General features: G+C 63.3%; 51 protein-coding genes, 1 tRNA gene and 1 pseudogene (1 of these 53 running past the window's edge). 20 read left to right on the forward strand and 33 right to left on the reverse strand.

Annotated elements, in window-relative coordinates:
• Window positions 1–153: 153 nt before the first annotated feature.
• The 9 genes and pseudogenes from CIK75_RS02460 to CIK75_RS02495 form a co-directional block, all read right to left on the reverse strand.
• Window positions 154–903 carry a 3-hydroxybutyrate dehydrogenase gene (locus CIK75_RS02460; protein ID WP_086994504.1) on the reverse strand — a complete coding sequence of 250 codons (750 nt, stop codon included), beginning with the start codon at window positions 901–903 and terminating at the stop codon, window positions 154–156.
• Between the two features lie 144 nt (window positions 904–1,047).
• Complete coding sequence (gene prfB, locus CIK75_RS02465) at window positions 1,048–2,166, reverse strand: peptide chain release factor 2 (RefSeq protein WP_086994507.1); 1,119 nt, start codon at window positions 2,164–2,166, stop codon at window positions 1,048–1,050.
• 17 nt (window positions 2,167–2,183) lie between these two features.
• Complete coding sequence (locus tag CIK75_RS02470; protein ID WP_096223114.1) at window positions 2,184–2,591, reverse strand: hypothetical protein; 408 nt, start codon at window positions 2,589–2,591, stop codon at window positions 2,184–2,186.
• Window positions 2,592–2,697: 106 nt separating this feature from the next.
• Window positions 2,698–3,156: a hypothetical protein gene (locus CIK75_RS15970; protein ID WP_143413247.1), complete on the reverse strand. Its 459-nt coding sequence runs from the start codon at window positions 3,154–3,156 to the stop codon at window positions 2,698–2,700.
• Window positions 3,146–3,589, reverse strand: coding sequence for a TadE family protein (locus tag CIK75_RS02475; RefSeq protein WP_343251883.1), 444 nt, complete (start codon window positions 3,587–3,589; stop codon window positions 3,146–3,148). Before CIK75_RS02475 ends, CIK75_RS15970 begins: the two co-directional genes overlap by 11 nt.
• Window positions 3,590–3,596: 7 nt before the next feature.
• Window positions 3,597–3,776, reverse strand: coding sequence for a hypothetical protein (locus CIK75_RS02480; RefSeq protein ID WP_096223149.1), 180 nt, complete (start codon window positions 3,774–3,776; stop codon window positions 3,597–3,599).
• Between the two features lie 115 nt (window positions 3,777–3,891).
• On the reverse strand, window positions 3,892–4,833 hold the full coding sequence (locus tag CIK75_RS02485) for a type II secretion system F family protein (RefSeq protein ID WP_241895238.1): 942 nt from the start codon (window positions 4,831–4,833) through the stop codon (window positions 3,892–3,894).
• Complete coding sequence (locus CIK75_RS02490) at window positions 4,830–5,681, reverse strand: type II secretion system F family protein (protein ID WP_086994513.1); 852 nt, start codon at window positions 5,679–5,681, stop codon at window positions 4,830–4,832. The genes CIK75_RS02485 and CIK75_RS02490 overlap by 4 nt, the downstream gene beginning before the upstream one ends.
• Window positions 5,678–6,043, reverse strand: a pseudogene (locus tag CIK75_RS02495) (CpaF family protein); the annotation flags it as partial. The pseudogene CIK75_RS02495 and the gene CIK75_RS02490, both read right to left, overlap by 4 nt.
• Before the next feature lie 546 nt (window positions 6,044–6,589).
• Between CIK75_RS02495 and CIK75_RS02505 the strand changes: the two are divergent.
• From CIK75_RS02505 to CIK75_RS02535, 7 genes are all read left to right on the forward strand, one after another.
• Window positions 6,590–7,171 (forward strand): hypothetical protein, encoded by a 582-nt coding sequence (locus CIK75_RS02505; RefSeq protein ID WP_096223116.1) that lies wholly within the window; start codon window positions 6,590–6,592, stop codon window positions 7,169–7,171.
• A gap of 445 nt (window positions 7,172–7,616) precedes the next feature.
• A complete protein-coding gene (locus CIK75_RS02510; RefSeq protein WP_206745468.1) occupies window positions 7,617–8,093 on the forward strand; it encodes a hypothetical protein in 477 nt (158 codons plus the stop codon).
• 76 nt (window positions 8,094–8,169) lie between these two features.
• Entirely contained in the window at window positions 8,170–8,790 is a 621-nt protein-coding gene (locus CIK75_RS02515; RefSeq protein WP_096223118.1) for a hypothetical protein, read from the forward strand.
• Window positions 8,791–9,218: 428 nt separating this feature from the next.
• On the forward strand, window positions 9,219–9,653 hold the full coding sequence (locus CIK75_RS02520; protein WP_096223119.1) for a hypothetical protein: 435 nt from the start codon (window positions 9,219–9,221) through the stop codon (window positions 9,651–9,653).
• A 159-nt stretch (window positions 9,654–9,812) separates the two neighbouring features.
• A complete protein-coding gene (locus tag CIK75_RS02525; RefSeq protein WP_096223120.1) occupies window positions 9,813–10,229 on the forward strand; it encodes a hypothetical protein in 417 nt (138 codons plus the stop codon).
• A gap of 544 nt (window positions 10,230–10,773) precedes the next feature.
• Entirely contained in the window at window positions 10,774–11,208 is a 435-nt protein-coding gene (locus tag CIK75_RS02530; RefSeq protein ID WP_241895248.1) for a DUF4145 domain-containing protein, read from the forward strand.
• 145 nt (window positions 11,209–11,353) lie between these two features.
• Window positions 11,354–11,926 (forward strand): recombinase family protein, encoded by a 573-nt coding sequence (locus tag CIK75_RS02535; protein ID WP_096223122.1) that lies wholly within the window; start codon window positions 11,354–11,356, stop codon window positions 11,924–11,926.
• Window positions 11,927–11,988: 62 nt separating this feature from the next.
• Here the strand turns inward: CIK75_RS02535 and CIK75_RS02540 are convergent, their stop codons facing one another.
• Both CIK75_RS02540 and CIK75_RS02545 read right to left on the reverse strand, forming a co-directional pair.
• Window positions 11,989–13,713, reverse strand: a complete 1,725-nt coding sequence (locus CIK75_RS02540) for a recombinase family protein (protein ID WP_096223123.1) — start codon at window positions 13,711–13,713, stop codon at window positions 11,989–11,991.
• Window positions 13,610–14,635: an ATPase, T2SS/T4P/T4SS family gene (locus CIK75_RS02545; RefSeq protein ID WP_096223124.1), complete on the reverse strand. Its 1,026-nt coding sequence runs from the start codon at window positions 14,633–14,635 to the stop codon at window positions 13,610–13,612. Before CIK75_RS02545 ends, CIK75_RS02540 begins: the two co-directional genes overlap by 104 nt.
• A gap of 868 nt (window positions 14,636–15,503) precedes the next feature.
• Between CIK75_RS02545 and CIK75_RS02550 the strand changes: the two genes are divergently transcribed.
• The gene (locus tag CIK75_RS02550; RefSeq protein ID WP_241895241.1) at window positions 15,504–18,692 is read left to right on the forward strand and encodes an FtsK/SpoIIIE domain-containing protein; all 3,189 of its coding nucleotides are present in this window, start codon (window positions 15,504–15,506) and stop codon (window positions 18,690–18,692) included.
• Here CIK75_RS02550 and CIK75_RS02555 read toward each other — a convergent pair.
• On the reverse strand, window positions 18,689–19,132 hold the full coding sequence (locus CIK75_RS02555) for a hypothetical protein (RefSeq protein WP_143413248.1): 444 nt from the start codon (window positions 19,130–19,132) through the stop codon (window positions 18,689–18,691). The two genes, CIK75_RS02550 and CIK75_RS02555, sit on opposite strands and share 4 nt — an antisense overlap.
• A gap of 305 nt (window positions 19,133–19,437) precedes the next feature.
• Here CIK75_RS02555 and CIK75_RS02560 point away from each other — a divergent pair, with 305 nt between their 5' ends.
• Together CIK75_RS02560 and CIK75_RS02565 are read left to right on the forward strand one after the other, a co-directional pair.
• Window positions 19,438–19,686, forward strand: coding sequence for a WhiB family transcriptional regulator (locus tag CIK75_RS02560; protein WP_086994524.1), 249 nt, complete (start codon window positions 19,438–19,440; stop codon window positions 19,684–19,686).
• A gap of 146 nt (window positions 19,687–19,832) precedes the next feature.
• Window positions 19,833–21,986 carry a PASTA domain-containing protein gene (locus CIK75_RS02565; RefSeq protein ID WP_343251884.1) on the forward strand — a complete coding sequence of 718 codons (2,154 nt, stop codon included), beginning with the start codon at window positions 19,833–19,835 and terminating at the stop codon, window positions 21,984–21,986.
• A gap of 92 nt (window positions 21,987–22,078) precedes the next feature.
• Here the strand turns inward: CIK75_RS02565 and CIK75_RS02570 are convergent, their stop codons facing one another.
• Both CIK75_RS02570 and CIK75_RS02575 read right to left on the reverse strand, forming a co-directional pair.
• Complete coding sequence (locus tag CIK75_RS02570) at window positions 22,079–23,434, reverse strand: 3-deoxy-7-phosphoheptulonate synthase class II (RefSeq protein ID WP_241895253.1); 1,356 nt, start codon at window positions 23,432–23,434, stop codon at window positions 22,079–22,081.
• Window positions 23,435–23,579: 145 nt separating this feature from the next.
• Window positions 23,580–24,518 (reverse strand): lysophospholipid acyltransferase family protein, encoded by a 939-nt coding sequence (locus CIK75_RS02575; protein WP_096223127.1) that lies wholly within the window; start codon window positions 24,516–24,518, stop codon window positions 23,580–23,582.
• A 124-nt stretch (window positions 24,519–24,642) separates the two neighbouring features.
• On the opposite strand from CIK75_RS02575, the gene CIK75_RS02580 reads away from it, so the two are divergent.
• Window positions 24,643–25,431, forward strand: a complete 789-nt coding sequence (locus tag CIK75_RS02580; RefSeq protein WP_096223128.1) for an alpha/beta fold hydrolase — start codon at window positions 24,643–24,645, stop codon at window positions 25,429–25,431.
• Window positions 25,424–25,879 carry a hypothetical protein gene (locus tag CIK75_RS02585; RefSeq protein WP_096223151.1) on the forward strand — a complete coding sequence of 152 codons (456 nt, stop codon included), beginning with the start codon at window positions 25,424–25,426 and terminating at the stop codon, window positions 25,877–25,879. Before CIK75_RS02580 ends, CIK75_RS02585 begins: the two co-directional genes overlap by 8 nt.
• Here CIK75_RS02585 and CIK75_RS02590 read toward each other — a convergent pair.
• Window positions 25,876–26,841, reverse strand: coding sequence for an ROK family protein (locus CIK75_RS02590; RefSeq protein ID WP_096223129.1), 966 nt, complete (start codon window positions 26,839–26,841; stop codon window positions 25,876–25,878). The genes CIK75_RS02585 and CIK75_RS02590 overlap by 4 nt on opposite strands.
• A gap of 140 nt (window positions 26,842–26,981) precedes the next feature.
• Here CIK75_RS02590 and CIK75_RS02595 point away from each other — a divergent pair, with 140 nt between their 5' ends.
• Window positions 26,982–28,793, forward strand: coding sequence for a long-chain fatty acid--CoA ligase (locus CIK75_RS02595; protein WP_086994542.1), 1,812 nt, complete (start codon window positions 26,982–26,984; stop codon window positions 28,791–28,793).
• Window positions 28,794–28,897: 104 nt separating this feature from the next.
• On the opposite strand, the gene CIK75_RS02600 is transcribed toward CIK75_RS02595, so the two are convergent.
• From CIK75_RS02600 to CIK75_RS02610, 3 genes are all read right to left on the reverse strand, one after another.
• Complete coding sequence (locus CIK75_RS02600; RefSeq protein ID WP_096223130.1) at window positions 28,898–30,319, reverse strand: mycothione reductase; 1,422 nt, start codon at window positions 30,317–30,319, stop codon at window positions 28,898–28,900.
• Window positions 30,320–30,324: 5 nt separating this feature from the next.
• A complete protein-coding gene (locus CIK75_RS02605; protein ID WP_096223131.1) occupies window positions 30,325–31,650 on the reverse strand; it encodes a MinD/ParA family protein in 1,326 nt (441 codons plus the stop codon).
• A 112-nt stretch (window positions 31,651–31,762) separates the two neighbouring features.
• Window positions 31,763–35,209, reverse strand: coding sequence for a pyruvate carboxylase (locus CIK75_RS02610; RefSeq protein ID WP_096223132.1), 3,447 nt, complete (start codon window positions 35,207–35,209; stop codon window positions 31,763–31,765).
• 259 nt (window positions 35,210–35,468) lie between these two features.
• Here CIK75_RS02610 and CIK75_RS02615 point away from each other — a divergent pair, with 259 nt between their 5' ends.
• Window positions 35,469–36,290 carry a ParA family protein gene (locus CIK75_RS02615; protein WP_096223152.1) on the forward strand — a complete coding sequence of 274 codons (822 nt, stop codon included), beginning with the start codon at window positions 35,469–35,471 and terminating at the stop codon, window positions 36,288–36,290.
• 95 nt (window positions 36,291–36,385) lie between these two features.
• On the opposite strand, the gene CIK75_RS02620 is transcribed toward CIK75_RS02615, so the two are convergent.
• The 13 genes from CIK75_RS02620 to CIK75_RS02680 all read right to left on the reverse strand — a co-directional run bounded on the left by CIK75_RS02620 (window position 36,386) and on the right by CIK75_RS02680 (window position 47,835).
• Entirely contained in the window at window positions 36,386–36,973 is a 588-nt protein-coding gene (locus CIK75_RS02620) for a MerR family transcriptional regulator (RefSeq protein WP_198962379.1), read from the reverse strand.
• Window positions 36,974–37,171: 198 nt separating this feature from the next.
• A complete protein-coding gene (locus CIK75_RS02625; protein ID WP_096223134.1) occupies window positions 37,172–37,654 on the reverse strand; it encodes a bifunctional nuclease family protein in 483 nt (160 codons plus the stop codon).
• An 18-nt stretch (window positions 37,655–37,672) separates the two neighbouring features.
• Entirely contained in the window at window positions 37,673–38,359 is a 687-nt protein-coding gene (locus tag CIK75_RS02630) for a MerR family transcriptional regulator (RefSeq protein WP_241895255.1), read from the reverse strand.
• A gap of 74 nt (window positions 38,360–38,433) precedes the next feature.
• The gene (locus CIK75_RS02635; protein ID WP_086994558.1) at window positions 38,434–38,910 is read right to left on the reverse strand and encodes an FHA domain-containing protein; all 477 of its coding nucleotides are present in this window, start codon (window positions 38,908–38,910) and stop codon (window positions 38,434–38,436) included.
• 317 nt (window positions 38,911–39,227) lie between these two features.
• A tRNA-Pro gene (locus tag CIK75_RS02640) sits at window positions 39,228–39,301 on the reverse strand.
• A gap of 84 nt (window positions 39,302–39,385) precedes the next feature.
• Window positions 39,386–40,924 carry a ribosome biogenesis GTPase Der gene (gene der, locus CIK75_RS02645; RefSeq protein WP_096223135.1) on the reverse strand — a complete coding sequence of 513 codons (1,539 nt, stop codon included), beginning with the start codon at window positions 40,922–40,924 and terminating at the stop codon, window positions 39,386–39,388.
• An 82-nt stretch (window positions 40,925–41,006) separates the two neighbouring features.
• Window positions 41,007–41,675 carry a (d)CMP kinase gene (cmk, locus tag CIK75_RS02650; protein ID WP_096223136.1) on the reverse strand — a complete coding sequence of 223 codons (669 nt, stop codon included), beginning with the start codon at window positions 41,673–41,675 and terminating at the stop codon, window positions 41,007–41,009.
• A complete protein-coding gene (locus CIK75_RS02655) occupies window positions 41,676–42,779 on the reverse strand; it encodes a prephenate dehydrogenase (protein ID WP_096223137.1) in 1,104 nt (367 codons plus the stop codon). It lies immediately after the preceding gene.
• A gap of 3 nt (window positions 42,780–42,782) precedes the next feature.
• Window positions 42,783–43,808, reverse strand: coding sequence for a pseudouridine synthase (locus CIK75_RS02660; protein ID WP_096223138.1), 1,026 nt, complete (start codon window positions 43,806–43,808; stop codon window positions 42,783–42,785).
• Between the two features lie 33 nt (window positions 43,809–43,841).
• Complete coding sequence (gene scpB / locus CIK75_RS02665; protein ID WP_096223139.1) at window positions 43,842–44,447, reverse strand: SMC-Scp complex subunit ScpB; 606 nt, start codon at window positions 44,445–44,447, stop codon at window positions 43,842–43,844.
• Entirely contained in the window at window positions 44,444–45,301 is an 858-nt protein-coding gene (locus CIK75_RS02670; protein WP_241895243.1) for a segregation/condensation protein A, read from the reverse strand. Before CIK75_RS02670 ends, scpB begins: the two co-directional genes overlap by 4 nt.
• Window positions 45,302–45,342: 41 nt before the next feature.
• A complete protein-coding gene (locus CIK75_RS02675) occupies window positions 45,343–46,239 on the reverse strand; it encodes an AAA family ATPase (protein ID WP_086994633.1) in 897 nt (298 codons plus the stop codon).
• Between the two features lie 228 nt (window positions 46,240–46,467).
• Window positions 46,468–47,835, reverse strand: a complete 1,368-nt coding sequence (locus tag CIK75_RS02680) for a cation:dicarboxylase symporter family transporter (RefSeq protein ID WP_096223141.1) — start codon at window positions 47,833–47,835, stop codon at window positions 46,468–46,470.
• Between the two features lie 153 nt (window positions 47,836–47,988).
• Here CIK75_RS02680 and CIK75_RS02685 point away from each other — a divergent pair, with 153 nt between their 5' ends.
• Window positions 47,989–49,710, forward strand: a complete 1,722-nt coding sequence (locus CIK75_RS02685; RefSeq protein WP_241895245.1) for a sensor histidine kinase — start codon at window positions 47,989–47,991, stop codon at window positions 49,708–49,710.
• Window positions 49,694–50,395: a response regulator gene (locus CIK75_RS02690; protein ID WP_096223142.1), complete on the forward strand. Its 702-nt coding sequence runs from the start codon at window positions 49,694–49,696 to the stop codon at window positions 50,393–50,395. Before CIK75_RS02685 ends, CIK75_RS02690 begins: the two co-directional genes overlap by 17 nt.
• A 29-nt stretch (window positions 50,396–50,424) precedes the next feature.
• On the opposite strand, the gene CIK75_RS02695 is transcribed toward CIK75_RS02690, so the two are convergent.
• Window positions 50,425–52,320: a propionyl-CoA synthetase gene (locus tag CIK75_RS02695; protein ID WP_096223143.1), complete on the reverse strand. Its 1,896-nt coding sequence runs from the start codon at window positions 52,318–52,320 to the stop codon at window positions 50,425–50,427.
• 161 nt (window positions 52,321–52,481) lie between these two features.
• Between CIK75_RS02695 and CIK75_RS02700 the strand changes: the two genes are divergently transcribed.
• The 4 genes from CIK75_RS02700 to CIK75_RS02715 are packed head-to-tail and all read left to right on the forward strand — an operon-like array spanning window position 52,482 to window position 56,742.
• Window positions 52,482–53,132, forward strand: a complete 651-nt coding sequence (locus CIK75_RS02700; protein WP_096223144.1) for a GntR family transcriptional regulator — start codon at window positions 52,482–52,484, stop codon at window positions 53,130–53,132.
• Window positions 53,129–54,646, forward strand: a complete 1,518-nt coding sequence (locus CIK75_RS02705; RefSeq protein WP_086994583.1) for an MmgE/PrpD family protein — start codon at window positions 53,129–53,131, stop codon at window positions 54,644–54,646. The genes CIK75_RS02700 and CIK75_RS02705 overlap by 4 nt, the downstream gene beginning before the upstream one ends.
• A complete protein-coding gene (prpB, locus tag CIK75_RS02710) occupies window positions 54,647–55,597 on the forward strand; it encodes a methylisocitrate lyase (RefSeq protein WP_096223145.1) in 951 nt (316 codons plus the stop codon).
• Between the two features lie 2 nt (window positions 55,598–55,599).
• Entirely contained in the window at window positions 55,600–56,742 is a 1,143-nt protein-coding gene (locus tag CIK75_RS02715) for a bifunctional 2-methylcitrate synthase/citrate synthase (protein WP_086994590.1), read from the forward strand.
• Window positions 56,743–57,181: 439 nt separating this feature from the next.
• Here CIK75_RS02715 and CIK75_RS02720 read toward each other — a convergent pair whose 3' ends face one another.
• Window positions 57,182–57,671: the 3' portion of an NUDIX domain-containing protein gene (locus tag CIK75_RS02720; RefSeq protein WP_096223146.1), read on the reverse strand. 68 nt of this gene lie beyond the right edge of the window; only the last 490 of its 558 coding nucleotides appear in the window; its start codon lies beyond the right edge, outside the window; it ends in the stop codon at window positions 57,182–57,184.

The following is a 57,671-nucleotide window of genomic DNA, read 5'->3' on the forward strand; positions in this document are numbered from 1 at the left end:
GACACTTTTATCCATTGTCACTTCAAAGACCTCCCTTGCCCCATGAAATATTGCTGCGGCCCCATCGCCGGGCGCTGTGACCGCCGTTACCTTCTAACCTAACGCCTCCGGGCAGGCCTGACCTCATTGGCCTTGCCGTCAGAAACGCTCATATCAGCGCGCGCTCCAGCCTCCGTCGACTGTGTAGGAAGCCCCGGTGACCATCCCGGAGTCAGGTGAGGCCAACCATGCGGCCAAAGATCCGACTTCCTCGGGTTCGACCAGGCGCTTGACGGCGGATTCGGTGAGCATGATCGAGGAGACCACCTCGTCCTCACCGATGCCGTGAATCTTGGCCTGATCAGCGATTTGGGCTTCCACCAGAGGAGTCCGGACGTAGGCCGGTTCGATGCAGTTGCTCGTGACTCCGTGTTCGCCACCTTCGAGTGCCGTCACCTTGGATAGTCCTTCCAGACCATGCTTCGCTGCAACATAGGCACTCTTATAGGCAGAGGCGCGCAACCCGTGGATGCTCGACAGATTGATGATGCGCCCGAACCCACGTTCATACATGCCCGGAAGCACGGAACGAATGAGCAAGAAGGGGGCTTCGAGCATGAGCCGGTGAATCAGCCGCCAGTCCTCGGGAACGAATTCGTGCACCGGGTTGATGCGTTGGATCCCTGCATTGTTCACCAGGATGTCAGCATCCAGACTGAGATCCTCCAGCGCAGAAGTGTCCCCCAGATCAACCTGCCAAACCTTGCCTCCGATATCAGCGGCGACTTGTTCGGCGGCCTCACCATTAAGGTCCGCGACCGTGACCGTTGCGCCACGCTCCGCAAAGGCCCGTGCACACGCGGCTCCAATGCCGCTGGCTCCCCCGGTGACGATTGCGTGGCGTCCTTGCAGGTATCCGCTCATCTGTTTGCTCCCGTTCTCGCTGTTCCAGCGATCAATGAAGGCGTACCGCCTAGCAGTACGCGTTTGATCGCTGCCTTCGGATCATTGCACGAGAGTAGGGCCGGTGTCAGGAGATATCAGCTCATCCAGGTGTCGCTGCGTGCGTTATTCAGCCGCTTCATGCCGGGCGTTGGCCCGCCAGCGAATACCTGCATCGATGAAGTCATCGATTTCCCCATCGAAGACGGCCCCGGTGTTGCCGACTTCGTGCTCGGTACGCAGATCCTTGACCATCTGGTACGGATTGAGCACGTACGAACGCATTTGATCGCCCCAAGAAGCCTTGACGTCTCCGGCGAGCGCCTTCTTCGCCGCGTTTTCCTCCTGCTGACGTGCCAAGAGGAGCCGCGACTGCATCACCCGCAGGGCAGCGGCCCGGTTCTGGATCTGGGATTTCTCGTTTTGCATCGAAACCACGATCCCCGTGGGGATGTGGGTCATGCGTACGGCGGAGTCGGTGGTGTTCACCGACTGGCCGCCGGGGCCGGAGGAACGGAAAACATCGATTTTGAGCTCATTATCGGGGATGTCGACCGAGTCGGTCTTTTCGATGAGCGGGATGACTTCGACGGCCGCGAAGGAGGTTTGCCGTCGCCCCTGGTTGTCGAAGGGGCTGATCCGGACCAGTCGGTGGGTGCCAGCTTCGACGGACAGTGTCCCGAAGGCATAGGGGGCATTGACCTCGAACGTCGCCGACTTCAGGCCAGCTTCCTCAGCGTAGGAAGTATCCATGACGGTCGTCGTATAGCCATGGCGTTCCGCCCAGCGGAGGTACATGCGCATGAGCATGTCAGCGAAGTCGGCGGCATCCACACCACCGGCGCCGGCACGGATGGTGACCACCGCTGCCCGTTCGTCATACTCACCAGCGAGCAGGGTCACGACTTCGAGCTGGCTCAAGGCCTTGCGCAGGGATTTCAGTTCTTTGTCCGCCTCGGCCAGGGAATCCGCGTCGTCCTCCTCTCCGGCTAGTTCGACAAGAACCTCAAGATCATCGATGCGCCCCTCAAGACGCTCGAGCCGGTTCAAATCAGTCTGACGGTGGGAAAGCTTGGAGGTGATGACCTGCGCTGCGGCCGGGTCGTCCCAGAGGTCGGGTTCACCAGCCTGTTCGGATAGTTCGGCGATATCCGTTTTGATCTGGTCGACGTCGGTGACGGCTTCGATAGAGGCGAATGTATTGCGCAAGTCGCGGATTTCCGCGGGAAAGTCAGTAGAGGCCATGATCTCCCAAGACTACGTCATCTGGTGAGTCCGGTTCGGGCACTGGACTCCACGTTGATAGGAATTCCCTCGGGTACGAACCAGCCGACGAGCGGCGGGCGCACCACTGCGCTCAGGCTGACAACCGCCGTGGTTCCGTCTCCGCTGGAGCTTGCCCGGACGATGGAAAATCCGTCAAACCGCTCGGCTGCACCAACGTCGGCGACATAATTGGAGACAGCAGCAGCCACCCCCGCATCACTCAGATGCAGCTTCAGCGTCCCGTCTTCCCCGGTTTCCTCCACGTCGAAGCTGTCTGCCGCGACCGTGACAGCACTATCGGCAACACTCAGGAGTTTGCGGGCCTGAGTATTGACCAAAGTCGCCGCTAAGGTCGCGCTGATGGCTAGGAGCACAATCAAGACATAACCGATGATCAAAATCATCGATTGGCCCTCTTCACCAGTCCTTACGCGGCCTGACAGCCGCTGCTCTCTCGAGCACCAGGCGTGCGCGTTCAAGAAACGTTGGCCTCCGGTCACCATGGCAGCATCATCCAAACTGATCGATGCGGACGGTTGCCGACGAAGAGGTCCTACCAAAATCAGCATCAACACCCGGTGGCAGGAAAGGCAACCCCACACGAATGGAAACGTCTACTGACACCGTCGACCCCGGCTCAAGACAGGAAGGTGCGCAGCGATACTCCATCGTCGCCGCATGGGTATCGACAGCAAGGTTTTCCAACGCCACATCAACGGCATTCCTCGCCCGGGCCGCCCCTTCCGCTTCGGTATCAGCAGTCGCGAACGTTCTTGCTGCATGGTCTGCAGCACCAACTGCGGCAAATGAAGCGGCCTGCAACTGCGACGCGCTGATGATGAGATAGGTAACGGGCACCAAAAGGAGAACTCCGAGGAAAATAAATTCGATGATGGAGGACCCACTTTCCGAGGCATGCAGATCGGACCATGCCTGTCGACATCTATTCGAGATGCGGCTAACGACCATATTGTGCCGCCTCGCCGCTCACGTTCAGGTGCCCGCCGACAGCAAAGTACCCCAGCAGCGGGAAGGGCGCACTGACAGTTATTCTGAGGCCGGGCTGCCCGCCGATGGTGATGTCCTTGAACTCGACGTCCTGGCTCAGGCCCGCTCCCAGCGAACCAGCGATGAGTTCACGCGTCCGTTGAGCCCCCTCAGCTGGCGAACGATCAGCCAACGTGCCGAACCGCGCTCCCGACGCAGCGGCATCCATCAACGTATTGCGTACGTGCAAGACGAGCGCTAACTGGAGGACGGAAATGAACAGCATCGTCAACAGAGCAGAGACCATGACGAACTCTGCTACGGCTGATCCGCTCTCTGTTCCCCTCATAGAGACTCGCTTCCCGCAGGCTACGCTGGCGTGCTGCAGAAGTTTCATAGACGGTGTTCGGTCCATAGACCTATTAGCTGAGACCTGAAACTCGATTGATCGCCTGGTTGAAAAGATCGCTCAGGCGCGGACCGGCGACGGCCAGAAGTGCGGCAACCAGTACAGCTGACATCAGGGTGATCATGACCCAACCCGGCACGTCACCGCGTTCGTCGTCGTGAACTCGCGACCCGATTCCCTGAACCCGTGCCATGCAAAGCAATGTCAAAGTCAGTCCGATCGCGGCGGCTTGGCTCCATGCGTTCTTCATTGTGTTGCGCCTTCCCTGTTGGTGTTTGAGTTCCGCGGATTCCCCCCGGATCCGGCATTCATAAATTCATATCGATCAGTGAGAGGCCCGGATAGACCGCGAAGATAATGGTGAGGGGAAGAATGCCAAACACCACCGGGATCATCATGCTGATCTCCTTACGTCCGGCAGTCTCCATCAGCTCCCTTTTGGCTGCGTCCCGCACGTCTTGAGCCTGGGCCCGCAATACTTCTGCCAAAGGTGTCCCCCGCTCTGCAGCAACGGTGATGGCGTCGGAAAATCGAGTCATTGCGTTGAGGTCGAGCCGTCTGGCCAATCGTTGGAAAGCTGTCGTCATGGGGGTTCCGGACCGGATATCCGCCAAAAGCGCTTTGAACTCGTCCGGCAAATCGCCTTCGGAAGTGCCGCAAATACGTTCGATGGCACCCACTGTGCTCTCCCCCGCCCCCACGGCCAAGGCGATGAGTTCGGCGATACTCGGAAATTGGCCCAGGATCCTCCGGCTACGTCTGGCCCCCGACTCCGTGAGACGCCATTCGCGAAAGCCAAACCCGGCTACTGCTGCGGCAGACAAAACGGCGAAAGCAAAGAACCCGTTGAAGGTCCCTCTGGCCGCCGACGCGACGACGAAGAGGCTTCCTAACAGAAGTCCGGCACCTGCATAGGTCAATTGAGATATACGGAACTCAGTAACACTCGCCTCCAAGCCAGCCCGTTGGAGCCGTCGTTGTAACCCTCCGCCAGCTGGATTGAATCGGTTCAACATACTGACGAGATCCTTCAGCACGGGCCACAGGATTTTAACGAGCGGGCCGAGCGGCGTTTCTGACGTGACCTGGCCGGGGCGGGCACCCGAAAGCTGCGAAGCATGACGCAGTTGCCCGGAAATCCTGTCGGAAAACTTCACACGACGCATGGCGGGGAGCCGAACAAAACACAACCAGAGTCCTGCTCCCAACAGCAGTCCCAAGGCGAGCCCCCAGGCCATGGATCCCGTCATTTGAGGATCCTTTCCTCAGAGGGCAACGATCCAATACCCAGCATGATCCGGTAGCACAAAAAGGATATGAACAGTCCTGCCAGAAGCACGATGGCGCCCCCGACCGTTGAATATGCCTTAACTGCCTGGGGTTGAGTCGACATAAGCAGCAGGATCACCCAGGGCGCTGCGACAGCCAAACGTGCCGCATTCACCGTCCACGATTGTCGGGCTTCGAGTTCGCCGCGGGTCCGGGCACTATCCCTCAGGAAGCCGCCCAAGGTCCCTAACATCTCGCCCAGATCTGATCCACCGACTTCGCGGGTGATCATCAAGGCAGCAACAATTTTGTCAGCTACGGGATCTGCCAGCCGATACCGAAGTCGCTCCATGGCGTCATCGAAACGGGACGTCGCCCGGTAATCGACCCCGAACTCCACGAATGCCGAGCGGAGTTGTTCGGGACCTTGCGCGCCCAACTGGATCAGTGCCTCAGGCAGCGAGAGTCCAGCCCGGATGGCCGATCGAAGATGGTCGACGACATCTGGCCATTGCTCCCGGAGCACTGTTGCTCGCTTAGCTGCACGCCAACGGACAGCCAACAGCGGTACGACGGCACCAAACATCCCGAAAATGAGCGCAATCAGCGGTGACACAGTGGCGATAAAAACTATGACGGCGGTCAAAAAGAAACAAGCCACCATGGAGGAAATGAATCCCCCGACGCTGACTTTATCGAATCCAGCTCGCAACAGAAGCACCTGGATCCGATATTTTTTCGCCTTCTTCGGTTTCGCTGATTCGCTCCAGCACGCTTGCCAAATCAGTAGGAATCCCAACCCCAGGATCAGCCCCCAGACCAGGCTCATGATCCGACCCCTAAGAACGACGTGGGGTCGATGCCAGCGTTGTCGAATTTTTCATGAGACAGATCCGCCGAGGGAGCCATCTGTAATTCGCCACCAATTCTTTTGAAGGTCGTAGAAGACTCGATGATGCCGTTTTCGACTCTGCGGCCGAGTTTGATGATCTCGGAAACTCTGCGGTGTCCTGCCATGCTTCGCTCGCAGTGGACCACCAGGTCGATGCAGGAGGCAACGGTTGGGAGCACGAAATTTGAGTTGATATTTTCGCCAGCCAACAACGGAAGGGTACAGATTTTCGTGACGGCATCGCGGGCTGAGTTTGCGTGGACACTCGCCATTCCAGGAAGACCGGAAAGTGACAGAATAGGTATCCAACACATATTCACAGAAATTCGTCAAGTCAGGCAAGTGTGTGGTACAGTTGTATCATAGCCGCAGAATAGCCTGCGCTTTTCTTTAATTTAACGCTTGAATCAGAAACACCCCTTTGATTGATCGGCCCCATACCAACCGGGCCAACAAACGGAGGGGTGTTTCTGTTTTAAGTTCCGACCCGAGGAGCACGACAGCATGGCAACACAGGACATCAAGACGACGGCCCCGCCGGAGACGGCATCACAAGCCCATACATGGGAGAGGATCAAGACCCACTATCTCCAACTGGGGTTGTGCCATAAGTGCGCCGCGCAGGCCGCATATGGGTCACAGTATGGATTCACTGACGTGAACCCGCCATGCGTCGAGTGTTCGCCCACCGTCGCCGCGTTCGCAAGCAAGCAACCGAATGGCTGGCGTTCGCAGGGGCGGATCAGGAGCCGTGCTGGCGACCCCGCCAGGCTAGAGCATCGACGTTCTGAGGGGGACGTGTACGCCCTCGACTTCCAACCACCCACAACAACGATGGTGGCCGCGTGAACGACCAGATGACGAACGGGGCCGCAGTGCTTAGGGCGCTGGCCGGGTCCATGATCGATGGCAAGCTGGACACCTCACGGCGACACCTCCGGGCCATGGCAGGGCTGGCAACGATGGCAGAACTGCACGCGGCCGAGCGCCGCCTACAGGGGCAGGGCTTCATCGAGCCGACATCGACCAGGGGGAACAGATGGGCAGTGGACTACCGACTGACCCGGCGGGGCCGGGAGCTGGTGGGAGCGCTGCCGCGCTCCACTGACGAGACGATCCCCGAAGCACTCCGGGCGTATGAGTACGCCGACGCCGGGACACTCTGGGGCAGGGCACCCAAGGGGGAACCCATCGAAACCCGGGAGCTACTGGCGCTCATGCCCGAGGCCAACCTCAACATGGTCTATCGACTGGTGCGCAAGCTGGCCGCGCTCCCCGTTCCCGTCGTGACCATCACCCGGCAAGCCGACGGCACCGGATGGGTCCACGGCTTCCATGAACCGGACGCCGACGAGTGGCGGATCGTAGCTGCCCACGTCGACGGCCAACAAGACGGGAACACGGGCGCGATCGGACGGGCAGCATGAACCGCCATCGTCCCGTACCCGCAGCGCTCTGGAGGGACGGTACACCCCCGGCTTCGGCTGGGGCCTCCACCGGGTCACCCCCGTTATCCCAGTGCCCTGCAAGACGGTGCTATGGGAGACGGTGCCCTAATAACGATGGGGGCCTTGGGCGGCGCTCGCCGGCAGCTACACCCGCTGTGCCGACAGGGATGCACGACCGAACACCCCCGAATTGCCCCGACATTTGTACGGATACGACGAGGACCAGATCATGACCATGGGACGCCCCAAAACACAGGGCCGATGCAAGGTGAAACCCTGCACACGGGACGCCCGAAGCCGTCACATGTGCCGCTCCCACTACGAGAAGTGGAACCGTGAACGCGGACACCTCCGGTGCCGCTGGGACGGATGCCAAAACCATCAGGACGACGGGGGCCGGCGACACGGCAAGGGGAACGCCAAGGTGTTTTATTGCCGGGAGCACGAGGCCGGACACCTCCGACCCGACGCCGCCACCGAGGCCGCGAATCTCTGGGGACTGGCCGCACAGATTTACGCGCAGGGCGACTGCTGGATCGCATCGGGACCACCCGCCGGAAGGGACGGGAAATATGTCTACTTCGTCCCCGAGGGTGGCAGCTCGAAAGCACCATGGCTGTTTCATCGAGTCGTCTGGGGAATGCTCGCCGGCGGCCACAAGAAAGGGCTGGAGCTTGACCATGCGAAGTGCCTCGGAGGGCCGGCCTGCTGTTCGCCGGCACACCTCCAGCCGGTGACCCACTCGGAGAACCAGCGGCGACGATACCGGCGCGACGAGTGGATCAACTGGGAGGCCGTGGGCCTCCCTGAGGTACAACGGTTCGCCGCCCATCACGGCCTACCGCTACCCCACCGGCAAGACCGCACGCAGGAGCACACCGCCTATGACCTCACGGTCTAGGCCCACCAACCATCGAGGCGTCATCGCCTTACACGCCGGGGCCTGACGGCCCCACCTGATCGAAAGGGATCACCACATGAGCACCAAGACTAAGACCGCCAAGACCACCACCGCCGACCGTCTGGAAGCGCTGCGCCTGCAAGTCAACGCTGCCATTGCCGAAGCCGGAGCCGCACGGGAAGCCGCCGACGCCCTGACCTACCGAGTCCGCGACGGCCAGACCGTCAGCACCGAGGAGTGGACCACGCTCCCCGCCGCCGCCGCCATGGCCAACGTGAAGCTGGGAGCGATCCGCGAAGCCTACGAACAGGAGCGGACGCACGCCGAGCGCGAGCAGGTGCAGACGTTCGTCAAGGGTGCCCGGGAGCGACTGACCCGGGAACCGCAAACCGATGACCGGCTCGCCGAGCTGGGCGCGTACGTCAAGACCGAGCTGGACAAGATCATCGTCGAGATCGACGCGTACAACGCTGCCCTGCTGGAGATCCACGACGAAGCCCGGGAGCCGGGGACCAGGTCGGGAAGCTCCTACGGAACCAGGACGCGGCCCGTTGTCCAGGAACACGGAATGTATGTTGACCAGGACTTCTCCGGGAAGTTCGTTCGGATCGACGGCGAAGAGTTCCGCGAGCTGGGAGCACTCGGGCTGGTGGATGACGTGGCGCACCACGTTAGGATGCTGGACACCGCCGCCTAATAGCTCATCCTGTCCGACAGTGGCATCCTCAACTAGGCTGCACGCGGGCTGACGCCCGCGACCAATAGGCAAGGGCGGCATCCATCGAGGGTGCCGCCCTTCTGCGTGCCCTGATACCAGCACCGGCGCCGCGGTCTAATACAATGGTTGCTACAAAAACCCCTGAACCCGTAGGCAAGAGAAATTGCTAAGACAAGCAGGGGCCGGCGGCTGTTCGCCGGGGATACCCCCCCCGCCCAACGACCCGCAGTTTGAGGGAATGCACCAAGCAAGGCCTCAGGCAAGTCGTCCCAGCGGCAACCCCCTACCTGAGCTGTGTTCAGTGCCTGACGGATCGCATAGCAACACTGCGACTGGTGACGCTGGCGTCACGGGACAAGTGTCAGGGCCCTCCGTGCAGCTTACGAAACAGTCGATAGACTGACTGCATGAGAATTTTGGGGCGGCGAAGGAAGAAGCAAAATGGGACAGACAACGAAAAACTGGACGGTATCACTGAGGTGGAGCAAGCCATTCAGCGCAGGAAGGACGCCGATTCAGCCGGCCATGTCCGGGGGCAACACTTCACAGAACTTGTCCCGACTCTCAACGCACTGCGCTCGGCGGGAGCTCCTAAAGCAGACGAGTACCTCGGACTCCTCCTGGAAATCATCGATGCAGCCGAACAAGCAGCCAGCATTGAAGGCGTTGAGCCCGCTCCCGGGTACACAAGACGTGCAGCCGTCATCTACCGCCGTAGGAAGGACTATGCTGCCGAGCTGGCGCTCCTTGAACGATACGAAGCGGCTTGCCCATCAGGACGTGGCGGCACGTTCTCGGAACGAATACAGAAAGCTGAGTCGTTGCTAGAAGTTGCCCCGTAGGCAGGCCTCAAGCAGGATCGATTAAAAGCTTGGACGAAATCACAAGCAAGCTATACCTAACACCATCACGGCACTGGTCAAGGCCTCAGTCAACGACAGACCACCCACTTCCGTCTTCCCTTTCAACCGAGGGAAGATCTCGCATGTAAGGAGAATTTCATGGAAGACACGACACTCACATTTCCCGAGGTGCGCACCTCCGCATTGAACCAGGAACCTGACATCCTTCTGTCGGTCGTAGCGAAATTAGTCGACACCGGTCTCGTGCTCATTACCGCTGGTGGAGTAATTACAGGGAAAGTAATCAACTTCAAGACCTGGGCAGACGCCACGATTCCAGGTCAGGATTTGTCCAGCTTTGATCCAGATGAACGCGAACCGGTGACTGACGAGGAATTCGAGAAGCTCCCCGACCATCGTAAGGCCGCCGAAGTCCAGGATGACGTCGTCGCATTTCTTCACCTTAGAGACGTGGTTGTCATTTCCGGTTCAACTCGAGTCAACGTTCCTCGTTTGCGTATACGCAAGTCCGAAGTCATCGGATGGCAAATAGGACAAGTAGACTCTGCTGGTTAAGGGTAATAGAGACGGCGCTGGCTAATGGAGCCAGGGATGCTCCCATCGTTTTCACTACGTCAACAACAAACAGGTTGAATCCTGCATTGCATACGGGGTTCAACCTTTGACTTCCAAGACTCACCAAGCCCACCAACGGGGTCGCTACTTGTGTCACGAAGCTTTCTCTCATGGTGATCCCCCACAGTCTCTCAAAAGCCGCCAGCATAACAATGCAGACTCAGAGTGGGAATGCATGGTTCGGTAGCAGCAGCCGACGGCGGGCTACTCCCTACAAAGAAATCGCAGAAGGCCAAAGTTCAGTCTGGCCGCCAACACGGAGGACAACATGCGCAACGGAAACCCGGACACTCTTCCTACTCCTAAAGATCCGTCGGGACCATGTCCTTGGTGTGGGCGTGTTTCAAATTTTCGGACCATGCACCCCATGTGGGACTTGAACGATGATTGGGGTAAAGGCAAGGACCACCGCGCGAGTCCCCTGACTTGTATGGGCTGCCAACGTGTCGTCCTTGTTGTGGTGGATGGAGAGGATAGAGGCGTGATGTGGTGGCCCACACCCGGCGCCTCTGGCCTCGATCCCGAAGTCGATGAACGGGTGGCTTCAGCCTATGTAGAAGGCATGCGTTGTCTGGCCATCCAGGCCAACCGATCAGCTGCAGTCATGTTTCGATCAGCGCTCAGCCTCTATGTGAAAGACAAAGGCTCGGAAGCTGCTAAGGCAGAACGACACCTAAAAACAGCACTAAAGCACATGAAGTCCGACGGAGACCTCCACCCATCACTGTGGGATTGGGCCGACCACCTGAATCAGCTTGGCAACGAAGGGGCTCACCCCGAAGACTATGACGAGGTGACCACCGAAGAAGCGAAAGCGCTCAGCTCGTTCGTGCGACACCTGATCCGCAGTGAGTATGAACTGCCCGCCGAGCTGACCCGGGCAAGAGGTCTCGCTACCGAAGTAGGCGGTTCTCAGTAAACGATCGTTTGGTGACAGTGCCGGCATTGGCCGGCGGTGGTGAGGGACACCCCCGAGAACATAAGGAAGTTGCATTCCTGAAACTCGTCCCGTAATCTATTTTCAATCGGTTGATTTCAAGACGACTATTTGAGGGGCGGACATCATGGCACTTATCGGATACGCACGGGTCAGCACCACAGACCAGAACACGGACGGTCAGCGTGACGCGCTGATAGCGGCAGGGGTCAAGGATGACCCGCGCTACCTGTTCGAGGATCACGGGGTCAGCGGCGCAAAGGCAACTAGGCCAGCACTCGACAAGTGCATCGCGTCTCTACGGGAGGGCGACGTACTCATCGTCGCCAAGCTGGACAGGCTGGGGCGGTCGCTTGCAAACCTGATTGAGCTGGTGAAAGACCTAGGCGAGCGCGGCGTCGAGTTCCGCGCGCTGGACAACACGAGCATCGACACGACCACAAGCAATGGCAAGCTCATGCTCAACATCTTCGGAGCGCTGGCAGAGTATGAGCGCGACGTAATCCGGGAGCGGACCAACGTAGGACTGACGGCAGCAAAGGCACGCGGCCGGCAGGGTGGCCGGCCCCGCAAACTGGACAGCGACGAAAAGGTGGCCAAAGCAAAGAAGATGCACGCCGCTAACGTCATGGCTCCAAAGGAAATAGCGGACGCGCTGGGGGTGAGTGTCTCCACGCTGTATCGGTATCTCGCAATGTAGGCAGGGCAGACAGGGAAGCCCGGGCCGGGAGGCCCGGGCATTGCTGTGTCTGGAGACAACTATCAGATCGTTCCAGCCCTCTGAGGCCCGAATATTGCCCTGTCTACGTCACGGCTTCGTTGTCGGGCAATCTCTTTCGCTTCCGCTGAAATCAGTTCTGGTACGAGTCGAGGCAGCTCGATATACACGATGCGATTGCGCCCCTTCTGGTCGAAGTCACGGGAGAGCATGCGCACCATGCGCACGGCCTCCCAACTCTCCCCCTTGCCCGTGCGCTCCAGCGTCGCCAGCTCCTCGCCTGTAAAGACCCTGCGAGCTTCGGCGCGGGACTTGCGATGGACGCTCACCGTGTCGGGATCGAAGACGCGGGAGGTGCCCGTCGTGTGCCGATGTAGCACCACATGGAAGTGCGAGCGAACAAAGTCCCGGCGTTCGTCAATCGACAGGGCTTGCCAAGCGGTGAAGCGGTCGAGGAGGTCGCCGGAATCCCTTAGGGCGCGGTGCAAAGGATCATCGGCAGGACGGTCGAGGCCGAGGTCGGCGAGCGCAGACTCCAGGGCGGCGCGTTGCGTGCGGATACGCTCGATGAACCGTGGCCATGATGCCGCGTCGAGGTCGCCGTCGGCAAGGAGAGTTGCCCCCTCCTCCTCACGGACCTGCAGAGCGTCCAGCTCTAGCCTGAGGCGTCCCGCCTCAGCCTGCACTGAGGGCGATGTCGGCTCTGCCTGCAGCTCCTCAGCAAGAAGCCGGAGGATCGCCAGCTCAACCACGGCGTCGACATATCCGAGCCGCTTCGCCACGTGACCGGGGCCGTGCCCCTGACAGCGATAGACCTTGTGCATCTTGCGCTCGCCGGTCGCCTTGTCGGCACGGGCGTAGGCGCGTCCCGTCGAGACCGGGCGACCGCAATGGCATTGTGCGATCCCGCCGAGGAGGTGCGTCGCCTTATTGGTATCCCCCTTGCGTCGGCCCGGATCGCTCAGGAGCGTGACGACGGCACGCCATATGTCCTCGGAGACAACGGCGGGTATCGTATCGCGGTTCAGCACGTCGCCGTGGAAGACGTACAAGCCAGCGTTACGGGGCCGCAACAGGACTTGCCTAACCTGCGTCGCCGTCCACCTCTTGCCGGTGACTGTCGGCAGGGCCCCGCCCTGCCGGTCGGGGTCATTCCAGCGGCGCGCAATGGTCCCAAGAGAATGAGCAGCGAGGATGTCGTGATGGGCGGCGGTTAGCGCCGCCGCCTCCTCCGGGTGCAGGACGGTGAGCTTGTCCTCTACCGTCCAGCCGAACGGGCGAATGCCCCCGGTCCACTCCCCCGCCGCCGCTTTCTGCGCCGCCTTGGCCCTTGCCCGTTCGGCCTTAGTCGCCGACTCGAACCGGGCAACCTGCCCCATGATCCCGGCGCGCAGAAGTCCGTCCGCGCTGGCAAGGTTTATCTCGCCCCCGTCTGAAACCGCGTAGGTGTAGACAGCTTTACCACCCTTACGGGTTGTGCATACGGCTGCGTATTCCTCTAGCTCGATGGGCAGACGATGCAGTCGATCCATACGCCAGACGACGACCGCGTCGATGTCGCCGGACGTGATCGCCGCGAGCATTTCGGAGTAGTCAGGCCGTGACCGGCCCGAGTAGGCCGAGGTGCTGTTATCGCTGAAGTGCCGGACGACATCGAAGCCATGGTCAGCGGCATACTTTCGACAGGCTTCCTCTTGCCGTTCGACGCCGAGACCCTCCCCAGATCGATCCTGCGAGATGCGAGTGTAAATTGCGGCGCGAGTAGTCATGGCGTCGATTATATCTCAGCGTGACTCTGCGCATCTCGGGTAGTCCGGCATTCATCGCGATCAGCATGTCCAATGCTTCCGCTTCACGGACTTCCCCGACGATGATCCTGTCGGGACGCATACGTAAGGCTTCCTTGACGATGCGGCGCAGATCGATTTGGCCGTGACCTTCCAGATTCGACTGACGGCACTGCATAGCTACGACATCACGGAGCGGGATCTTGAGCTCAAAGATTTCCTCGACGGTGATGACTCGCTCGCGAGATCCAATCCCGGATGACAAGCAGTTCAGCAGAGTTGTTTTGCCCGCTTGGGTCGCTCCGGAAACTAGAAGATTGAGTCCGGCCCCTACGGCCGCGTGCAAATAGTCAGCGGCCTGCCGACTCAGGGACCCCAGCTCAACCAGATGGTCCAGACGAGAGGCCCTAGCAATGAACTTCCTGATGTTCACGGACCAGTATTTTCTGGTGATATCCGGGATGACCACATGCAGCCGAGAACCGTCCGGGAGAGCGGCATCAACAAAAGGCGTGGACAGATCCAAGCGACGCCCGGAAGTCTTCAGCATGCGCTCCACCAGGATTCGTACCTGTTCGTCGTCCAATCGAATAGACGTCAACTCCGAACTGCCGCCACGCGCCGCAAAGACTTCCGAAGGGGAGTTGATCCAAATCTCCTCAACCTCCGGGTCATCCAACAACGGCTGCAACGGTCCGAAGCCGGCGATGGCATCAAAGACCGAGCGGCCTGTTTCCTCAAGACCTCCGAGACGGGGTAGCCCCTCCAACAACGAGCGCTCATCATAATCACGCACTGCTGCGCCGACTATGCGCCGGATCTCAGCGACGTTCTCGGAAGGGTCTAGGCCGCGACGTCGAACATGCTCGCGTACCTCGTCTTCGATGAAACGTTGTCCATCCATTTGCATCTCCCGTGCAAAGTTCTGGGCACAGGAGTCGATACCCGTGGTGTCCGCAACTGGGACAGCTCTTGTGACATTACCCACACGTCATAACCCAAACAAGAGTTGTAGGTCCCTGTGTGGATAGCCCGTGTCCACGTTGTCCACAACATTCGGCTAGTACCTCCTTCATCGGAGAATCAGGGTTAGCGTGACCTTGAGCCGGGGATCATTGAGCGGAAGAGGCCTCTAGATGACACTTCACGTCACCGTTGTGCAAAGGCCACGGGGCTCATTCGACGCCGCCCCAACGACCTCTTTGGAGGTCACCGGTCCCGGGGGCCTCTCGGGAGCTGCGCTTGGAGACGCGCTGGCCGAGTTGGGCTACACAGAGCTCTGGGCGGCTGGTGGAACACGACTGCAGCAGTTGGATCACCTACCTCCGACAGGTACGTTGACCCTCACACCGTTCAGGCGCCCACGTAAGCCCCCAGCATCAACTTCCGAAATCTGGCTTGTCGCCATCAAAGGGCCAGATTGCGGCCCGTACCTGCTTCTCACCCGCGGAAGGTATTCCATTGGCCGCGGCGACTGTGACCTATCTACTTCGGATCCTGCGCTTTCCCGTCATCATGCTGACATCATCGTTGACAAGACGTCCATCACACTCCTGGAGATCCCCGGAACAGCCGTAACCGACCGAGCTGCTCCACACCCGAAAAGGCGCTTGCTTGGTGCAGACGACGAGTTCTCCTTGGGCGACACGACCTTCCGCGTTTTATCCATCCAAGCCGACGGCATGGAACTGTCCACGCATGATCGCCGAGTCCTCTGGCCGCCTCCTCCAACGCACATATCCCGGCCCGCTTCCGGCAGTCGACCATGGCTGATGATCGCTACAGCTGGTCTTCCCCTGATTATCGGCCTTGCCTTGGCACTGACCTTGGGGTCGTGGTTCTTCCTAGCTTTCAGCGCTTTCGGTCTCGTGACCGGTGGCGTCCCCGCCGGCATCGAGTTGATTGCCCGTCGACGATTACGCCGCCGCATCCGCAGTATCGTGACCCAGCGGATCCACACCTTGGAACACACGGTCCCTCCCGTCGGGCTCCAAATTCTTCAGGCCATGGTGGAGACCCGAGCGGCCAAGCCACCACGGCGTACATCGGGGGTTTCCCACCCCTTGAGGCTCGGTTCAGGAAAAGTGGCCCCTCCGGTCGTTCTCGAGCCTCCATCCGAACGGGGACCACAGGTGCAATCCGTTGACGGTCCCGTCATCATCACGGTTTCACCAGGTGAACTAGGAATCCTGTCTGGCTCGGAGCCGAGTCTCGGTCCGGTCCTGCGATCGTCGGTCATCCAGCTCTCCTACGCTTGCTCCCTCACCGGTTCCACTTTATTGATCGTCGGCAGGGGCGACTGTCTCCCTACCGAGGTTCGTTTCCTGCCTTGCGTCCGTGCCTGCAATGACGTCGATGAAGCAATACCGCTCTTGCCCACCCTGTGCGCATCATCCGTCGTGCTGGTCATGTTTGGGGTTTCCTGCACCGAACGCCTCGTTACAGCGATTCGCAATATCGACAGCAGCTGGCCTCCGCCAGCCTTGATTCTCGCCGTCCCCACATCCGATGCGAGAGCCGACTGGAATCTTGACGTCACCAAGTCCACCTTGAGCCGTGCGGAGGACCTAGTCCTCATGGCGGTGGATGGCATCTCTTCCCCAACGCTTGCCGCGGCATGCACGGCAGGACTACATGAGCTGGAGTTTTCTAGGGCTCGAAGTACCAGCCTCGATCGTGCTTTCCAGGCGCCACGACGCAACCTCGCGGACCTCGGCCCGGTCTGGCAGGGCTCCTCCGCCGACTCCCTTCAGACTCAATTTGGCAACTGGGAGGGGATCCCGGTGTCTTTGGACTTCGTCGGCGACGGCCCACATGTCCTCATCACGGGGACCACCGGTTCGGGAAAGTCCGAACTCCTCAAAGCGATAACCATGGATCTGGTCTGCCGCTACGGTCCTGATCAGTTATCGCTGCTCCTATTGGATTTCAAAGGTGGATCAGCACTGGGCCCGTTCGCAGAAACACCGCACTGTCAAAATCTGGTGACTGATCTCAACGCCGAATCCAGCGAGCGGGTCCTCGGTAGCCTACGAGTTGAACTACAGCGACGGGAATCGCTGTTCAGGGAGGCCAATGCCGAAGACTATGCAGGTTATCGAAGCCGTGCCGCCTCTGCAGCTCAACCACTTCCTCGCCTCCTGGTCATGGTCGATGAGCTTCGTGTCCTGAGCGACGAACTGCCAGACGCAGTTCCGGAGCTCATACGTATCGCAACGGTCGGACGGTCCCTTGGAGTGCATCTGCTGCTTGCTACGCAACGCCCGCAGGGAGTCGTCACACCGTCCATGCGCGCCAACATCAACACCATCATCACCCTACGCCTGCTCAGTCCACTCGAATCGAATGAGCTTCTCGGCACCTCAGCGGCCGCCGAGCTCTCGGCATCCAGCCCTGGGCTCGGTTTCATGCGTCGAGCGGGCGATCCACCCGTGCCATTTCGTGCCCTTCCTCTTGAACAGAACGCGCCGGCCTGGAAGGTGCAGGAAATCGGCCCAAGTTTCCAGGACTGCCGCCTGGTAGCAACGATCCATGGCACGCCGCCGGCGGATTCCTCGCCTGCCGCAGTTCTGAGTCGAGAGACCGCAGATGTTCCAGATCCCCCTTCCCCAGTGACATCGTTCGCTGCACCGCTACCGAACGAGCTTCACTCCATCCCTCGTCGTTTCCGCATCCACCAACCCAAGGGGTCCATCGCGTTGGGTCTGATTGACGATATCCAGCGTCAACGTCTGACGCCGCTCTGGTTGACTCCAGAACTTCAAAGACGTGTGGCGGTCATCGCTGGTCCAGCAAGTTCGGCGGCGGCTACGCTCCTCGGGGTGTTTGACAGCCTCATTCAAGCGGAACAGGAACGTCACATCTATGTCCTGGACGGGGCAGGGCATTTCGGTGCGGCTGCCGGGAGTCCCCGAGTAGCGGGCTTCGTCTCCTGTGGAGAACCTGAGCGAGTCCACGAACTCCTCGACGTCTTCGAAGCAGCACCGGATGCGGTCGAGGAACAGACAGCAACCCGAATCCTGCTCGTCAGTGGCCTGGCGGTTTGGTCCGCTGAGCTGGGGGCCTCGGAGTTCGCCGCCCTCGATGACCGGCTAGCCGCACTGGCCCGAAGGACAGAACGAGAAAACACGTGCATCATCGTCACCGGCGACCGAGATCTGACCTCGTCACGATTCCACTCCTTGGCGGATCACCGGATTTACCTCAGGTTCGGTCTGGGCCAGGAAACCGTGATGGGTTGGCCAAAGCTCAAGAACACCGGTCCCTACCCCGGGCGAGCCGTATGGACATCCCCCATCACCGAGGAGCAGGGAGTCGTTGTACAACTCCGTACTCCAGTTGCGTCGACCATCTACGCCCCGGGACCGCCGACTGCCCTGCCACAAAGGACCTGCCATGCCCTGCCTTCACAGGTCAGAGCCGATCAAGTGCCGAGCATCAGTTCCGGGCTGGGCCGGTATCCGATCGGTCTCTTGGCGCCGGATCACCGCACCTGGAGCTGGGCGCCGGGTCGTGTGGGCCTCATCCTCGGTGGTACGGGGACGGGAAAATCGAATCTTCTCGGACTCATCGCCGCCCAGTTGGGGCCCGAGTTCGATATCCGTTACTCCATGGACCAGCTCACTGACGAACCAGGGTTGTTGTTACTCGACGACGTTCTGGAACTGACGGACTCCGAGCTGACCCATGTGGATGCACTCATTCGTTCGGGTACCCACGTCGTCATGTCGGCTTCACCTGAACGAGTCGGATTGGTCCGACTCCCTCCGGCCGCACGAATGCTGCCAGCCGCTGCGATGCTTCTGCTTAACCCCCGACAAGCAAGTGACGGCGATTTCCCCGGATGGAGATTCCGGCCGCATCAACGGTGCCAGCCGGGCCGGGCCCTCGTGATGCGAGACGGAACGTTGGCCCAGGTTCAGTGCGCATTATTGGGTGTCGGGGATGGTCCCAAAGACTAGTTTTGTGGGGCGCGATCCCCGAAGAAGGCCGTGGCTTTCGGATCGAAAATCAGCAGGATGATCGCTGCGGAAGGAATCAACAGCGCGATCCCGAGTGCCAGGCTCCAGCCCCCTCCCCCGAGGAAGGAAACAGCAAAGATCACTTGGAAGATCTGCCAAACCACGGCGGCGGCACGGGTCCATGCATGTCCCTTGAACACCTGAATACCCACATTGGTTTGCCATGCCGTGGCTCCGAGAATCAGGACGAGCATGAAGATCCGCCCACCCATCGATAGGGGACCCGATTCACCCAACGATGTGGCATACCAGGCCGCCGCGGCCAATGCAGCAACGGCCTCCAGCAGCAGCAACGCTGAGACCGCGATAATCGATGGCGGACGCCGTCGCACAGGTGCCGGATCGTGGGGAGGAAAAGAGGGGGAACTCGGGGAACTCACCCCTAGAATCTACTCGACGAGTCACACCGCCCCAACCACATCATGATCCCCACGGCACCGGGGAGCGGGCCATGACATGGGAAATGCTAGGCCGCAAGGGTTCGGGCGAGTGAGAAAAGCCTCAGTGTCGGGAAGCGATTAGTTGCCGTCCAACCCTTGTTTACACACAAGTAACATGACAATCTTATGGGGCAGGTGAACGGGAGCATTCTTGAGTGCTCTCTTTTGTGCTGCCACCGCCCCACTTTTCGGATTGGCCGTAGTGGGTCGTCCCCCGAAACCTATCCCAAGGAGCATCACAAAGCATGGATTGGCGTAGTCGCGCAGCCTGCCTGGACAAAGACCCCGAATTGTTCTTCCCCGTGGGGAATACCGGGCCAGCATTGCTCCAGATCGAAGAGGCCAAGAGCGTCTGCCGCCGGTGCCCGGTCATCGACACCTGCCTTCAGTGGGCCATCGAATCCGGTCAGGACGCCGGTGTGTGGGGTGGCATGAGCGAAGACGAGCGTCGCGCCCTGAAGCGTCGCGCAGCCCGGGCCCGCCGCGCATCATAGCGAGACAGAACCTCTAGCCGTTCGGAGGGAGCGAATCCACGGATTCGCTCCCTCCGGCTCGTTAAGGACTTCTGCTGGTCCAACGATTCCGCCTCCCCCGGGCGGATGTCCACGGAATGACGTCCGGTTTTGGCTACCATCGTGGGGTGAGTGAACATGGAGCCAGTCCCGACAGGGACACGATGATCGACGGCCGCTATCGCATTATCGAGCGCCTGGCCGTCGGCGGCATGTCCACTGTCTATCTGGCCACCGACATCCGCCTCGAGCGCAATGTGGCCCTGAAGATCCTGCACCCGCACCTCGCCGAGGACCCGCTGCTGGTCGAGCGTTTCCGAACCGAGGCCATCACCGCCGCCGGTTTCTCCCACCCGCATATCGTCGGTGTCCTAGATACTGGCGTCGACGGACACACGGCCTATCTGGCCATGGAGCTCGTCAACGGGCATACCCTGCGCGACCTACTCAAGACCCAGGGGCGCATGGCACCCCGCCAGGCCTTGGCGCTATTGGATGCCGTCGTCGAGGGTCTCGCCGCGGCACATGCTGCAGGATTGGTCCACCGGGATATCAAACCCGAAAACGTCCTGCTGTCGAATTCCGGCCAGATCAAACTTGCCGATTTCGGACTGGCCCGCGCGGCGACGAACCAGACGTCTACCGGAAACCTCATTGGCACGGTTGCCTACGTCTCCCCTGAACTCGTCACCGGCGCCCCCGCTGACGCCCGTAGTGACATCTACGCGTTGGGCATCATGTTGTACGAGATGCTCACCGGGGACCAGCCCTTCGTAGCCGATGCCCCCATTGCCGTCGCCTATCAGCATGTCTCCAATGACGTGCCAGCCCCCTCGCTCGTCCTGCCGGGTCTGGCCGCCGACCTCGATGAGCTCGTGGAGTTCTGTACCCGCAAGGACCCTGAGGAACGCCCCCAAGACGCTGAGGCGTTGTTGGGAGAGATCCGGCAGATCCGACGGACCCTCACTGATGCGGAACTTGATTCCCCGAGCGTCGACCCTGAAAGTGCCGGTTCGGGGCGTGGTGTGGACGCTACCGAAGCCATCGGGTCTCCGGTGCCCCTGCCCTCGACTGGTGGCCAAACGGAAGCGACCGAGGCCATTTCCGGCTCCGATCGGTCCGCCGGAGCGACCGAGGTGATCGGGGCCCCCGATAACGCCACCAGCGTCATTTCGACACCCGCCGGGGCCACTCAGGCACTCCCCCGCTACAACGACCACACCGACACCGGGGAGCTCACGGGGCTGCCCCTGGCCTCAGAGGATCCACGCTCAGGCGCGAGCGGCCTCTCACCGCGGGCCCGCGAACGCCAGGCCCGCAAGGAGGCCAAGAACTCCCGTCGGCAGTGGGCCCGCGAAGCGCAAAGGCCCCGCGAAAGCCTCGCATCCCCCTCTTCGCGACGACGCGGTTGGATCCTGGCCATCGTGCTCTTTCTCGTCACCGCCCTGGTGGCAACCGGTGCCTGGTTCTTCGGTATGGGGCCGGGGTCCCCGGTACAGATTCCACAACTGAGTGGCCAATCGGCTGCCTCCGCCCAGCAGGCCCTAGAAGCGGGCCGCGTTTCGTCCAGTTCGACCCAGGTCTTCGACGACGAGATCAAGAAAGGTCTGGTGGTCGGTTCCGAACCGGAGGCGGGGACCACCATCCGCCGGTACCAATCAGTTGAGCTCCTGATCTCCAAAGGTCCGGAGCTTTTTGCCGTCCCCAATGTCGTCGGTCTGGAGGAACCCGCCGCCCAGAAGGCCCTCAAAGGTGCCCAGGTCGAAGCGGGGAAGGCCACGAAGGAGTATGACGAATCCATTGCCGCCGGGCAGATTGTTTCGCAGAAGCCGAAGCCGGAAGCGGAAGTGCGCCGGGGGACCAAGGTCTCCTACGTGGTGTCCCGTGGCCGCGCCCCGGTGAAGGTACCCGATGTCACCGGTCGGTCGGAGAAGGATGCCGCGGCGACGTTGAAGGACGCGGGGCTGGATCCGAAGAAGTCAGGTACGGAATTCGACAAGAACGTCGAAAAGGGAATGGTCATTTCGCAGGAGCCGGCCTCGGGCAAGGCCAAACGGGGAACGACCGTCAGTTTCGTCGTTTCCAAGGGACCACGGATGGTCGAGGTTCCGGGGGTGCGCGGCAAGCAGGTGGAGAAAGCCAAGAAGATCCTCAAGGACGCGGGTTTCGAGGTCGAAATCAACGAGGGCAGCTTCGGCATCATCTTCGGCACGGTGGCCACCCAAGACCCGTCCTCCGGCGAACTACCCGAGGGCTCGACCGTGACACTGGGCGTCGTCTGAGGCACTCCCGGTCGGTATCCACACACAAAAATGATGGCCACGTCCAGGGTTTTTCCCGGGCGTGGCCATCAGTATTCGATGCGGTCGGTGGATCAGTCGTTGCGCGGCTTCCGCTCGGCCAAGGCGCCGGCGACGAGGAAGGCCATCTCCAAGGACTGACGGTGGTTCAGCCGCGGATCGCACACGGACTCGTAGAGGTCGTCGAACTGGTCGGCACGAATCGGGTCGGCACCGCCGAGGCACTCGGCCACGTCGTCACCGGTCATCTCCACATGCAGCCCGCCGGCGTAGGTACCCAAGGAGTTGTGCACGTCGAAGAAGCCACGCACCTCGTCCATGACGTCGTCGAACTTCCGGGTCTTGTAGCCGTTCTCGCTGGTTACCGTGTTGCCATGCATCGGGTCGGTGACCCAGAGGACCTGGGCACCCGAGGCGGTGACCTTCTCCACCAGATCCGGCAGTTTCTCGCGGATGTTCTTCGCTCCCATACGGGTGATGAAGGTCAGCCGGCCCGGTTCACGGTTCGGGTCCAGCTTCTCCACCAGGGCCAAGGCATCCTCGGGCGTCGTGTTCGGGCCGAGCTTCACACCCAACGGGTTGCGTACCCGGGAGAGGAAATCAACGTGGGCGCTGTCCAGCTGCCGGGTCCGCTCACCAATCCAGAGGAAGTGCCCTGAGGTGTCGTAGGGCTGGCCGGTGCGGGAATCCGTGCGGGTCAGCGCTCGCTCGTAATCCAACAGCAGCGCCTCATGGCTGGCGAAGAACTCGGTGGTCTTCAGGGCCTCGAAGTCGGCACCGCAGGCGTCCATGAACCGGACGGCACGGTCGATTTCCGCGGCCAAGGACTCGTACTGGCTATGCGCCGGGTTGGCGCGGAAGCCCTTATTCCAGTGATGCACGCTGCGCAGGTCGGCGAAGCCACCCTGGGTGAAGGCGCGAATCAGATTCAAGGTGGCGGCCGAGGTGTTGTAGGCCTTGACCATGCGGGCCGGGTCGTGCCGCCGGGACTCGGGGGTGAAATCGAAGCCGTTGACGATATCGCCGCGGAACGCCGGCAGCGTGACACCCTCACGGGTTTCCGAATCCGAGGAGCGCGGTTTGGCGAACTGACCGGCCATACGCCCCATTTTCACGACGGGCATCGAGGCGCCGTAGGTCAGCACGACGGCCATCTGCAGGATCGTCTTCACCCGAGCACTGATGCGATCGGCGGTTGCCGCGGCAAACGTTTCGGCGCAGTCCCCACCCTGCAGCAGGAAGGCATGGCCCTGGGCCGCGGCGGCCAGTCGTTCGCGCAGAATGTCCACTTCACCGGCGAAGACCAGCGGCGGCAAGGAGGCCAGCTCGTCGACTGCGCGCGTATATTCCGGGCCGGACCACGTGGGCTGCTGAGAAATCGGGAGCTCGCGCCAGGCATCGAGGCCTGGATCGGCAGCGGGCCCGGGGATGGGCTGGTGGAACGGGGCGGAAGTCTGGGTCGAATCAGTCACTAGCCCAGCGTATCCGGGTCGTGGGTCGGCACCCTATTCGCGGCGTAAAGTTTCGTTTTAGCCGGTCATCCGATGCACGACTGCAGGACAGCGCAGCTGCCGGTCACGCCTGTTTCGCGTTGCCTTCCTCCCCGGATTCACGGGATGGTTCGGTGTCGAGGGGAGCATCGTCGTCGTTCGCCTCAGCGCTCCCCGTGGTGTCCCCCGCTGCCAGGGCCTCGTCCTCAGCAGCGGCGTCCGCCCCGTCCTTGGGGGTGCGGATGTGTTCGACTTCCTTCCTGGCCGCATCCACCGTGGCACGAACCTGGACGCGAGCGTTCTCTGCCAGGGCCTCACGGGCTGCCTTGCGATCCGCGAGGCGGTCGGCAGTGATCTTTGCCTTGACGGTCGAGGCGTAGGAATCAACGTATTCCTGGCCCGAGAGCCGCATCAGCGCATACATGATCTCGTCGGTGACCGAACGCTGGACGAACCGGTCCTCCTCCATCCCCTCATAGCGGGAGAAGTCCAGTGGTTCGCCCACGATCAGCCCGACCCTGCGGATGTTCGGCACGGTCTTGCCGATCGGCTGGACCTTATCGGTGCCGATCATGGCCACCGGGATCACGGGAACACCGGTGGCCAGGGCGAGCTTCGCGACACCGACCTTGCCCCGGTAGAGGCGTCCATCGGGGCTGCGGGTGCCTTCCGGGTAGATGCCCAACAGCTGTCCGTCCAAGAGGGCCTGCTCCCCCGCTCCCAGCGAGTTCGCCGAGGCGGCACCCCCGGAACGGTCCATCGGCAACTGATTGGAGAGCCGGAAAAACAGGGCGGTGAGCTTGCCTTTGATTCCCTTGCCGGTGAAGTACTCCATTTTGGCCAGGAAAACGACCGGGCGGTCCACGGCGACGGGCAGGAAGATCGAGTCGGAGACCGACAGGTGGTTGCTGGCCAGGATCGCGCCGCCTTCGGCAGGAATGTTATCCATTCCCTTGACCCACGGCCGGAACAGCAGGTTGGTCAGCGGTGCAATGAGCAGCCGCTTCATGATCCAATAAAACACGTCTGGGAGCCTTCCGCCGGGCAGGTCGTCGGGCGCCCGCCTCGCACGGACCCCATGTCGGTTAGGCTCTACTCTAGGCACATATTCACCCCGGGGCACGATCCCCGGCCTGCTTGGGAGCGCTATGGAATTCTCGGCAACGGCCCCATCCGACGCGTCCGAAGGCTTCCGGGTCCGTGGTGGCAACGGCGATGCGGTCTTGGTGATCCACGGTTTTACGTCCAGCCCGCGCAGTATGCGCCCCTGGGCCGACGCCCTCCTGATGGGCGGCTATACGGTCTCCCTTCCGGTTCTGCCCGGGCATGGGAGCACGTGGCAGGACCTGGCCAGGACCCCCCGCTCCGCCTGGACAGCCGCCGTCGAGGCCGAATTCGATCTGCTGGCCGCTTCACACCGCAAGGTTTTCGTCGTGGGTCTGTCCATGGGCGGGACGCTGGCCCTGCACTTGGGAATCACTCGGAAACCGGCAGGGCTCGCCCTGGTTAACCCGGCCCTGAGCATGGTGGACCGGACCGCGGCACTGACCGGGGTTCTGAAACACTTCATCCCCTCGGTCCCCGCCATCGCCAACGACATTGCCCGTCCCGGCCAGGATGAGGGCGCCTACCCGCGGACCCCGGTGGCCGCGGTGCACGAACTACGGCAGCTCATCCACGCGACGCGGAAGAACCTCAGCGCCATCGAAGCCCCGGTGTTCGTTTTCCGCTCGGTGGTGGACCATATCGTTTCCGAGGCGGGTTTGAATGTCCTGCGACGCGAATTGGTGGGCATGCACCCTTCCGGGGTGCCGCGGCTGCAGCTGAGGTATCTGGAACGTAGTCTGCATGTCGCGACCCTTGATTACGACGCCGCAGCGATCTTCGACGGCTCACTCGCCTTCTTCGACGCCCTGGGAGGCCATGCTCATGGCTGAGGACAACTCGCGCTCCCCCCGCGATCGGGCCGCCGACGAGGCCGCCTGGCAGGATCTGGTCAGCCGGCTCGATGACGTCGGTGTGGATATCGATCCGGACACCGAGGCGACCGCTTCGCCGGCCCCGGAACCGGAGCCTCTCGATGAACCGGTCCCTGTGCTCCGGCCAGCCGGAGGGCCGCGCGATTACGAACTGCTCGAGGAGCCCGAGGAGGACTGGACGCCGGAGGATCCTCCGGCCTTGGGCTCGGGAAATCCGCTGACGGTCCTGGCCTGGACCTGTGCCGCAGGGGCACCGATCGCCCTCTTGCTCTTGGCCATCCTGTGGCGTTCGGCCCCGATGGGGGTCTGGTTGACCTTATGCGTGGTCTTTGTCGCTTCCGCCGGCTATCTGGCCTTCAGGCTCCCGCGGCACCGTCAGGAAGGCGATAACGGCGCCAGGGTCTAACCGGTCTGCCGGGCGAGATCGGCGGCACCGATGAGTCCGGCATCGGCCCCCAGCCCCGCCTGCCGGATGTCGGCGAAGGGCCGGTACCCGCGGCCGGTGAGGTTCTTCCGGTACGACGTTTCGGCTTCCTCCAGCAGACGAGTGGAGGCCGACCCCAGACCGCCACCGATGACAAAGGTCCCGGGATCCAAGGCCGCGGCCAGATTGGCTAGTCCCAGGCCCAACCATTGGCCGGCATCAATGATGAGCTCCTGGCAGGCAGGATCCCCCGCGGCTGCCAATTCGGTCACCAACGCCCCGTTGATGGCCTCCACGTCCCCTTCCGCCGCGTCCAGCAGCGTATGGGCCACCGGGGAGTTGGCCCGGGCCAGTTCGCGGCCTTCACGCCCCAGGGCGTTTCCGGAAGCATATTGTTCCCAGCATCCACGGTTTCCGCATTCGCAGCGGTGGCCTCCGGGGTGGATGACCTGGTGGCCAAACTCGCCGGCCAACCCAAAACGACCTCGTCGCAGCTGCCCTCCGGCGACCAGCGAACCGCCGATTCCGGTGCCGAGGGTCAAGCACACCAGATTCGGTTCCCCCTGTCCGGCACCAAAACGGTATTCCGCCCAGCCTGCCGCGTCGGCGTCGTTGACCACGCAGACCGTGCCGCCCAGGACGGTGGCCAGCCGGTCACGCAGGGGTTCATTGCGCCAGGCCAAATGCGGGCTGAAGAGCACGGTGCCCGTTTCGGGATTCATCCAGCCGGCCGCCCCGACGCCGATCGGGGCGCGGGGGGCCCAGCGACGCAGTCCGGTCACGAGGTCCACCACCGCCTGTTCGACCTGTTGGGGGCTGGAGCCGGGGGTCGAATGCTGGGCGCGGTGAAGGAGTTTCCCTGCCTCATCGACGATGCCCCCGGCGATTTTTGTGCCGCCGATATCCAGTCCGATGGCCCAGTGGGCGTCCCGAGTCGTGCCCATGGCGATTCCCTTCCCTGGCCCGATGTTGGCACCGTAAGTTACTAGCGAGTAGGTTAGTGATACAACACACTATGCTTGGATGACGATCCCCATCGTCAGATGTCCAATCTGAAGAGCCTACTGAAGTAGAGGAGCACATCGTGCGAGAGTTCAGCGTACCCCCGCTCGTGGTCAGCCCCGCGACGTCCAACACCACGGATTTCGTGCTGGAAAAAGCGAACGGGACCAACCCGATGCTGTTCTCGCGGCCCGATGGTCACGGCGGATGGATCGATGTCTCGGCCCGGGAGTTCAGGGACGATGCGAGCGCCCTGGCTAAGGGCCTGATCGCCTCGGGGCTCGAGAAGGGCTCCCGGGTCGGCATCATGTCCCGGACCCGCTACGAGTGGACGCTGGTCGATTTTGCGATCTGGTTCGCCGGATGCATTTCCGTTCCGGTCTACGAGACCTCCTCCCCCAGCCAGGTTGCCTGGATCCTCGGCGATTGCGGTGCCGCGGCGGCCATCGTTGAGTCACCGAACCACGAGAACGTGATCCGTCAGGCCTCCATTCAGGAGCAGCTCGAAGACATCGACCATATCTGGCAAATGGAAGGAGACGGGCTCGACGTCCTGCGCACCGCCGGCGCCGATATCAGCGACGAGGAACTCGAAGCACGCCGCTCCTCCATGGGGCTGGAGACCGTGGCAACCATTATCTACACCTCGGGCACCACCGGGCGTCCCAAGGGCTGCGAGTTGACGCACCTGAACTTCGTGGAACTCTCCCGCAATGCCCAGGCGGCCCTGCCCGAATGCGTGCATGAGGGTTCCTCGACCATCATGTTCCTGCCCCTGGCCCATGTGTTCGCCCGCTTCATCTCGGTACTGGCCGTCGCCGGTGGGGCCAAGGTCGCCCACACCCCCGACATCAAGAACCTGCTGCCTGACCTGCAGGGCTTCAAGCCCACCTTCATTTTGGCCGTCCCCCGGGTCTTCGAAAAGGTCTACAACTCCTCGATGCTCAAGGCCGAGGATGCCAGCAATGTGAAGGCGAAGATCTTCCACGCCGCGGCGAAAACCGCAGTGCAGTACTCCCGCGCCCACGGCGAGGGTTCGGTGCCGCTGGCGTTGAAGCTACGCCACGGACTCTTCGATAAGCTCGTCTTCTCGAAGATCCGCGAGGCCATGGGCGGACGCATCCAGTACGCGGTCTCCGGTGGCGGCCCGCTGGGCGAACGCCTCGGACACTTCTTCAACGGTGCCGGTTTGATGATCCTCGAGGGCTACGGCCTCACCGAGACCACCGCCCCCATCACCGTGAACACCCCGAGCAAGCTAAAGATCGGCACCGTCGGCAAGCCGTTGCCCGGCAACGCGGTGAAGATCGCGGACGACGGCGAGATCCTCACCCAGGGTGTCTGCCTCATGGCCGGATACCATAACCGTCCCGACCTGCGGGCCGAGGCGTTCGACGGCGATTGGTTCCGGACCGGAGATATCGGTGAACTCGACGAAGACGGGTTCCTGAAGATCACCGGACGCAAAAAGGAAATCCTCGTGACCGCCAGCGGGAAGAACGTGGTTCCCGGCTTGCTCGAGGACCAGATCCGTGCCGATGCCCTGGTCTCCCAGGCACTGGTGGTCGGGGATAACCGTCCGTTCATCTCGGCCTTGGTCACCCTCGACGAAGAGGCCCTACCCGGCTGGTTGAGCCGCCACCAGCTCGGTTCTTTGACCGTGGCGCAGGCCTCCGAGCACCCCAAGGTCCGTCAAAACGTCCAGGCCGTCATCGACAAGGCCAACCAGACGGTTTCCCATGCCGAGGCCATCAAGGCCTTCCGCATCGTCCCCACGGACTTCTCCGAGGCTTCCGGCCACCTGACCCCTTCGTTGAAGGTCAAGCGCGGCCAAGTGCTCAAGGACTTCGAAATGGTCGTCGAGGAGATCTACTCAGCCAAGAAACCTTCCTGACCCTCTGAGGGCCCCGTCGCCGACGCCGGGGCCCTCAGCCAGAAGGCCGGGCCACGCATGCTGCGTGGCCCGGCCTTTTCTGCGTGCACCGATGTGTCGCTTCGCTACAGGGGCGCGTCCTGGCCAAACGGCAGGTCCAGACCCAAGAGGGCATTCTCCACGACCTCGGTCAGCGCGGGGTGGATCCAGAACGGACGCCGCGCCATCTCGATCACCCCGAGCCCCGTGGCCATGGCCTGGATCAGTGGTTGGATGAGGATCGAGGCCTCGTGGCCCATCACATGGGCGCCGAGCAGCAGACCCGTGGAACGGGAGGCGACCAGCTTGACAAGGCCTTCCTGGTCTTCCATCGCCCACCCGTAGGCAGTGGAGCCATAATCCTGCACGACGGTCACGACGTCCTCGGGGTCCTGCGCTTGGGCCCGGGCCTGTTCGGCGGTGAGACCCACCGCGGCAATCTGCGGATCGGTGAAAACCGCCGCCGGGACGAACGAACGGTCGGTGGAGCGAAGGTTCGTGGGATGTTCGAGGTTATGGGTCACCACCCGTGCCTCGCGGTTGGCGACATGTTTGAGCTGGTATTCATTGGAGGCATCACCCAAGGCATAGCATCCGGGCACGGCCTGCCCGCCGGAGAGCACGCGCTGGTACTCGTCCACCGCCAGGCGGCCATCGGGTTCGAGGTCCAATCCGGCAGCCTCCGCGTGGAGCCGGTCCGAGTTCGGCACCCGGCCCGTGGCCATCAGCACGACGTCGGCCCTCACCTCGACGGGCCCGTCTGCGGTCTCGAAATGCCCGGTGACGCTTCCGTCGTCGTTCTCGGTGACAGCGCTGAGTGCATGATCCAGCTTCAGCGTCCAGCGTTGCCCCGCGGCCCGTGTGAACCTCCTGGAGATCTCCTCATCGTGATGGCGCAACAAAGCCGAGGAACGGTTGACCTGAATGACCTCGGAACCCAAACCGTGGAAGACATGGGCGAATTCGGCGGCAATGAAGCCACCACCAACAATCAGCACCCGTTCCGGCAGCGCCTCCAGACGCATGACGGTATCGGAGGTGTGGACCTGGGGTAGCTCGACACCGGGAACGTCAGGCAGCACGGCACGGGACCCCGAGGCCAGGACGACCTGGTCGGCGGTGATGACCTGTCCGGATTCGGTGACCAGCGTGTGGGGGTCCCTCAGGCGTACCGTTTCGGTGTAGACGTCCACGTTCTCGAGTTCCTGGTCCCGGTAACGCAGACCGTCGGCCGAGATGGCATCGATCCTCCCGAAGATCCTGTCCCGGATCCCCGGCCAGTCGGTGCCGCGGTGTTCCAGGTCGACGCCGAGCCGGGCTGCCTGCGCGGTGGAGGCGGCCAGGGTGGCCGGATACACGAACATCTTCGTGGGGATGCACCCCACGTTCAGGCAGGTTCCACCAAAGATCCCGGCATCGATGATGGCGACCTTCTGGTCGTCCCAATAACCGGTGATCAGTGAGTTGCCGGAGCCGGATCCGACGATGGCGAGATCGTAGTGGGTCAAAAGATTCAGCCCTTCAGCTCGTCGACGACCAAGGCAGCCAGCTCCATGACCGCGTCCCGTGTGCCCGGCTTCAGCCGGTCCAAGGAGACCCGGGAGCCCTCGGCCAGATGCGGATCGTGCGGCAGGCGGACGACGGTGGCCACCCGGGAACGGAAATGCGATTCGATCTCTTCCACGTTCACGCCGCGACCTGTTCCGGAGGACTGGTTGATGACCACGATCGCGTTCTTCGCCAGCTCGGTGCGTCCATGCGCCTCCAGCCAGGACAGCGTCTCGGAAGCCAACCTTGCTTCGTCGACACTGGCACCGGAAACCAAGACGACGGCATCGGCCTTTTCCAAGGTGCCCTTCATGACGGTGTGGACCATCCCGGTCCCGGAATCGGTGAGCACGATGGAGTAGTACTTCGAAAGCAGATCGGTGACGGCACGGTAGTCGGCGTCATCGAATGCTTCGGCCACCCGCGGATCGGTATCCGAGGCCAACACATGCAGACGCGAACCCTCCCGGGCTGCGTAGGAGGAGAGCTTGGCGAAGGTGTCCACGCTGAAACGGTGTTGGACCAGGTTCCGGGCGGTGAACTCCGATTTGCCCGGTGAGCGGTCGCTGAGCGTGCCGCGGTCGGGGTTGGCGTCCAGGGCGATGATCCGGTCCTCACGAATCTGGGCCAGCGCCATGCCCAGCAGGGTGGTTACGGTGGTCTTACCGACGCCTCCCTTCCGTGAGAGGACGGGGACGTAGCGGGTGGTTCCCGGCAGCGAGGCGGAAATCCGGTGGTGCATTTGCCGGCGGATCCGCACGGCGTCGGAATCGCCGACGTTGACCTTGCCCAGCGAGGCGCGGAACAGCAGGCGACGCCAGCCGCCCACGGGTTCGCGGTTCCGGGGTTCAAGGAGCCGGTCAGCCGTTAGTTGCGAGGCGCTTTCGGGTGCCGCTGCCTGCGTGGTCTGGTCGCTTCCGGATCCGACGTCCGCGGTGGTCGTGGCGGTGTCCTGGCCGGTGGCCGGGTAGTCGTCGGCCGCCTCGGCGCTGTCGGTCTTCGGCTCTGGCTGGTGCGTCGGCGCTGCGGGGATGACGACCCCGTGGGCTTGCGGGCGGGCCTGGGAAGTTTCCGTTGCTGCTGTTTCGTCGTCGTGCTGCACCGGCTGCCAATCGGAGAGATCCGGTAGGTCGGCGGCTCCGTGGCCGGCACCTGCCGGCTTCAGGTCCTCGCCCGGTTCCCCTGCCGCAGGGCCTGTTCCGGTCTCCGAGGCATCCAGCTCGTCTTGCGGAGCCGGTTCCGGGTTCTCCGGGGCTTCGTCGTCGTCGTGGTTCTGGTGGGGCTGGGTCATGGCATCCTCTGCGGAAAGTACTGGCTGTAGGAACGTCAGCCATCACCCTAACGCAAGACGGGACGCCCACCTGTTGTCGGTGGACGTCCCGTGGCGGGCGGATCCTGCGGTTCTAGGCCTCCAGAACCACCAGGAGATCCCCGCCCTGGACCTGAGCGGTGCCCTCTATGGCGATACGTGTCACCTTGCCGCCGGCGGGCGAGGTGATCGCCGCCTCCATCTTCATGGCCTCGATGGTGGCGATGGTGCCCCCTGCGGGGACGATGTCACCCACTTCGACCGATGCGGTCACGGCGCCGGCGAAGGGTGCAGCCACGTGCCCCGGATTCGCCGTATCCGCCTTTTCCGCGGCCTTGACCGTGGATTCGACGTTGTCGTCACGGACCGTGATCTGGCGCATCTGCCCGTTCAAGGTGCACATCAGGGTGCGCATGCCCTTCTCGTCGGGTTCGGAGATGGCCTGCAAGGTCACGAGCAGGCGCACCCCCTTACCCAGGGAGATCACATGTTCGGCGTGCTGGACCAGCCCGTAGAGGTAATCGCGGGTGTGGAGCAGCGAAACATCGCCGTATTCGGCCCGCAGCTTCTCGAAGTCACGGGTTGGTCCGGCGAACAACAGCCGGTTCAGGGTTGCGCGGCGGGTCGTCGAATCCCCGGCCAGGCCCTGCTGGTCCTCGGGTTCGAGTTCCTCCACCCGGACCTTGACGTTGCGTCCCTGCAGGGCCTTGGTCCTGAAGGGTTCGGGCCACCCGCCGGGCGGATCTCCCAGTTCCCCTGAAAGGAACTGAATGACCGAATCGGGGATATCGAATTCTTGGGGGTTGGCCTCGAATTCCTTCGGGTCCACGTTCATGCCCACCAGCTGCAACGCCAAATCTCCGACGACCTTTGAGGACGGGGTCACCTTCACCAGCCGGCCCAGGATCGCATTGGCTGCGGTGTACATCTCTTCGATGTCCTCGAAGCGCTCGGCCAGGCCCAGGGCCTTGGCCTGCTGGCGCAGGTTCGAGAGCTGGCCACCGGGGATCTCGTGGCGGTAGACCCGCCCTGTCGGCCCCGGCAAACCCGATTCGAAGGGCCCATACATGGCACGGACCGCCTCCCAATACGGTTCCAGCGAGGCAGCAGCCTCCAGGGAGATGCCGGTATCGCGTTCGGTATTGGCCAGGGCGGCGACCAATGCCGATTCGGAGGGCTGCGACGTGGTCCCGGCCATGGAAGCCACCGCGACGTCGACGGCGTCGACCCCGGCGTTGGAGGCCGCCATGAGCGTCGCCAACTGTCCACCTGCGGTGTCATGGGTGTGCAGGTGCACCGGCAGGTCGAAGCGTTCGCGCAGCGCGGTCACCAGCTGGGCGGCTGCCGCGGGGCGCAGCAACCCAGCCATGTCCTTGATCGCCAGGATATGGGCGCCGGCGTCGACGATCTGCTGGGCCAGGTCCAAGTAGTAGTCCAGCGTGTAGAGCTTCTCGTCGGGGTCCAGCAGGTTCCCGGTGTAGCAGAGGGCCACCTCCGCGACAGCTGTCCCGGTCTCGCGGACCGCCTTGATGGCCGGAGCCATCTGCGACACGTCGTTGAGCGCGTCGAAGATGCGGAAGATATCGATTCCCGCTGCCGCCGCTTCCTGGACGAAGACATCGGTCACCTCCGTCGGGTACGGAGTGTATCCGACGGTGTTGCGTCCGCGCAGGAGCATTTGTAGCGGAATATTCGGCAGCTCGGCGCGCAGCAGTTCCAGCCGCTTCCACGGATCCTCACCCAGGAATCGGAGCGAGACATCGTAAGTCGCTCCTCCCCAGACCTCCATGGAGAACAGCTGCGGCAACGTGTGGGCGTAGGCAGGGGCCGCGGCGATCAGATCACGGGTGCGCACGCGGGTGGCCAGCAACGACTGGTGGGCGTCACGGAAGGTGGTGTCGGTAACCGCCAGCTCGGTGCGTGAACGCAGTTCGGCGGCGAAGCCCTCCGGCCCGCGATCGAGCAGTACCTGACGCCAGCCGGACGCCGGCTCGTGTTCCGAAGGGCCATCGAAGGGGCTGCGCATCGGCTGGTCTGATTTATCGCCCGGGTAGTACGGCAGCTTCTGTCGCGGGTCCAAGCCCTCGCGGCGTGGGCCGTTGGGCTGGTTCACGGTCACATCGGCCAGGAACGACAAGGCCTTGGTGCCGCGGTCCTGGCTACGGTTGCCCTCGAGCAGGTCAGGACGCGAATCGATGAAGTCTGTGGCGACATCACCGGCGATGAACTGTGGGTCGTCGAGCACGTTCATCAGGAACGGGATATTGGTGGCCACGCCACGAATCCGGAATTCCGCCAGCGCCCGGCGGGCCCGGCGCACGGCAGCTTCGTAGTCGCGGCCGCGGCAGGTGAGCTTGACGAGCATGGAGTCGAAATGGGGAGACACCACGGCACCGGTGTAGATGGTGCCACCGTCCAGTCGGACGCCCGAGCCGCCGGCCGAACGGTAGACGGTGATCGTGCCGACGTCGGGGCGGAACCCGTTGGCGGGGTCCTCGGTGGTGATACGGCACTGCAGCGCGGCGCCGCGGATCCGCAGCTGGTCCTGGTGGATGTCCAGATCCGACAGCGATGCCCCGGCAGCGATACGCATCTGGGCGGAGACCAGGTCGATGTCGGTGATCTCTTCGGTGACCGTGTGCTCGACTTGGATCCGGGGGTTCATCTCGATGAACACATGCTCCCCGGCGCGCTCCCCCACCGTGTCGACCAGGAATTCGACGGTTCCCGCGTTCTGGTATTTCAACGCCTTGGCGAACTTCACGGCATCGGCATAGAGGGCCTGACGGATGTTTTCGTCCAGGTTCGGGGCCGGGGCGATTTCCACGACCTTCTGGTGGCGGCGCTGCAGCGAGCAATCCCGCTCGAAGAGGTGCACCACATCTCCGTGGGCATCGGCGAGGATCTGGACCTCAATATGACGCGGGCGCAGGACGGCCATTTCCAAGAACATGGTGGGGTCGCCGAAGGCGGTGGCTGCTTCACGCATGGCAGCATCCAGGGCTTCGGGAAGCGCCTCACGGGTATCCACCCGGCGCATGCCGCGACCGCCGCCGCCGGCGACCGCCTTGACGAAGATGGGGAACCCGATTTTATCGGCTTCACCGATGAGCCATTCGGCGTCGTCGCTCGGTTCGGAGGAGGCCAGGGTCGGAATACCCGCCGCCTTGGCTGCCTTCAGCGCCTGAACCTTGTTCCCTGCCAGTTCCAGCACATCGGCCGGCGGTCCGACGAACGTGATGCCTGCTTCTTCGGCGGCCCGGGCCAGGTCGGGGTTCTCCGACAGGAATCCATAGCCCGGGTAGATCGCATCCGCCCCGGAATCCTTGGCAACACGGATGACTTCTTCCACATCCAAATAGGCGCGGACCGGGTGGCCCTCCTCGCCGATCTGGTAGGCCTCATCGGCCTTCTGGCGGTGGATGGAGCCGCGGTCCTCGTAGGGGAAGACGGCAACCGTCTTGGCACCCAATTCGTAGCCGGCACGGAATGCGCGAATCGCGATTTCTCCGCGGTTGGCTACCAAAACCTTTGAAAACATGGTTCTCCTGCATGGTGTCTGTTCGGACAGGACGAACGCAACGGTCTCCCCGAAAATCGGGGGGTTTTGCCTCCGTGCGTCAGGCGCGAAGCGTAGATTCAAGCCTGCGCTCACCCTACAGTGGCCCAACACACAGCTGAAACTGTATTTCTTCATGACCTGAGCCACACCGTGACTGGGGAGGCGTCGAATGGTGGGCTCACCCTATGATGGATGGGAGCCGAATCAGCATAAACACAGTAAGGTCGTGGTCCGTTCCGTGCAGGTCGTGAGCATCAGCAGTCTCAAGGGTGGCGTTGGTAAGACGTCGGTCACCCTCGGTTTGGCGTCGGCGGCGCTAGCCGCCGGTATCCCGACCCTGGTGGTGGATCTGGATCCCCACGCCGATGCCAGCACCGGTCTGGGTGTGGAACCCAACGGTGAGAACGGCATCGGACATCTGCTCAAGAATGCCCGGCGGGGCGATATTACCGCCACCGCCGTCACCAGCCCGTGGACCACGAGGGCACCGGAAGTCTCCACCAGTACCGGACCGGCCATTCTCGACGTTGCCGTTGGAGGGGCCTTCAGTGGCATCTATGACCGCCCCGATCTGCGGTTGCGCCACCTGCGCCGCCTGAAGCAGTTGCTCTCGCGCCAGACCCGCTACGAGCTGGTGCTGATTGATTGCCCGCCGTCGTTGAACGGCCTGACGCGGATGGCCTGGACCGCAAGCAATGACGTGCTGCTCGTGGCAGAACCCAGCCTGTTCTCGGTGGCCGGAACCGAACGCACCCTGCGTGCCCTGGAACTCTTCCGCAGCGAATTCGTCCCGGGGCTGCAGACCGCAGGAGTGGTGGCCAACCGGGTCCGCCAATCCTCGGCCGAACAACGTTTCCGGCTCGAGGAAATGCGCACCATGTTCGGTGACGCTCTCCTCTCCCCCGTCTTGCCCGACCAGGCGAACTGGCAGCAGATCCAGGGGGCCGCCTACCCCGTCCACCAGTGGCCTGGCGATGCCGCCCGCCAGTCGGCAGCGCGTTTCGATGAACTCCTGTCAGGTCTCACCAGCGGCCCGGCCCGGAGCGGCACAGACACCTAGAGGCCCCGGACCCACCGACAAGAAACGGCGCGCACCCCGCAGGGTTGCGCGCCGTCGTCGTTTCCCGGTGCTGGGCACCGGGGCCGATCACGGTTCTAGCTCGCCGACTTCTTGGCCGCCCGACGACGCGCCAGTTCGTCTCCGGGGAAGACCTCTTCCTCGACGACTGCGTGTTCGCTGGGTAGTTCGGCCAAGCTGCCTTCAACTTCGCGCCAGACACGGCCGACGGCGATGCCGAAGACTCCCTGTCCGCCCTGTACCAGGTCGATGACCTCGTCGGCCGAGGTGCATTCGTAGACGGATGCCCCGTCGCTCATCAACGTGATCTGGGCCAGGTCCTCCACCCCACGCTCGCGGAGGTGTACGACGGCGGAACGGATCTGTTGGAGGGAGACCCCGGTGTCCAGCAGTCGTTTGACGACCTTGAGGACCAGGATGTCCCGGAAGCTATAGAGTCGCTGGCTGCCGGAGCCGGCGGCCCCGCGTACTGCCGGCTCGACCAGCCCGGTGCGGGCCCAGTAGTCGAGCTGACGGTAGGTGATGCCCGCCGCCTTGCACACCACGGTGCCGCGATATCCTGCGCCTTCGTCCAGGACCGGCAGATCCTCAGTGAACAGCAGGCCCTGGGAATTGACTCCGGTGCGCGTCTGGCCTGGGCCTGACGCCCCGCTATGCTCACCTATCGGACTCACGTGGACCCTCCTCGTTGAAAACTCCCCCCAATAGGGAGTTTGCCAGCTGTCGGGGAACCGTGGCGGCATCGGATACCGTCCACTGTGCCGAGTGATGGGACAGCGTAGCAATGGGATTCTTATGCTTTGACGGTACGGCTGAACCTGCCCCACGTCAAAGACCTTCAAGTTTAACTTGAGGGCGTGTCGCTACTCGTCGAAATCCTCGGGTTCGACGTCGGCGAGGAACTCCCGGAATTCACGCACCTGGTCCTCCGCTGCCTCCTCGGTGGAGCCCTCGTCGTTGACCAGGACGCCCGCCTCCTCCAGGACTTCCTCGGTGCAGGTGATGGGGCATCCCGCACGCAAGGCGAAGGCGATGGCATCCGAAGCCCGCGAGTCCACGGTGGCCCCGCCGTCGAACTCCAGCTCGGCGTAGAAGACGGTTTCCTTGACCGACAGCAGACGAGCCTCGATCAGGGGGTGGCCCAGGGCCGAGGTGATGGTTTCGAGGAGGTCGTGGGTCATCGGTCGCGGCGTTTCCATCCCCTGCTGGGTCATGGCAATGGCCGAGGCCTCGGGCGTACCGATCCAGATCGGCAGGTGGCGGGGGCCGTCGATTTCCTTGAGGAGAACCAACGGCTGGTTCGAGGGCAGTTCGATCCGGACTCCGACGAGCATCAGCTCTCGCATGGGTTCCTCCTGCAGCGCCTAGTGGTCCATCTTCGCGATCGAGCCGTTGACCAGGGCGCTATGCAGAGCCAGGCAGGCATCGCTGATTTCGCGCGCCGTCTCTGCCGCGCTGGCGCGGGAGGAGACATCACGCCGGCTGGCTAACGGGGCGACGGCCCGTTCGACCAGACCGATTTCACGGTCGGCAGCGGCACGGAAACCGCGCAGGTGACGTGGTTCGATCCCGTGACCAGCCAGTTTGGCACTGGCGGTGGCGATGCGCACGGCATGCTCATCGAAACGCTGATCGTCCTCGGTGATGATTCCGTAGGCCAACAGTTCCGACACGAGGTCGTCCGAAGCCCCCGTCGCCCCTTGGAGTTCGGCCCGGGTCAGCGGCCGGGTGTGCCCGGCGATTTCCTGGGCCAGCTGGTCGGTCACGCTGCGCGGGGTCAACGTCAGGCCACCCGCCAACTGGTCGGGGCGCTCGCCTCGGTCGACGGCGTCCAAATAGTCCTTGATGACCTTCAGCGGAAGGTACTGGTCCCGTTGCAGGGACAAGATGAACCGCAGCCGGTCGATATCGGTGGCCGTGTACTTGCGGTATCCGGCGGCGGTGCGCTGCGGGGTGATCAGACCCTTTTCCTCGAGGAAACGGATCTTCGAGGCAGTGATCTGCGGGAAGTCCGCCGAGAGCTCGGTGAGGACCTCGCCGATATTGAGCACACTGGCCCGCGGGGTGTCGGCGCTGACGCCGAGACCCCGTCGGGAAGGTGCGGATGAAACCACAGGGATGACCGTCAGTCCTGCCGTGCGGCGGTGGTCGGGACGGTACCCGAGTAGAACGTGAGACGGAACTTGCCGATGCGGACCTCGGATCCGGTGCGCAGGCGCACCGCGTCCACCCGGTCACCGTTGACATAGGTGCCGTTGAGGCTGCCGGAGTCCACGACCTGGAATCCTTCGCCGTCACGGCGGAACTGGGCGTGCTTGCGCGAGACCGTGACATCGTCAAGGAAAATATCGGCCTCCGGATGCCGGCCCACGGTGGACAGCTCCCCATCGAGCAGGAAACGGGCCCCACGGTTCGGCCCGGAATGGGCAATCAGCAGGGCCGAGCCTTCGGGAAGTGCGTTGACGGACGAGCGTTCCTCGGTCGACAGCGACGTCTCGGGAGTGCTCTCATCGCTGGCCGGAGGCAAGCCGATGCTGGTGGTCTCCGTAGCGGATTCCTTGCGGTCCGCAGCGGTGTCCTCCCAACGGTTTTCGCCACTCATGTGTTTCCTCCCTGAAATGCCACGTGCCTGCTTCGGCCATCGGGGCAGGTAGCGCCCAAATGGCGTGCCCACTTAGTGTTTTATCAAGCCTAGCCTACCGGTTATCCCCCGACGCAAGCTGGTCGTCATCATCTGAGCCCGGAGCGTTTGCGAGGACGTCCCTGATGTCTTATCCCCGCGGTGCCCGAGAGAGGAACGGCGGGAAAGCTCAGGGCCGAAACCTGGTTGATCCGCGGTCCTGGAGGTACGGAGCAGAGCACGGCAAGAAGGACCTTGCCTGAACGATGTTTCGTTCTGACAAGGTCCTTCTTGGCCGGTCGGGCTAGCGGGATTCGAACCCACGGCCTCCTGACCCCCAGTCAGGCGCGCTACCAAGCTGCGCCATAGCCCGGCGGTTTCGCAGCCGTTATCCCGTCCACGAGGGGCGGGTGCCGTCTGCGAAAAGCTCCTCGGCTACTCTACCTCATTTTCTGTTCTACTTTGACCGCCCACGCTTCTCCCGGACGCGCATGCTGACCTCGATCGGGGTCCCTTCGAAACTGAAGGTCTCCCGCAGCCGCCGGGTGATGAACCGACGGTATCCGGGATCCAGGAATCCGGTGGTGAACAGCACGAAGCGCGGTGGGCGCGACGAGGCCTGGGTGGCGAAGAGGATCCGCGGCTGCTTTCCCCCACGCACCGGGTGCGGGTGCGCGGAAACGAGTTCACCGAAGAAGGCGTTGAGCTTGCCGGTGGGGATGCGACGGTCCCAGGATTCCAGCGCGAGGTCCAGGGCCGGGACGAGTTTTTCCTTATGCCACCCGGTGGCCGCCGAAATATTCACTCGTGGCGCCCAGTCAACATGGGCCAGGTCCTGTTCGACTTCCCGCTCGAGGTAATGGCGGCGTTCGTCGTCGAGCAAGTCCCATTTATTGAAGGCCAGGACCATGGCACGGCCCGAATCGATGCCGGTTTGCAGGATCCTCACGTCCTGTTCGCTGAGGACCTCGTCGACGGCCAACAGGACGACGGCGACTTCGGCCTTCTCCAGCGCCGATTGGGTGCGCAAGGACGCGTAATAGTCGGAGCCGACGGCCATATGCTGGCGGCGACGGATTCCTGCGGTGTCCACGAACCGCCAGGTGCGTCCACCGATGTCGACCAGCTCGTCCACCGGGTCTCGGGTGGTTCCTGCGGTGTCGTCAACGACGACGCGCTCAGAACCTGCCAACTTATTGAGCAGCGAGGACTTGCCCACGTTCGGACGCCCGATGAGGGCCACCCGGCGGGGGCCTCCGGTGGGGATCGGCGAGCCGACCGCCGAATAGGCCGGCAGCTTCTCCAACAGGTCATCGAGCAGGTCGGCCGTGCCACGCCCGTGCAAGGCGGAGACCGGGTACGGCTGGCCGAAGCCCAGGCTCCAGAGGGAGGCGGCATCGGCTTCCTGGGATTCCCCGTCGACCTTATTGGCCACCAGGAACACCGGCTTCTTCTGCCGACGCAGCATCTTCACGACCAGTTCGTCGGTGGCGGTGGCCCCGACGGCGGAATCGACGACGAAAACAATCGCGTCGGATAGGTCGGCTGCCAGCTCGGCCTGGTCGGCGACGCGGGCATGGATCCCCTTGGCGTCGTGTTCCCAGCCGCCGGTGTCCACCAGGGTGAAGTCACGTCCGCTCCACTCGGCACGGTAGGACACCCGGTCGCGGGTGACTCCGGGAACATCCTCGACCACTGCTTCGCGGCGGCCGATGATCCGGTTGACCAACGTCGATTTGCCGACGTTGGGTCGGCCGATGATGGCCACCACGGGTGGTGCCTTTTCCTCAGTCACCTCGAAGTCATCGTCGTCGAGGTGGGACAGCAGCTCGGTGTCCTCGTCGTCGAGATCGTAGTCAGCTAGGCCTTCACGCAAGGAAGCGGCGCGTTGCTCGGCTTCTTCATCGGTGATCAGGTCAAGTTTTTCGGCGACGTGGTCCTCTCCCGAGGGGACGTATTCGTCTCCGTCGCCGGGAACGGCGGCGTGATCGGTCATGTTCAGGGGTTTCCTTTGTTCGCCGCTTCCGCCCTACGCGGAAGCACTTACCATTTTTGCACGCTTTGGGGCCCGAAGCTCATCAGGCCGGAGCGTCGGCAGCCTCCACGACGGAGAGCACTGCTTGTACCGTCTGCTCGAAATCCAGGTCGGAGGAATCGACGGTCACCACTCCGTCGGCCGCAGTGGTGAAACTGGTGACCGTGGAATCCTTGGCGTCGCGGGCGACGACCTGACGCTGCAGGTCCTCGCCGCTCTGGGTGCCGCCGAGCTGCAAGCCGCGGCGGGCCATCCGTACTTCCTCACGGGCGGTGAGGAGGATCCTGGCCGGGGCGTCGGGGGCCACCACGGTGGTGATGTCTCGCCCTTCGGCGACGATTCGCTCGTGCCCGGCAATAATCTCCTGCTGGCGGCGAACCAGTTCAGCCCGGACCTCAAGGATGACGGCGACCGAGGAGACGGCCTCGGAGACGTGGGGGGCGCGGATGGCCTCGGACACGTCGGCCCCATTGACCGTCACCTGTTCCGCGTCGGGCTCGGTACCGATCTGCACCGAGGCCGCCTTCACCGCGGTGATGATGGCTTCTGAGTCGTGGAGATCAGTTCCGGCTTCGAGGCAGGCATAGGTCAGTGCCCGGTACATGGCACCGGTATCCAGGTAGGCTGCGCCGAGCCGGCGGGCCACCTCCTTCGACACCGATGATTTGCCGCTGCCTGATGGGCCGTCGATGGCCACCACTAGATTCTGCACTTACTGCACTACCTTCCATGAGCGTTCGGTGAGGGCTTCCATGAGTTCCTGGCTGCGCCCCGGTAAAACTGAGATTTCGACCATACCTACCTGATGGCCCGAGGAGTGTTCCATCCGCAGGTCCTCCAGGTTGATTCCCGCTTCGCCGACATCGGCCAGCAAGTGGGCGATCTGCCCCGGACGGTCGTCCACGATGACGGTGACCACGGCGAAGGCCTGGGGTGGGGAGCCGTGTTTGCCGGGGATCCGCGCCTGCCCGGCATTGCCCTCCCCCATGAGTTCGGCCAGATCCAACAGGGCACCGGGGCCGTCGGGGTCCTCCAGCGTGGAGATGAGCCGATTCAGGTCTTCCCGCAGACCGTGGAGGATATCCACGAGTTCGGGGGCGTTATTGCTCAGGATCTGGATCCAGAGCCGGGGGTCCGAAGCGGCGATGCGGGTCGTATCGCGGAGCCCATTGCCGGCCAGGGCCAGCGTATGAGCCGGGGCATTGAGCAGTCGCGAGGCCAAGAGCGAGGAGGCGATCTGTGGAAAATGTGAGATGAGCGCGACGGCTGCATCATGTTCCCCGGCGTCCAACCGGTGGACGGTGGCGCCCAGGTCGATGGCCAGATCCGCGGCGATGACCACACTGGATTCCCGGGAGCCCGGATGCGCACAAATAACCCACGGCATGGCGGTGAATAATTCGCCGCGGGCCGCCGCGGGACCAGATTTCTCTCGCCCGGCCATGGGGTGGGTCCCCACATAGCGGGATAAATCGGTTTCGGTCAGCCGTTCATCGGCTTTCAGCCGGCGCAGAATGGAGGTCTTGACGCTGGCGATGTCCACCACCGTCGCCCGCGGGTGCGCCCTGAGGGCGTCGGAGACCACCGAAGCCGTCACGTCCGGAGGCGATGCCACCACGACCAGCTGTGGCTCGGGCGTGACACCGGGCTCGTACAGGGTTCCGGCACCAATATCCTGCGCAACCCGCGCAGCGGTCGGCGAGGTATCGGCCAACGAGACCTGGACGCCGAGCCGGCTCAACCCGAGTCCGACGCTCGCGCCGAGCAGTCCGGTACCGATCACCAGCACCGGCCCGGATACGTGTGCAGCAACCACCAGTTACATACCCACTTCGGAAAGCAGGTGGCCTACTTCGTGGTGGCCGAGCTGACGGATGGTGCCCTGCTTCTGGTCGCCCAGACGGATCGGGCCCATCTGCACGCGCACCAGGCGTTTGACCGGGTGGCCGACAGCATCGAAAAGCCGACGGACGATCCGGTTACGCCCCGAGTGCAGGATCACCTCCACCAGTACCTTGCCCGGAGTGGAGTCGACGAGTTTGAAGGAGTCGACGCTGGCGATGCCGTCCTCGAGCTTGATGCCATTCTTCATTTCGGCACCGATGCCGTGGGCCATCGGTCCGGGAACCTGGACCAGGTAGGTTTTGGGGATCTCGTAGGAGGGGTGGGTCAACCGGTTGGCCAGCTCCCCATCGTTGGTGAGCAACAGCAGCCCTTCGGTGTTCACGTCGAGGCGGCCCACGTGGAAAAGGCGTTCGCTCTTCTTGCGCAGGAAGTCCGAGACGCATGGGCGGCCCTCGGGATCCTCCATCGTGGAGACGACGCCGCGGGGCTTATTGAAGACGAAGTACTTCATCGTCTCGTTCAGCTGGATACGCATGCCGTCGACGTGGATGCTCTCGGAGGAGGGGTCCACCCGGATGCCCAGTTCGGTGACGATCTCTCCGTTGACCTCGACTCGCCCGGCGGTGATCATTTCCTCACTGACCCGGCGTGAGGCGACGCCTGCGTTGGCCATCACCTTCTGCAAACGGACGCCGTCCTGGTCCTGACCCTGATCGGTGCGCGGTGTGGTGCGTTTCTGGGAGGCCGGACGGTTCTTCTTCACCGGTCCGAGGTTGCGGCCGAAGCGTTCGCCGCCGAAGGCCTGCGGGCCACGCGGGGCCGAAGGGGACTGGTCCTTCTTGGATGCGCCTTGTTTCTTGGCGCCGAAGCTACCCCCTGATTTGGGGCCCTGCTTCGGGCCGTCCTGTCGTCGTCCGGAAGCGCCGCGCCCGGCACCCTGGCCGGGCGTTGACCGGCGTTGATTGCCGCGGCCTGCGCCTGAATTGGATCCCTGGGTCATGTCGATTCCTTCGTTACATACTGAGGTGGTGGTTTAGAACTGGACGTCGTCGTAGTGCTCGAGGTCGTCCAGTCCGGGCAGATGAGGGGAGAGCTGCGGCAGGTCCGCCACGCTGTCCACCCCCAATCTTTCCAGAAAATAGTTGGTGGTCCGATACAGCATGGCACCCGAAGTCGGATCCGTCCCCTCTTCGGCGACCAAACCACGCAGCGAAAGGGTCCTGACGACGGAGTCGACGTTGACCCCGCGGATCGCCGCGATGCGGGCGCGGGAGACCGGTTGCCGGTAGGCGATCACCGCCAGCGTCTCCAGTGCAGCCTGCGATAAACGGGAGGTGGCCCCATCCAAGACGAAGCGGGAGACAACGGGAGCAAAGTCACGTTTTGAATAGACCCGCCAGCCTCCTGCCAGCTCACGTAGCTCAAAACCATGGTGCAGGTCATAGTCGTTTTGCAGTTCACGGAGCAGTTCGCGGATTCGCTGCACCTCCACGTCGAGAACCTCTGCCAACCGCAACGCGGTGACCGGTTCGTCGGCGACCATCAGCACTGCCTCGATGGCCGCCCGCGCCCCGCCAGGAAGTTCATCAACGGGAAGCCCATCAGTCCGGGACTGCGCCCCGCCGTCATCCTGGGTCATGGCTGGTCCTCCTGTACTGAGGGGGCTGCTGCGACCGGCACGGGCAGCTGATCGTTTGCGGTCTCCGTTGCGGGTTGCCACGGTCCGGCGTCCTGGTTCCAGAAGATCAGCAGCTCCCCCAGCGGGCCCGCCTGATCAAATCCGACGAATCTGTCACGAAATAGATCCAGCAAGGCCAGGAACTTGGCGATCACCATGGGGGTTTCCGGAGCTTCGGCCACCAGCTCCGCGAAACTGACCGAGGCACCCCCCGTGAGGCGGGCGGCAATCAGTTCGGCCTGTTCTCGCACGCTCACCGTGGGGGCGTGCAGGTGTTCGAGACCGACTTCGGTCGGTTCGACCGGTTGAGGTTCCATGGCTTTGCGGGCCAACCGGGCCAAGGTTGCCGGGTTGGTGGTGAAGACCAGTTCGGGCAACAACGCCGCGAAACCGGGTTCGAGGGCGACCCTGCGTGGGTAGCGTTCGGTTTCCTCGGCGAGGCGCTCCGAGAATTGCCCGGCGATGGCCTTGAAGGCCCGGTACTGCAGGAGCCGGGCGAAGAGGAGGTCGCGGGCCTCGAGCAGGGCGATGTCTTCATCGGATTCAACCTCACCGGTGGGCAGCAATCGTGCCGCCTTCAGGTCCAACAAGGTGGAGGCCACCACCAGGAACGACGTCGTCTCCTCCAGGGCGCCTTCGCCCTCGCGTTCACGCAGGACACGCAGGTAGGCGATGAATTCGTCGGTGACCTTCGCCAGAGCGATCTCGGTGATGTCGAGCTGGTGTTTGCCGATGAGGTTCAGCAGCACGTCGAAGGGCCCGGAGAAGTTCTCCAGGGCCACGGCGAAGCCACCGGTCGCCTCCGGTTCGGTCACGGCGGACGGCGACACGGTGTCCGCCAGGTCCGCCGCCTTCATTACGGGGCGCCGCCGCGGCTGATGAGCTCCTTGGCCAGCATCCGGTAGGACTCCGCCCCCGGATGGTTGGTCGCATAGCTGGTGATCGGCTCGGCGGCGACGTTGGCATCGGCAAACTTGATCGTACGTTTGATCACCGTTTCGAAGACCTGATCCCCGAAGGCCTCCACGAGTCGGCCGATGACCTCCCGGGAGTGCAACGTTCTGGCGTCGTACATGGTGGTCAGGACGCCGTCGATCTGCAGCGAGGGATTCAGCCGGTCCTGGACCTTGTCGATGGTCTCCACCAGCAGGGCGACAGCACGCAGGGCGAAGAACTCGGCCGTCAGGGGGATGATCACCCCGTGAGCGGCGGTCAACGCGTTGACCGTCAGCAGGCCCAGCGATGGCTGGCAGTCGATGAGGATGACGTCGTAGTCGTCGGAAACCTTGCGCAGGGCTCGTTCAAGCACCTGCTCGCGGGCGACCTCATTAACCAGCTGGACCTCGGCGGCCGAGAGGTCGATGTTCGCCGGCAACAGGTCGATGTTTTCGACATCGGTGTTCAGGATCGCATCATGGATGCTGGTCTTGCGTTCAAGCAGCACGTTGTAGACGGTGATGTCCAGTTCATGCGGGTTGGTCCCGAATCCGGCGCTGAGGGCCCCTTGCGGGTCGAAGTCGACCAAGAGGACCTTGCGACCGTATTCGGCGAGCGCCGCAGCCAGGTTGATGGTCGAGGTCGTTTTTCCGACCCCGCCCTTCTGGTTCACCATGGCGATGACGCGGGCCGGACCGTGGCTTTCCAACGGCTGTGGTTCGGGGAACTTCGTCAGGGGTCGCCCGGTCGGACCGACCACCGGTGGCTCCTTCAGCAAACCTGCCGTCCGAGTCCTCGAACCCTTTTCCTCGCTCACGGTATGAACCACGCTTCCGATCGTTGCTTGTATCTCACTGCTTAGCCTCTAGGCTATCGCCGTGCTGGTGCCCAACGGCGCAGGTTTGCCGGTGAACGGCGAGCCTTTACCTTGAAGCTGAACTCGAGGGTTGACCCCGAGTGGACGGCTTTCCGGCCGCAGGAGCGGCGTCGTCGGCCGGTCCGCCCCCTCGGGCTGAACCGGCCGACGGCATGGCCCCTGGCTCTGCTAATGCGTGAGCTGCGGCTCGGGCAGGGCGTGCCCGGCCTCGGGTTCGGCTTCAAACGCCTCCGGCTCCAGCGAGAGCTCATCGAATGGGCGCTGGCCGGAGAGCACCGCACGGGTTTGCTCCATGTCGATTTCCCGGGTCCATTTGCCGATGAGCAAGGTGGCCACCGCGTTGCCGGTGAAGTTGGTGAGCGCGCGGGCCTCTGACATGAACTTATCAATACCCACGATCACCCCCATGCCGTCGAGCAGTTCGGGACGGTGTGATTGCAGGCCTGCGGCCAGCGTGGCCAGTCCGGCGCCGGTGACCCCGGCGGCCCCCTTGGAGGCGATGATCATGAACACCAGCAACGAAATCTGTTCGCCCAGGTTCATGGGCATCCCCATCGCGGTGGAGACGAAGAGCGAGGCCATGGTCAGGTAGATGGCCGTGCCGTCGAGGTTGAAGGAATAGCCGGTAGGTACGGTGATGCCCACCACCGGCCGGGAGACCCCGGCATGCTCCATCTTGGCCATCAGGCGCGGCAGTGCCGATTCGGAGGACGAGGTGGAGAAGATCAGTAGGTATTCCCGGGCCAGGTACTTCATCAGCTTCAGGATGTTCAGTCCCGCCACCGCCTTGAGGATCGAGCCCAGGATCACGAGGATGAACAGCGCACAGGTGATGTAGAAGGAACCCATGAGGATCGCCATGGAGCCAATGGCCGCCCAGCCGGTGGCCCCGACCACTGCGGCGATGGCCCCAAAAGCGCCGATCGGCGCGGCCCACATGATCATCATCATCAGCTTGAAGACCACCCCCTGGATGTGCTGGATTCCTTTCAGGACCGGCTCGCCGGATTTGCCCATGGACTGCAGGGCAAAACCGACCAGAAGTGCCAGCACGAGGGTGGGCAGCACCGGGATGGAACCGGGGATGAGGCTCATCAGGAAATCAACGGTTCCGCTGTCCTGGTCCCCGGCTGCCGCCTCGTAGGGCTGCAGGTGCAGTCCCGAACCGGGGTGGATCAGGTTGCCCACCAGCAGGCCGATGGCCAGGGCAAAGGTGGACATCGTGATGAAGTAGCCCAGGGCCAGGCCTCCGACCTTGCCGACCGTCGCGGCCCGGGCCACCGAGCCGACCCCCAGGACGATGGTGCAGAAGATGATCGGGGCAATGATCATCTTGATGAGCGCAACGAAGGCGGTGCCCAGTGGCTTAAGCGATTTTCCGACCTCGGGGAAAACCAGTCCGATCGTCGCCCCCAGGACGACGGCGACGATGACCATGATGTACAGCCAGTGGGTCCTGTCCTTCTTGCGCCTCGGAGGTTGACCGGCCGCCGCGCTTCCGGGACTGGATTCATCTGCTGCTGGCTTCGTTGCCATGCCGGCTCCTTCTGCTCTTCGAAATATGGGTTGCCTCCATGGTCGGACCAAAAGTGATTCACCTCACGCTTGCGTTCATATTGTTCACGCGTCTCCGTGCCGGGGCCGGAGGCCCCCGTGCGAAACTTGGTGACGGATTCCAAGGAGGACCCCATGGCGGCGAAGACACATCCGACGATGCAGGGCACTTTTTCGCTGGCCAGCCGGTTATTTATGGCCCAACTGCTGCTGGTCGTGCTGATCTGTGCCGCGGTCAGTGCCAGCAACTACGCCACCGCCCAGACGCAAGCCCGGGAGGCGACGGCGGACCGGGTCCTCGGCATTGCCGTGACCCTCGCCAAAGACCCCTTCGTGCGGGACTCCGTCACCGCTCCTGCTCCTTCCGAGGCGTTGCAGCCCTACGCGCGGAAGGTCAACGCCATGGCACATGTCGACTTTGTGACGATCATGGCTCCGGACCGCACACGGTTCACGCATCCGCATCCCGATGAGCTGGGCCGCCCCTATATCGGCAGTATCGACCGGGCCTTGGCCGGGCACAGCCAGGTCGAGGAATATCAGGGCACCCTCGGCCCCTCCGTCCGGGCGATCGCCCCGGTGTACGACGACGGGGGCCGGGTGATCGCGATGGTCGCCGTCGGGGTGACCCTGCAAAGCCTGTCCCTGGCTCAGGCGGCAGCATTGCCCACGGTCCTCTGGGTGGCCCTGGCCGCGACCATCCTCGGGAGTCTGGGCTCCTGGCTGCTCAGCCGCTATTTGCGCCGGGTGACTCTGGGCTACGGCCCGGAGGAACTGCGCAGCCTCTTCGCTTACTACGATTCGGCCCTGCACTCGCTGCGCGAGGGCTTGGTGCTCATTGATGACCACCGTCGCCTCGTGCTCTACAACGACCAGGCCGCAGATCTGTTGGGGCTACCGCCGGCCGGAGCCTTGAAACCGGCACCTGTCGAGGAGCTGGGCCTACCCGAGACGGTCCTGGACCTCTTTGCGTCGGGCCGCCGGGCCACCGACGAGATCCATCTGACCCGCGAAAGAATCCTGGTGATCAGCCAACAGCGCGCCAGGGAACCGGATATCGGCCCCTCGCCCGTCTTTCCGTTCCGCAGGTCAGGTGGGCTGCGCCGGGGCGAGCCGGCGGTCCGTCCAACCCCGCGCCAGCTGGGCACGGTGGCCACCCTGCGTGACCACACGGAGCTACAGGCGCTGACGGGAGAACTGGAGTCGATGAAGACGCTCTCCGAGGCGCTGCGGGCCCAGACCCACGAACATGCCAACCGACTGCACACCGTGGCGACCATGATCGAACTGGGTCGCGAACGGGAGGCACTGGAATTCGCTGTGCAGGATCAGTATGAGTCCCAGCGGCTCACCGACGAGTTCGTGCAATCCATCGACGAGCCGTTCCTGACCGCCCTGATGATCGGCAAGGCGGCCCAGGCCCATGAACGGGGGATCCGCTTGACGATGTCTGCCAGCGGGGACCTTCCGCCGGGTTCGCTGGATGCCCGGGATCTGGTCACCCTGACGGGCAACCTGCTCGATAACGCCTTCGACGCCGCGGCCACCTCACCGCTACGCACCGTCTGGGCCGACTTCTCGGTGGCGGACCAGACGCTCATCATCTCCGTTGCCGATTCCGGGCCGGGGGTCGACACCGACCACCTCGAAGAGATCTTCCGCCTCGGAGGCACGTCCAAGGGCCCCGGGGGACGCGGACTCGGTCTGGCCCTGGTCCGTCAGGCCGTGGCCCGCCTCAACGGGACGCTCGAGGTTGAATCCGACGGCGGTGCGATCTTCACCATCACCCTGCCGCTGGCATCGCAGGTGCCCGGCCTACCATCACCAGGAGGTGCCGACCATGGCCACCGACCGTGAACTGCGCACGCTGATCCTCGATGACGAGCCGTTGACGGCCCAGGCCCACGCCGACTACGTGCGACGGATCCCGGGCTACGTGGTCGATGCCGTCGTGCTCACCGGCGGCGAGGCACTGGCCAGGATCGACGCGGCGGCCGCCGGCGGGGCCCCGATCGATCTGGTCCTGCTGGATATGAACCTCACCGACCTCCACGGACTCGACGTGGCGCGGCGGATCCGCGGTCGTGGGCATACGGTGGACATTATCGCCATCACCGCCGTCCGGGACCTCCACGTGGTCAAAACGGCACTCTCCGCCGGGGTCACCCAGTATCTGATCAAGCCGTTTAGTTTCGCCGTATTCCGGGAGAGGCTGGAGAACCACCGGAATTTCCGGCTCAACCTCGCCGATGCGAATGGCACTGCGACCCAGGCCACGATCGACAGCGCCTTGGCTGCCCTGCGCACGGTGGCCCCCACCCGGTTGCCCAAGGGATTGCTGGAGGAGACGCTCGCTGCGGTCTCCGGTGTCCTCCAGAGCGAACCAGCGGCATTGTCGGCCACCGAAGTCGCCGACGTCGTACAGCTTTCCCGGGTGACCGCCCGCCGCTATCTGGAGTACCTGGCCGGGGCCGATCGGGCGATCAAGTCACCGCGATATGGCACCCCGGGCCGGCCGGAGTATGAATACCGTTGGCGATAGCCACATCCGGCACCCGGCCCCCGGCCCGCTCAGTCCATCCGCAAAAACGGTATCAGTGCCTCGATGACCGCGGGGTCCTCAATCGTCGAGGGCACCGAGTAGGCCTTGCCGTCGGCGATCTGGCGCATCGTCTTGCGCAGGATCTTTCCCGAGCGCGTCTTCGGCAGGGCCTCCACCACCCGGACCCGGCGGAAGTCGGCCACCGGTCCGATCCGCTCGCGCACCAGGGCCACGAGTTCGGTGGCGAGCTGTTCCTCGGAGGTGGAGATCCCCGATTTGAGCACGACGAAACCACAAGCGCTCTGACCCTTGAGCTCATCGGCCACGCCGATGACCGCGCATTCGGCCACCGCAGGGTGGGCCCCGAGGACCTGCTCGATGGCCCCGGTGGAGAGCCGGTGGCCCGAAACGTTGATGACGTCGTCGGTGCGGCCCATGACGTAGAGGTAGCCGTCCTCGTCGAGGTAGCCGGAGTCACCGGTGGTGTAGAAGCCGGGGAACTGGTCGAGATAGGCCGAACGGTAGCGCTCATCATTGCCCCACAGGGTGCGGAGCGCCCCGGGCGGCAAGGGCAGCTCCAGGACGATGTTGCCCTCCTCCCCCGCACCCACCGGCTCGCCCAGCGGGTCAAGGATCTTCACGTGATAGCCCGGAACCGGAACGGTCGGGGAACCTGCCTTGATCGGCAGGGCCTGAAGCCCCAACAGGTTGGAGGCAATCGGCCACCCGGTTTCGGTCTGCCACCAGTTATCCACGATGGGCACCCCCAGCACTTCTCCTGCCCAGGCGAAGGTATCCGGGTCGAGTCGTTCCCCGGCGACGAAGAGTGCGCGCAACCGCGAGGTGTCGTGGTTGCCCAGCAGCTCCGCCTCCGGGTCGGCCTTGCGGATCGCCCGTAGCGCGGTCGGGGCAGTGAACATGACGTCGACCTCGTGTTCGGCCACGACCCGCCAGAAGGCGCCGGCGTCGGGGGTGCCGACGGGCTTGCCCTCGTAAAGCACCGTCGTGGCGCCGGCGATGAGCGGCCCGTAGACGATGTAGGAGTGCCCCACCACCCAGCCGACGTCGGAAGCGGTGAACATCGTCTCACCGGCTTCGACTCCATAGATATTGCGCATCGACCACGCCATGGCCACCGCATACCCGCCGGTATCGCGGACCACCCCCTTCGGAGAACCCGTCGTTCCCGAGGTGTAGAGGATGTACAGCGGATCCCCGGCAGCCATGTCCACCGGGCCTGCCGGTTCCGCCGTTGCGCTCAGGTCCTCCCAATCGAACCACCCTGCGGGGGTTCCCCCGTATTCGGAACGGTCATGTTGGAAGCCTTCACGATGGTGCACGACGACGGTGTCCACCTGATGTGCTGCGGTTTCCATCGCCGTGGCAACAACCGGCAGGTATTCAACGCGGCGGGCCGGTTCAACCCCTCCGGTGGCCGTCACGATGGCCTTCGGGCGGCAGTCGTTGATCCTGGCCGCCAATTCCTTGGCGGCGAACCCACCAAAAACCACCGAGTGCACGGCACCGATCCGGGCACAGGCCAGCATGGCAATGGCCGCCTGCGGGATCATCGGCAAATACAGGATGACCCGGTCCCCCGCCCCGATCCCCTGATCTCGCAGGACGCCGGCGAAACGTGCCACCTGGTCCAGGAGCTCGGTGTAGGTGAAACTGCGCTGGATGCCCAGGACCGCAGAATCGTAGACCAGTGCCGGTTGGTCTCCGCGGCCGGCAGCCACATGGCGGTCCAGGGCGTTCACGGTGATGTTCAGTCTCCCGTCCGGATACCAGCTGTAGAACGGAGCGGAGGAGTCGTCCAGCCCTCGTTCGGGCTGGGTGCTCCAGTCAACCAGCGTGGCCGCTTCCAGCCAGAAGGCTGCTGGGTCTTCGGTACTGGCGGCGTAGGTTTCGCGGTAGTCAGACATCTGGCAACTCCCTTGTGGACGGGCAGGTATGGGCCCACTCTATGGTCCGGATCACAGATGCTCAACCATTCTGTATACACAGATCTGAGAATTCACCCAGATCCTGAGAGCATCTCGCGCCAGTGTGGCCATCGCGCCGAGTTCTTGTATACACTGATGGCATGAAGGCCAGTGATAAAGCCTACGCGGCGCTGCGACGAGATATCGTCTCGTGGGCCCTGCCGCCGGGTTCGGTGCTCGGCGAGGTGGAGCAGGCCGAACGACTCGGCGTTTCCCGTACCCCACTGCGCGAAGCCTTGTCACGGTTGGCCGCCGACGGTCTCGCGGTCTCCCAACGAGGTCGTGGCGTCGTCGTCTCCGACGTCTCGCTGGACCACGTTGACGATTTGTTTTCCCTGCGTCGCGCCCTCGAGATCGAAGCCGCCCGTAGCGCGGCCCGATCCGGCACTCCGGCCATCTTCAACGAGCTGGCCCGACGCTTCGATGCCGCGGCAGAGAACCTGAGTGCCGCCGCCGATCGTGACGGCTACTACGGCTTGGCCGGCGAACTGGACGCCGCCATCGAAGACGCAGCATCCAACGCCTATCTGGCCCAGGCCCTCCAGGGTCTGCGTGTGCATCTGGCCCGCTTGCGTCGGCTCTCCCATGATGCCCCGGCTCGTTTGCGTGCTTCGGCCCGCGAACACGCCCAGATCGCCCGGGCGGTAGCCTCCGGAGACCCCGGACTTGCTTCGGCCGCCACACTGCTGCACCTGCACAACAGTCTTGAACACATCAGATCCCATGCCCTACCGAAAGAGGCCATCGCATGATCAACCACCCAGTCCGTGTCTACCGTTCGGAAGAGAACCTGCCCCGCGAGGAACAGCTGGCCCATAAGATCGCCACCGTCGCCGCCGATCCGGTGGCGGTTTCCGCCGAGGTCACCGACATGGTCATCAACCGGGTGATCGACAATGCTTCGGTCGCCGTGGCTTCACTGAACCGTGGACCGATCGTTGCTGCCCGCTCCCAGGCCCTCTGCCATGCCCCCAGCACCGGTGGCGCCGGGGCTTCGGTCTTCGGGATCACCGAGAAGGTCTCCCCCGAGTGGGCTGCCTGGGCCAACGGGGTCGCCGTGCGCGAGCTCGACTATCATGACACGTTCCTGGCCGCCGAGTACTCCCACCCCGGAGACAACATCCCGCCGATCCTGGCCGTCGCCCAGCACACCGGGGCCTCCGGCGCCGACGTCGTGCGCGCCATCACCACCGGCTATGAAATCCAGGTCGATCTGGTGAAGTCCATCTGCCTGCACAAACACAAGATCGACCACGTCGCGCACTTGGGCCCTTCCGCCGCCGCGGGCATCGGTACCCTGCTGGGGCTCGACGTTGAAACGATCTTCCAGGCCGTTGGCCAGGGACTGCACACCACGACGGCGACCCGCCAGTCGCGCAAGGGCGAGATCTCCACCTGGAAGGCCCATGCACCGGCCTTCGCCGGCAAGATGGCCGTCGAGGCCGCCGACCGCGCCATGCGCGGGCAGACCTCCCCCGTGCCGATCTATGAGGGCGAAGATGGCGTGATCGCCTGGATGCTTGATGGGCCCGACGCCGCCTACACGGTGCCGCTGCCCGAGGCCGGTGAAGCCAAACGCGCCATCATGGATACCTACACCAAGGAGCACTCGGCCGAATACCAGGCGCAGGCGTGGATCGATTTGGCCCGCAAGCTCCACCGCGAACACCCGGAGGCCACCGACCCGGCCAACGTGAAATCGGTGCTGATCAAGACCAGCCACCACACGCACTTCGTCATCGGCTCCGGCGCCAACGACCCGCAGAAATACGATCCGACCGCTTCCCGCGAAACGCTGGACCACTCGATCCCTTACATTTTCACCGTGGCCCTGCAGGATGGCTCGTGGCACCATGTCGACTCCTACGCCCCCGAGCGTGCCGGCCGGGCCGACACCGTGGAACTCTGGCATAAGGTCACCACCGAAGAAGATGCCGAATGGACCCGCCGCTACCACTCGATGGACATCGCCGAGAAGGCCTTCGGCGGATCGGTGGAGATCACCCTGAACGACGGTACGGTCATCACCGATGACATCGCCGTCGCCGATGCCCACCCCCTCGGCGCCCGGCCGTTCGCCCGCGAGCAGTACATCAACAAGTTCCGCACCCTGGCAGAAGGATTGGTCGCCCCCGAGGAAATCGACCGTTTCATCGCCGCAGCCGAACGCCTGCCCGAGCTGGCCGCGGGAGAAATGGACCAGTTGAACATCGTCGCCGCACCGGGTGTCATCGACGCTGCCGCCGCACCGAAGGGATTGTTCTAGATGTTGTATTCCACCACCACTCCCGAGGCCAAGCGTCGCGCCCTGCGCGAGATGCTGGTCCCCGGGACCGCACGCCAGTTCCCCGGAGCCTTCAATCCGCTCTCGGCACGACTGATCGAGGAAAAGGGGTTCGATGGCGTCTACATCTCCGGTGCGGTCCTCGCCAACGATCTCGGCCTGCCCGATGTCGGCCTGACCACGCTCAGTGAAGTCGCCGGTCGGGCCGGGCAAATCGCCCGCATGACCGACCTGCCGGCCATCGTCGACGCAGACACCGGGTTTGGCGAGCCGATGAACGTGGCCCGGACCATTCAGGAACTCGAACACGCAGGCCTGGCCGGCTGCCATATCGAGGACCAGTTCAACCCGAAACGCTGCGGCCACCTGGACGGCAAGAACGTCGTGGAACTGGAGACCATGGTCAAGCGGATCGCTGCGGCAGCAGATGCCCGCAGGGACCCGAACTTCCTGATCATGGCCCGCACCGATGTGCGTGCCGTGGACGGTTTGGATGCTGCCGTGGAGCGGGCCAAGGCCCTCGTCGATGCTGGAGCCGACGCGATCTTCCCCGAGGCGATGAAGGACCTCTCGGAGTTCGAGGCCATCTGCAACGCCGTGGACGTGCCGGTACTGGCGAATATGACTGAATTCGGTAAATCTGAATTGTTCACTCGTGCAGACCTCGCCGCAACCGGCGTCGCTCTGGTCATCTACCCGGTCACCTTGCTACGCAGCGCCATGGGTGCCGCGGAGCGAGTCCTGGACGCCATCAGCTCCCAAGGGACCCAGCAAGAACAGGTTCCGCAGATGCTGACCCGCGCCCGGTTGTATGATCTGGTGGACTATGAAGCGTACAACCGCTTCGATACCGGGATCTTCAATTTCCAGGTCCCCGGGCTCGAGATCGACGGCAATGGCGCAAATCTTCCATCGGGTTCAAAGGAGCAGTAAGCATGAGCGAAACCGAGACCGACATCAAAAAGGGCCTGGCCGGGGTCGTCGTCGACTACACCGCCGTCTCCAAGGTCAACCCTGATACCAATTCCCTGCTCTATCGCGGCTACCCGGTCCAGGACCTGGCTGCCCAGAAGAGCTTCGAAGAAGTGGCGTTGCTCTTGTGGACCGGCGAATTACCCAGTGCCGCGGAACTGGAGGAGTTCGTCTCCTACGAACGGGCCAACCGCGCCTTGGAGGACAACGTCAAGGCCGCAGTGGACCTCTTGCCGCTGGAATGCCACCCGATGGACGTGGCCCGGACCGCGGTTTCGGTCCTCGGTGCCAACCACCCGTTGGCCGAGGACCCGTCCCCGGAGGCCGAGCTGGAAAAAGCCAAGTCGTTGCTGGCCCGCTTCCCTGCGGTCCTGGCCTACGATCAGCGTCGGCGCCGCAATCAGGACGTCGTCGCCCCGCGTGATGATCTGGACTATTCGCAGAACTTCCTGTGGATGACCAATGGTGAAGAAGCGGCACCTGAGGTCGTGGACGCCTTCCGTGTCTCGATGGTGCTGTATGCGGAGCATTCGTTCAACGCCTCGACCTTCACCGCCCGGGTGATCACCTCGACGCTCTCGGATATGCATTCGGCAGTCGTCGGGGCCATCGGAGCCTTGAAGGGTTCCTTGCATGGCGGTGCCAACGAAGCCGTCATGCACACCTTCGAGGAGATCGGCATCCGCAAGGATGAGACCCGCGAGGCTGCGGCCATCCGTGCCAAGAAATGGATGGAGGAAGCGCTGGCCGCCAAAAAGAAGGTCATGGGCTTCGGCCACCGGGTCTACAAGAACGGCGACTCCCGCGTTCCCACGATGAAGAAGGCGCTCGACGCAATGATCGCCCACTTCGGCCGCGACGAGATCCTGGGACTCTACGATGGCCTCGAGGCGGCCATGGCCGAGGCGAAGCACATCAAGCCGAACCTGGATTACCCCGCAGGCCCGACGTACCATCTGATGGGTTTCGACACCCAGATGTTCACCCCGTTGTTCATCGCCTCACGTATTTCCGGCTGGACAGCGCACATCATGGAACAGCGCGCCAACAACGCGCTGATCCGCCCGCTGTCCGCCTACAACGGTCCGGACCAGCGAGAGCTATAAGGCCTGAGTCATTTCGAGCACCGGCGGTGCGGGCCCCACAGGGGGTTCCGCACCGCCGTTCTTTTTTCAGGTCCCAGGTTGCTGCTCGTGGCACGGGGCAGGGAGTTGTCGTGAAGTCCTGACCGAAGGTGCACCACCCCGGCGCCGGGGCATGGAAGCTCTCCGACGTCCAGGCTCGGCGGCAGTCTGCTCCCGATCCGGAGCCCGGGCATTGCCGCAACGTCGCAGGTCACGGCCCGCATGGAACGAACGCTGCGCCTGCTTGACGAGGCTAGATCTGTCACGGCCTTCCACTCGTTCGCTCAGCGCAGCAGAGGGCGTCCATTCAAAAAAATAGACGTTTAATCGTCTAGGCGATTTATCGACTGGATGATTGTTGCAATTCTCATTCTTTCCCCGGTTGGCGCCTCCCAGCAGCAGATCCCGGCTCCGGCCTTGGCTACGAAGTGGTGGGAAAGTCAGTTTCAATGGCGGGAGTGTCAGGGAGCTGACGCGCAGGCCAGTCAATGGTGGCGAAGTGGGCCACCGATTCGTTGTCCTCCCCCAGGCAGACCAGGGCGTCGAAGCGTTCACCGGAGAATATCCGGTTCAGCCACATCGGCGAGTCCTCCCACATTTGGGGCAGGGGTAGATGTCCGACCGGATACCATCCTGGTACGAGCTCGTCCGAGGGAGCCGCCATGCCGGAGAAGTCAGAGGTCAAGAAAACCTGGCAGTCCATATCTGCTGCGTGGTTGGCCGGAAAACGGAAGTAGACACGGGCTGCAGGTTCCAGCGATGCCGGATCCGTGATCAGCGAGGTTTCCTCTCGGAGCTCCCGTGCCGCCGCTTGGGCCGGGCTCTCCCCCGGCTCGATCTTTCCGCCGGGTGCCACCACGTGCCCGACACCGAACCCCCGTTGCTTCAGCCCCAGCAGCACTTGACTGCCA

Origin of the sequence: Glutamicibacter sp. BW78, assembly GCF_002332245.1 — a bacterium.
In the GTDB taxonomy this organism is placed as follows: Bacteria; Actinomycetota; Actinomycetes; order Actinomycetales; family Micrococcaceae; genus Arthrobacter_H; species Arthrobacter_H rhombi_A.

Bases quoted from the DNA above. Each gene is read 5' to 3' on its own strand.
- CIK75_RS02550 (WP_241895241.1), top strand. From the start codon at position 15,504: ATGATCGCTACAGCTGGTCTTCCCCTGATTATCGGCCTTGCCTTGGCA.
- CIK75_RS02610 (WP_096223132.1), bottom strand. From the start codon at position 35,209: ATGTTTTCAAAGGTTTTGGTAGCCAACCGCGGAGAAATCGCGATTCGC.
- CIK75_RS02560 (WP_086994524.1), top strand. From the start codon at position 19,438: ATGGATTGGCGTAGTCGCGCAGCCTGCCTGGACAAAGACCCCGAATTG.
- CIK75_RS02535 (WP_096223122.1), top strand. From the start codon at position 11,354: ATGGCACTTATCGGATACGCACGGGTCAGCACCACAGACCAGAACACG.
- CIK75_RS02715 (WP_086994590.1), top strand. From the start codon at position 55,600: ATGAGCGAAACCGAGACCGACATCAAAAAGGGCCTGGCCGGGGTCGTC.
- CIK75_RS02635 (WP_086994558.1), bottom strand. From the start codon at position 38,910: ATGAGTGGCGAAAACCGTTGGGAGGACACCGCTGCGGACCGCAAGGAA.
- CIK75_RS02660 (WP_096223138.1), bottom strand. From the start codon at position 43,808: ATGACCCAGGGATCCAATTCAGGCGCAGGCCGCGGCAATCAACGCCGG.
- CIK75_RS02540 (WP_096223123.1), bottom strand. From the start codon at position 13,713: ATGACTACTCGCGCCGCAATTTACACTCGCATCTCGCAGGATCGATCT.
- CIK75_RS02480 (WP_096223149.1), bottom strand. From the start codon at position 3,776: ATGGCACGGGTTCAGGGAATCGGGTCGCGAGTTCACGACGACGAACGC.
- CIK75_RS02590 (WP_096223129.1), bottom strand. From the start codon at position 26,841: ATGGGCACGACTCGGGACGCCCACTGGGCCATCGGACTGGATATCGGC.
- CIK75_RS02705 (WP_086994583.1), top strand. From the start codon at position 53,129: ATGATCAACCACCCAGTCCGTGTCTACCGTTCGGAAGAGAACCTGCCC.
- CIK75_RS02690 (WP_096223142.1), top strand. From the start codon at position 49,694: ATGGCCACCGACCGTGAACTGCGCACGCTGATCCTCGATGACGAGCCG.
- CIK75_RS02485 (WP_241895238.1), bottom strand. From the start codon at position 4,833: ATGACGGGATCCATGGCCTGGGGGCTCGCCTTGGGACTGCTGTTGGGA.
- scpB (WP_096223139.1), bottom strand. From the start codon at position 44,447: ATGACCCAGGATGACGGCGGGGCGCAGTCCCGGACTGATGGGCTTCCC.
- CIK75_RS02525 (WP_096223120.1), top strand. From the start codon at position 9,813: ATGGAAGACACGACACTCACATTTCCCGAGGTGCGCACCTCCGCATTG.
- CIK75_RS02700 (WP_096223144.1), top strand. From the start codon at position 52,482: ATGAAGGCCAGTGATAAAGCCTACGCGGCGCTGCGACGAGATATCGTC.
- prpB (WP_096223145.1), top strand. From the start codon at position 54,647: ATGTTGTATTCCACCACCACTCCCGAGGCCAAGCGTCGCGCCCTGCGC.
- CIK75_RS02585 (WP_096223151.1), top strand. From the start codon at position 25,424: ATGGCTGAGGACAACTCGCGCTCCCCCCGCGATCGGGCCGCCGACGAG.
- CIK75_RS02520 (WP_096223119.1), top strand. From the start codon at position 9,219: ATGAGAATTTTGGGGCGGCGAAGGAAGAAGCAAAATGGGACAGACAAC.
- CIK75_RS02545 (WP_096223124.1), bottom strand. From the start codon at position 14,635: ATGGATGGACAACGTTTCATCGAAGACGAGGTACGCGAGCATGTTCGA.
- CIK75_RS02605 (WP_096223131.1), bottom strand. From the start codon at position 31,650: ATGACCCAGCCCCACCAGAACCACGACGACGACGAAGCCCCGGAGAAC.
- CIK75_RS02490 (WP_086994513.1), bottom strand. From the start codon at position 5,681: ATGAGCCTGGTCTGGGGGCTGATCCTGGGGTTGGGATTCCTACTGATT.
- CIK75_RS02460 (WP_086994504.1), bottom strand. From the start codon at position 903: ATGAGCGGATACCTGCAAGGACGCCACGCAATCGTCACCGGGGGAGCC.
- prfB (WP_086994507.1), bottom strand. From the start codon at position 2,166: ATGGCCTCTACTGACTTTCCCGCGGAAATCCGCGACTTGCGCAATACA.
- CIK75_RS02685 (WP_241895245.1), top strand. From the start codon at position 47,989: ATGGCGGCGAAGACACATCCGACGATGCAGGGCACTTTTTCGCTGGCC.
- CIK75_RS15970 (WP_143413247.1), bottom strand. From the start codon at position 3,156: ATGGTCGTTAGCCGCATCTCGAATAGATGTCGACAGGCATGGTCCGAT.
- CIK75_RS02625 (WP_096223134.1), bottom strand. From the start codon at position 37,654: ATGCGAGAGCTGATGCTCGTCGGAGTCCGGATCGAACTGCCCTCGAAC.
- CIK75_RS02515 (WP_096223118.1), top strand. From the start codon at position 8,170: ATGAGCACCAAGACTAAGACCGCCAAGACCACCACCGCCGACCGTCTG.
- CIK75_RS02680 (WP_096223141.1), bottom strand. From the start codon at position 47,835: ATGGCAACGAAGCCAGCAGCAGATGAATCCAGTCCCGGAAGCGCGGCG.
- CIK75_RS02530 (WP_241895248.1), top strand. From the start codon at position 10,774: ATGTGGTGGCCCACACCCGGCGCCTCTGGCCTCGATCCCGAAGTCGAT.
- CIK75_RS02475 (WP_343251883.1), bottom strand. From the start codon at position 3,589: ATGGACCGAACACCGTCTATGAAACTTCTGCAGCACGCCAGCGTAGCC.
- CIK75_RS02695 (WP_096223143.1), bottom strand. From the start codon at position 52,320: ATGTCTGACTACCGCGAAACCTACGCCGCCAGTACCGAAGACCCAGCA.
- CIK75_RS02580 (WP_096223128.1), top strand. From the start codon at position 24,643: ATGGAATTCTCGGCAACGGCCCCATCCGACGCGTCCGAAGGCTTCCGG.
- CIK75_RS02470 (WP_096223114.1), bottom strand. From the start codon at position 2,591: ATGATTTTGATCATCGGTTATGTCTTGATTGTGCTCCTAGCCATCAGC.
- der (WP_096223135.1), bottom strand. From the start codon at position 40,924: ATGACCGATCACGCCGCCGTTCCCGGCGACGGAGACGAATACGTCCCC.